The organism is Acinetobacter sp. ANC_7654 (assembly GCF_056779855.1).
Genome location: NZ_JBWYIR010000004.1, coordinates 173,015 through 230,685, shown reverse-complemented (window position 1 = coordinate 230,685; position 57,671 = coordinate 173,015). Strand labels below are relative to the sequence as shown.

General features: G+C 38.3%; 51 protein-coding genes, 4 tRNA genes and 1 other RNA gene (2 of these 56 running past the window's edge). 25 read left to right on the top strand and 31 right to left on the bottom strand.

The features are described 5' to 3' along the window. The 3 genes from rbtA to cxpE form a co-directional block, all read right to left on the bottom strand. A protein-coding gene (gene rbtA, locus AC1M86_RS06985) for a rhombotarget A (protein ID WP_092766786.1) crosses the window boundary here: on the bottom strand, positions 1 to 1,124 show its 5' portion. It extends 667 nt beyond the left edge of the window; 1,124 of the gene's 1,791 nt are visible here — the first part of the coding sequence; it begins with the start codon at positions 1,122 to 1,124; its stop codon lies off the left edge, out of view. A gap of 180 nt (positions 1,125 to 1,304) precedes the next feature. Further along, positions 1,305 to 2,012 (bottom strand): DnaA regulatory inactivator Hda, encoded by a 708-nt coding sequence (gene hda, locus AC1M86_RS06980; RefSeq protein WP_092766787.1) that lies wholly within the window; start codon positions 2,010 to 2,012, stop codon positions 1,305 to 1,307. Between the two features lie 15 nt (positions 2,013 to 2,027). After that, positions 2,028 to 3,251: a chloramphenicol efflux transporter CxpE gene (gene cxpE / locus AC1M86_RS06975; protein ID WP_481591829.1), complete on the bottom strand. Its 1,224-nt coding sequence runs from the start codon at positions 3,249 to 3,251 to the stop codon at positions 2,028 to 2,030. A 135-nt stretch (positions 3,252 to 3,386) separates the two neighbouring features. Between cxpE and purM the strand changes: the two genes are divergently transcribed. Beyond that, positions 3,387 to 4,457: a phosphoribosylformylglycinamidine cyclo-ligase gene (gene purM / locus AC1M86_RS06970; RefSeq protein WP_035266866.1), complete on the top strand. Its 1,071-nt coding sequence runs from the start codon at positions 3,387 to 3,389 to the stop codon at positions 4,455 to 4,457. An 18-nt stretch (positions 4,458 to 4,475) separates the two neighbouring features. Then, on the top strand, positions 4,476 to 5,105 hold the full coding sequence (purN, locus tag AC1M86_RS06965) for a phosphoribosylglycinamide formyltransferase (RefSeq protein WP_481595881.1): 630 nt from the start codon (positions 4,476 to 4,478) through the stop codon (positions 5,103 to 5,105). Between the two features lie 15 nt (positions 5,106 to 5,120). Here purN and AC1M86_RS06960 read toward each other — a convergent pair whose 3' ends face one another. Beyond that, positions 5,121 to 5,930 carry an alpha/beta fold hydrolase gene (locus AC1M86_RS06960; RefSeq protein WP_481607608.1) on the bottom strand — a complete coding sequence of 270 codons (810 nt, stop codon included), beginning with the start codon at positions 5,928 to 5,930 and terminating at the stop codon, positions 5,121 to 5,123. Continuing rightward, a complete protein-coding gene (gene sppA, locus AC1M86_RS06955) occupies positions 5,927 to 6,940 on the bottom strand; it encodes a signal peptide peptidase SppA (RefSeq protein ID WP_035266860.1) in 1,014 nt (337 codons plus the stop codon). The genes AC1M86_RS06960 and sppA overlap by 4 nt, the downstream gene beginning before the upstream one ends. 131 nt (positions 6,941 to 7,071) lie before the next feature. Between sppA and AC1M86_RS06950 the strand changes: the two genes are divergently transcribed. Further along, entirely contained in the window at positions 7,072 to 8,007 is a 936-nt protein-coding gene (locus tag AC1M86_RS06950) for a lysophospholipid acyltransferase family protein (protein ID WP_035266859.1), read from the top strand. Here AC1M86_RS06950 and AC1M86_RS06945 read toward each other — a convergent pair. The 3 genes from AC1M86_RS06945 to AC1M86_RS06935 form a co-directional block, all read right to left on the bottom strand. Then, positions 8,004 to 10,493 carry a DNA internalization-related competence protein ComEC/Rec2 gene (locus tag AC1M86_RS06945; protein ID WP_481607607.1) on the bottom strand — a complete coding sequence of 830 codons (2,490 nt, stop codon included), beginning with the start codon at positions 10,491 to 10,493 and terminating at the stop codon, positions 8,004 to 8,006. The two genes, AC1M86_RS06950 and AC1M86_RS06945, sit on opposite strands and share 4 nt — an antisense overlap. An 82-nt stretch (positions 10,494 to 10,575) precedes the next feature. Further along, positions 10,576 to 11,253, bottom strand: a complete 678-nt coding sequence (gene lolD / locus AC1M86_RS06940; RefSeq protein ID WP_035266856.1) for a lipoprotein-releasing ABC transporter ATP-binding protein LolD — start codon at positions 11,251 to 11,253, stop codon at positions 10,576 to 10,578. Then, positions 11,246 to 12,481, bottom strand: a complete 1,236-nt coding sequence (locus AC1M86_RS06935) for a lipoprotein-releasing ABC transporter permease subunit (RefSeq protein WP_035266853.1) — start codon at positions 12,479 to 12,481, stop codon at positions 11,246 to 11,248. Before AC1M86_RS06935 ends, lolD begins: the two co-directional genes overlap by 8 nt. A gap of 23 nt (positions 12,482 to 12,504) precedes the next feature. Here AC1M86_RS06935 and AC1M86_RS06930 point away from each other — a divergent pair, with 23 nt between their 5' ends. Continuing rightward, entirely contained in the window at positions 12,505 to 13,080 is a 576-nt protein-coding gene (locus AC1M86_RS06930; protein WP_035266851.1) for a PilZ domain-containing protein, read from the top strand. A 9-nt stretch (positions 13,081 to 13,089) separates the two neighbouring features. On the opposite strand, the gene AC1M86_RS06925 is transcribed toward AC1M86_RS06930, so the two are convergent. Both AC1M86_RS06925 and AC1M86_RS06920 read right to left on the bottom strand, forming a co-directional pair. Continuing rightward, on the bottom strand, positions 13,090 to 13,998 hold the full coding sequence (locus AC1M86_RS06925) for a DMT family transporter (protein ID WP_481607606.1): 909 nt from the start codon (positions 13,996 to 13,998) through the stop codon (positions 13,090 to 13,092). A 23-nt stretch (positions 13,999 to 14,021) separates the two neighbouring features. Beyond that, positions 14,022 to 14,489: a YaiI/YqxD family protein gene (locus AC1M86_RS06920; RefSeq protein ID WP_035266848.1), complete on the bottom strand. Its 468-nt coding sequence runs from the start codon at positions 14,487 to 14,489 to the stop codon at positions 14,022 to 14,024. Between the two features lie 269 nt (positions 14,490 to 14,758). Between AC1M86_RS06920 and AC1M86_RS06915 the strand changes: the two genes are divergently transcribed. From AC1M86_RS06915 to AC1M86_RS06890, 6 genes are all read left to right on the top strand, one after another. Further along, a tRNA-Glu gene (locus AC1M86_RS06915) sits at positions 14,759 to 14,834 on the top strand. 108 nt (positions 14,835 to 14,942) lie between these two features. Continuing rightward, complete coding sequence (locus tag AC1M86_RS06910; RefSeq protein WP_481607605.1) at positions 14,943 to 16,355, top strand: amino acid permease; 1,413 nt, start codon at positions 14,943 to 14,945, stop codon at positions 16,353 to 16,355. A gap of 214 nt (positions 16,356 to 16,569) precedes the next feature. Further along, a tRNA-Glu gene (locus AC1M86_RS06905) sits at positions 16,570 to 16,645 on the top strand. A 24-nt stretch (positions 16,646 to 16,669) separates the two neighbouring features. Beyond that, positions 16,670 to 16,745, top strand: a tRNA-Glu gene (locus AC1M86_RS06900). Between the two features lie 45 nt (positions 16,746 to 16,790). Then, positions 16,791 to 16,866: transfer RNA gene (locus AC1M86_RS06895), tRNA-Glu, on the top strand. Positions 16,867 to 17,023: 157 nt separating this feature from the next. Beyond that, positions 17,024 to 18,427: an iron-containing redox enzyme family protein gene (locus AC1M86_RS06890; protein ID WP_481607604.1), complete on the top strand. Its 1,404-nt coding sequence runs from the start codon at positions 17,024 to 17,026 to the stop codon at positions 18,425 to 18,427. 59 nt (positions 18,428 to 18,486) lie between these two features. Here the strand turns inward: AC1M86_RS06890 and AC1M86_RS06885 are convergent, their stop codons facing one another. The 6 genes from AC1M86_RS06885 to AC1M86_RS06860 all read right to left on the bottom strand — a co-directional run bounded on the left by AC1M86_RS06885 (position 18,487) and on the right by AC1M86_RS06860 (position 28,584). Further along, the gene (locus tag AC1M86_RS06885; RefSeq protein ID WP_481607603.1) at positions 18,487 to 19,731 is read right to left on the bottom strand and encodes an NADH:flavin oxidoreductase/NADH oxidase family protein; all 1,245 of its coding nucleotides are present in this window, start codon (positions 19,729 to 19,731) and stop codon (positions 18,487 to 18,489) included. A 102-nt stretch (positions 19,732 to 19,833) separates the two neighbouring features. Then, the gene (locus AC1M86_RS06880; protein ID WP_481607602.1) at positions 19,834 to 21,411 is read right to left on the bottom strand and encodes a dipeptide ABC transporter ATP-binding protein; all 1,578 of its coding nucleotides are present in this window, start codon (positions 21,409 to 21,411) and stop codon (positions 19,834 to 19,836) included. After that, complete coding sequence (locus AC1M86_RS06875) at positions 21,389 to 22,399, bottom strand: ABC transporter permease (RefSeq protein WP_481607601.1); 1,011 nt, start codon at positions 22,397 to 22,399, stop codon at positions 21,389 to 21,391. Before AC1M86_RS06875 ends, AC1M86_RS06880 begins: the two co-directional genes overlap by 23 nt. A gap of 3 nt (positions 22,400 to 22,402) precedes the next feature. Then, entirely contained in the window at positions 22,403 to 23,473 is a 1,071-nt protein-coding gene (locus AC1M86_RS06870) for a microcin C ABC transporter permease YejB (protein ID WP_481607600.1), read from the bottom strand. An 11-nt stretch (positions 23,474 to 23,484) separates the two neighbouring features. Beyond that, positions 23,485 to 25,332 (bottom strand): extracellular solute-binding protein, encoded by a 1,848-nt coding sequence (locus AC1M86_RS06865; protein WP_481607615.1) that lies wholly within the window; start codon positions 25,330 to 25,332, stop codon positions 23,485 to 23,487. Positions 25,333 to 25,371: 39 nt separating this feature from the next. Further along, positions 25,372 to 28,584, bottom strand: a complete 3,213-nt coding sequence (locus AC1M86_RS06860; protein WP_481607599.1) for a LysM peptidoglycan-binding domain-containing protein — start codon at positions 28,582 to 28,584, stop codon at positions 25,372 to 25,374. Between the two features lie 215 nt (positions 28,585 to 28,799). On the opposite strand from AC1M86_RS06860, the gene dnaQ reads away from it, so the two are divergent. The 3 genes from dnaQ to nudC all read left to right on the top strand — a co-directional run bounded on the left by dnaQ (position 28,800) and on the right by nudC (position 32,745). Beyond that, complete coding sequence (gene dnaQ / locus AC1M86_RS06855) at positions 28,800 to 30,227, top strand: DNA polymerase III subunit epsilon (RefSeq protein ID WP_481607598.1); 1,428 nt, start codon at positions 28,800 to 28,802, stop codon at positions 30,225 to 30,227. Between the two features lie 119 nt (positions 30,228 to 30,346). Continuing rightward, a complete protein-coding gene (locus AC1M86_RS06850; protein ID WP_481607597.1) occupies positions 30,347 to 31,987 on the top strand; it encodes a chemotaxis protein in 1,641 nt (546 codons plus the stop codon). Then, positions 31,987 to 32,745, top strand: a complete 759-nt coding sequence (nudC, locus tag AC1M86_RS06845) for an NAD(+) diphosphatase (RefSeq protein ID WP_481607596.1) — start codon at positions 31,987 to 31,989, stop codon at positions 32,743 to 32,745. Before AC1M86_RS06850 ends, nudC begins: the two co-directional genes overlap by 1 nt. Positions 32,746 to 32,768: 23 nt before the next feature. Here the strand turns inward: nudC and AC1M86_RS06840 are convergent, their stop codons facing one another. The 4 genes from AC1M86_RS06840 to AC1M86_RS06825 form a co-directional block, all read right to left on the bottom strand. Continuing rightward, on the bottom strand, positions 32,769 to 33,650 hold the full coding sequence (locus tag AC1M86_RS06840; RefSeq protein WP_092766808.1) for an alpha/beta hydrolase: 882 nt from the start codon (positions 33,648 to 33,650) through the stop codon (positions 32,769 to 32,771). Continuing rightward, positions 33,650 to 34,342: a BON domain-containing protein gene (locus tag AC1M86_RS06835; RefSeq protein WP_035266827.1), complete on the bottom strand. Its 693-nt coding sequence runs from the start codon at positions 34,340 to 34,342 to the stop codon at positions 33,650 to 33,652. Before AC1M86_RS06835 ends, AC1M86_RS06840 begins: the two co-directional genes overlap by 1 nt. A 64-nt stretch (positions 34,343 to 34,406) precedes the next feature. Continuing rightward, on the bottom strand, positions 34,407 to 34,823 hold the full coding sequence (locus AC1M86_RS06830) for a YraN family protein (protein WP_481607595.1): 417 nt from the start codon (positions 34,821 to 34,823) through the stop codon (positions 34,407 to 34,409). A gap of 14 nt (positions 34,824 to 34,837) precedes the next feature. Further along, positions 34,838 to 35,767, bottom strand: coding sequence for a penicillin-binding protein activator (locus tag AC1M86_RS06825; protein ID WP_481607594.1), 930 nt, complete (start codon positions 35,765 to 35,767; stop codon positions 34,838 to 34,840). 11 nt (positions 35,768 to 35,778) lie between these two features. On the opposite strand from AC1M86_RS06825, the gene rsmI reads away from it, so the two are divergent. Continuing rightward, a complete protein-coding gene (gene rsmI, locus AC1M86_RS06820; protein ID WP_481588939.1) occupies positions 35,779 to 36,621 on the top strand; it encodes a 16S rRNA (cytidine(1402)-2'-O)-methyltransferase in 843 nt (280 codons plus the stop codon). A 40-nt stretch (positions 36,622 to 36,661) separates the two neighbouring features. Here the strand turns inward: rsmI and AC1M86_RS06815 are convergent, their stop codons facing one another. From AC1M86_RS06815 to AC1M86_RS06795, 5 genes are all read right to left on the bottom strand, one after another. Next, positions 36,662 to 36,910 (bottom strand): hypothetical protein, encoded by a 249-nt coding sequence (locus AC1M86_RS06815; protein ID WP_035269751.1) that lies wholly within the window; start codon positions 36,908 to 36,910, stop codon positions 36,662 to 36,664. Positions 36,911 to 37,080: 170 nt separating this feature from the next. After that, complete coding sequence (locus AC1M86_RS06810) at positions 37,081 to 38,319, bottom strand: FAD-dependent monooxygenase (RefSeq protein ID WP_481591808.1); 1,239 nt, start codon at positions 38,317 to 38,319, stop codon at positions 37,081 to 37,083. Next, a complete protein-coding gene (locus tag AC1M86_RS06805; protein WP_481607593.1) occupies positions 38,316 to 39,524 on the bottom strand; it encodes an FAD-dependent oxidoreductase in 1,209 nt (402 codons plus the stop codon). Before AC1M86_RS06805 ends, AC1M86_RS06810 begins: the two co-directional genes overlap by 4 nt. Positions 39,525 to 39,719: 195 nt before the next feature. Then, entirely contained in the window at positions 39,720 to 41,039 is a 1,320-nt protein-coding gene (gene pepP / locus AC1M86_RS06800; protein ID WP_481607592.1) for a Xaa-Pro aminopeptidase, read from the bottom strand. An 82-nt stretch (positions 41,040 to 41,121) separates the two neighbouring features. Then, entirely contained in the window at positions 41,122 to 41,742 is a 621-nt protein-coding gene (locus AC1M86_RS06795; RefSeq protein ID WP_092766815.1) for a UPF0149 family protein, read from the bottom strand. Positions 41,743 to 41,807: 65 nt separating this feature from the next. Between AC1M86_RS06795 and AC1M86_RS06790 the strand changes: the two genes are divergently transcribed. From AC1M86_RS06790 to AC1M86_RS06775, 4 genes are all read left to right on the top strand, one after another. After that, positions 41,808 to 42,359 carry a hypothetical protein gene (locus AC1M86_RS06790; protein WP_035269763.1) on the top strand — a complete coding sequence of 184 codons (552 nt, stop codon included), beginning with the start codon at positions 41,808 to 41,810 and terminating at the stop codon, positions 42,357 to 42,359. Positions 42,360 to 42,361: 2 nt separating this feature from the next. After that, entirely contained in the window at positions 42,362 to 42,646 is a 285-nt protein-coding gene (locus AC1M86_RS06785) for a cell division protein ZapA (protein ID WP_180027932.1), read from the top strand. 101 nt (positions 42,647 to 42,747) lie between these two features. Beyond that, a non-coding RNA gene (gene ssrS, locus AC1M86_RS06780) (6S RNA) lies at positions 42,748 to 42,931 on the top strand. A gap of 401 nt (positions 42,932 to 43,332) precedes the next feature. Continuing rightward, the gene (locus tag AC1M86_RS06775; protein WP_481607591.1) at positions 43,333 to 44,307 is read left to right on the top strand and encodes a hypothetical protein; all 975 of its coding nucleotides are present in this window, start codon (positions 43,333 to 43,335) and stop codon (positions 44,305 to 44,307) included. A gap of 254 nt (positions 44,308 to 44,561) precedes the next feature. Here AC1M86_RS06775 and AC1M86_RS06770 read toward each other — a convergent pair whose 3' ends face one another. Continuing rightward, positions 44,562 to 45,818 (bottom strand): putative solute-binding protein, encoded by a 1,257-nt coding sequence (locus AC1M86_RS06770; protein ID WP_481607590.1) that lies wholly within the window; start codon positions 45,816 to 45,818, stop codon positions 44,562 to 44,564. 225 nt (positions 45,819 to 46,043) lie between these two features. Here AC1M86_RS06770 and AC1M86_RS06765 point away from each other — a divergent pair, with 225 nt between their 5' ends. The 5 genes from AC1M86_RS06765 to AC1M86_RS06745 all read left to right on the top strand — a co-directional run bounded on the left by AC1M86_RS06765 (position 46,044) and on the right by AC1M86_RS06745 (position 51,647). Beyond that, the gene (locus tag AC1M86_RS06765; protein WP_481607589.1) at positions 46,044 to 46,658 is read left to right on the top strand and encodes a 5-formyltetrahydrofolate cyclo-ligase; all 615 of its coding nucleotides are present in this window, start codon (positions 46,044 to 46,046) and stop codon (positions 46,656 to 46,658) included. Between the two features lie 116 nt (positions 46,659 to 46,774). After that, positions 46,775 to 49,201, top strand: a complete 2,427-nt coding sequence (lon, locus tag AC1M86_RS06760; protein WP_035269773.1) for an endopeptidase La — start codon at positions 46,775 to 46,777, stop codon at positions 49,199 to 49,201. A gap of 156 nt (positions 49,202 to 49,357) precedes the next feature. Further along, positions 49,358 to 49,840, top strand: coding sequence for a 23S rRNA (pseudouridine(1915)-N(3))-methyltransferase RlmH (gene rlmH / locus AC1M86_RS06755; protein WP_035268469.1), 483 nt, complete (start codon positions 49,358 to 49,360; stop codon positions 49,838 to 49,840). 100 nt (positions 49,841 to 49,940) lie between these two features. Beyond that, positions 49,941 to 50,717 carry a DODA-type extradiol aromatic ring-opening family dioxygenase gene (locus AC1M86_RS06750; RefSeq protein ID WP_092766821.1) on the top strand — a complete coding sequence of 259 codons (777 nt, stop codon included), beginning with the start codon at positions 49,941 to 49,943 and terminating at the stop codon, positions 50,715 to 50,717. 153 nt (positions 50,718 to 50,870) lie between these two features. Then, on the top strand, positions 50,871 to 51,647 hold the full coding sequence (locus AC1M86_RS06745) for a DUF4377 domain-containing protein (protein WP_481607588.1): 777 nt from the start codon (positions 50,871 to 50,873) through the stop codon (positions 51,645 to 51,647). Positions 51,648 to 51,698: 51 nt separating this feature from the next. Here AC1M86_RS06745 and gdhA read toward each other — a convergent pair whose 3' ends face one another. Next, complete coding sequence (gene gdhA / locus AC1M86_RS06740) at positions 51,699 to 53,042, bottom strand: NADP-specific glutamate dehydrogenase (RefSeq protein WP_481586470.1); 1,344 nt, start codon at positions 53,040 to 53,042, stop codon at positions 51,699 to 51,701. 336 nt (positions 53,043 to 53,378) lie between these two features. Between gdhA and AC1M86_RS06735 the strand changes: the two genes are divergently transcribed. Both AC1M86_RS06735 and nth read left to right on the top strand, forming a co-directional pair. Then, positions 53,379 to 54,170 (top strand): RnfABCDGE type electron transport complex subunit B, encoded by a 792-nt coding sequence (locus AC1M86_RS06735; RefSeq protein ID WP_180027938.1) that lies wholly within the window; start codon positions 53,379 to 53,381, stop codon positions 54,168 to 54,170. Further along, positions 54,171 to 54,872: an endonuclease III gene (gene nth / locus AC1M86_RS06730; RefSeq protein WP_481597251.1), complete on the top strand. Its 702-nt coding sequence runs from the start codon at positions 54,171 to 54,173 to the stop codon at positions 54,870 to 54,872. On the opposite strand, the gene AC1M86_RS06725 is transcribed toward nth, so the two are convergent. The 4 genes from AC1M86_RS06725 to AC1M86_RS06710 all read right to left on the bottom strand — a co-directional run. Continuing rightward, positions 54,869 to 55,021 (bottom strand): hypothetical protein, encoded by a 153-nt coding sequence (locus tag AC1M86_RS06725; protein WP_481607587.1) that lies wholly within the window; start codon positions 55,019 to 55,021, stop codon positions 54,869 to 54,871. The two genes, nth and AC1M86_RS06725, sit on opposite strands and share 4 nt — an antisense overlap. A gap of 75 nt (positions 55,022 to 55,096) precedes the next feature. Next, positions 55,097 to 55,756, bottom strand: a complete 660-nt coding sequence (adk, locus tag AC1M86_RS06720; RefSeq protein WP_035268488.1) for an adenylate kinase — start codon at positions 55,754 to 55,756, stop codon at positions 55,097 to 55,099. A 75-nt stretch (positions 55,757 to 55,831) separates the two neighbouring features. Further along, complete coding sequence (locus AC1M86_RS06715) at positions 55,832 to 57,148, bottom strand: DUF445 domain-containing protein (RefSeq protein ID WP_035268489.1); 1,317 nt, start codon at positions 57,146 to 57,148, stop codon at positions 55,832 to 55,834. 64 nt (positions 57,149 to 57,212) lie between these two features. Further along, a protein-coding gene (locus AC1M86_RS06710; protein ID WP_035268492.1) for a hypothetical protein crosses the window boundary here: on the bottom strand, positions 57,213 to 57,671 show its 3' portion. The gene runs 57 nt beyond the window's last position; 459 of the gene's 516 nt are visible here — the last part of the coding sequence; its start codon lies beyond the right edge, outside the window; its stop codon occupies positions 57,213 to 57,215.

Here is a 57,671-nt window from a genome sequence, read left to right as displayed (position 1 = left end):
ATGCCAGATGAATTAACATCACATTCACCTTCTACATCAGTCCCAGCTAATAATGTGCGCTCGCCCAGTTTTTCTGAAGCTGTGCCCTCACAACCAAAACCATATAAATTATTGTTTAAATTTGATTGATCGATTGCAGTCTCTACACGGCAGTCTCGATTGCCATTTTTTGCAATTATATTGTTAGTAAGCGATGCCTTCTTAAACGGTGCATTAAAAACCAAGCCAAAATCATTAAAGACCAGCGTATTGTTATTAAGCGCAATACCATCCTTCACATTGATAATATAGCCCTTATTATTAAAAATTGTTGAATTAGTCACTTTGGCATAATTGAGATTGGTCACCTTAGTTTCATCTTCACTCAACACTTTATGGCTATAGATTGCGAAACCTTCTGAATCTGTTGTTTTATTACCTTTAATAACAGAAGCACTAATGTCAAAATCAGGATATTCACTATACAAAACAGCACCTTGTTGTGCTTGATTGTTTTCCAATAACGAATTAACTAAATTCACTCGCGCGGAACGAATTTTGCTGGTTTCGGATTCAATAAATGATTCAACATTATAAATCGCACCGCCAAAATTCGCTTTGCCATTGATAAGATGGCTTTTATCTAATTTTAGCCGTTCATAATTGAGAATTAATCCACCTTTGTCTTTGCATACAGATGCAGTACAACCTTGCAAGGTAATTTCGTAAAATTCCACACCAATTGCAGCATCTCTAATTTCATCATCAGCTTTAGGACGAATTCGCTCAATATGGAAAATTCTATCAGTACCCTTCATTGTTATGACGGCATTTTTTGTACCAGGAATATCGTCGACAATGGTAGTTTCATACTGCGTTCTAAAAACCATCGGTTTAGAGATGCGAACTTGCTCGTTTAGGAGATATTCTTTCGTAGATAAGATAATATTATCTGTGGCATCTTTACCACCACAGCCATTGAGACCTGCTTCAGGTTTACCCTGATTAATATATTCAATTGCTTCACGCAACGAACATTGATCATCATTTTTGGTGATATCTTCAGTGGTCGTAACCACAATATCTGCACTGAATACATGCCCTGTTGCACACAACAATACAAGACCTAAGCCCCGTCTGAGCATTACCATCTCCTTAATTTTTCTTTATTTTTTTAAGTAGCGAACTTTAATTATGTAGCGCTATTTGTCCATTTTGACTAATCTGTCACAAATTTTTAGAATTCTCAATTATTTTTAAGTAAAAAATTGCCGAGTTCAGATAAAATTTACATTTTGAGTTTTGAATAACATTTAAAAAAGCATTTAAGCACTATACTGATCGATGAGCGCGTAGATTTGCTTAAGGGTTGCGTTGGATAGCTTAACTTTTTCACCCTGTAGTAACTTTGATAATTGATCAACCGTTTGTAATAAGGTACTGGTCTGTATCGGGCCATTGGTCAGCAGATAATCAATAATTAAAGGATCAAAATGCACACCTTTACGCTCCAACACAGAATGTAATAAGGCATAGCGGTCAGCATAGGATTGACCTGTTGGCACTTTAACACTCACCGCTTGAGTTAATCTCGACTGAAGATCTGGTAATTCAAGTTTCAGTTCAATTGGCGCAGATCTAGATGAAAAGACTAGTTGTCCTCCACCATCATTATTATTATTTATTAAGTGAAATACCGCTTTTTGCCAATGCGGTACACCACTAATCGCTTCAATATCGTCTAGAGCGACCAAATCATAACGATCCAATGAAGTAATCGCCTCAATTGGAGCATCGAGCAATTCTAGCAATGACACTTTAATTGCAGATTTCCCCACATCTAGATATGAGTCACATATTGCAGTTAATAAGTGACTCTTACCTGTGCCCGCACCGCCATAAAGGTAAAATCGATTCATTAATCCAGCATGAAGTTGGCGAACTGCATCAATGACGGGTCCCCAACCTGGGCCGGAAAAATCACTGATCCGTGCATCAAGTTGAGGTTCTATATCAAGTTGCAGTTGCCGCATAAATGCTTGGTCACCTTAAGGTTCTTTATTTTGTTTCTGCACATCGATTTTCTCAGATGTTGCAATATCTTGTTGATTATTGATTGATTGTGGTTTGAGATCAAGCTCAATATCAACCTGATCGGTTTGGATTGTAATTTCACCACCACCATGATCAGCTAAGGCAACAGCTGGCGTACCATAAATTGTACTCCTTTCATAAGTGTCACGTGCATGTCGGAGCAGTACCACGATTACAGCTGCAACAGGTAATGCAATCAACATACCCAAGAAACCAGCCAATTGTGCACCAGCCAATACAGCGAATACGACCGCTACTGGAGAAAGACCAATTTTATCTCCCAATAAGAATGGCTGAAGCACATAACCTTCAACAGCTTGCCCTACCATGAACACCACTGCAACTAAAAGGAGTTGAGTCCAATCCATACCAAATTGGAAAAAAGTTGCGATCACGGCAGCAATAATTCCTACTGCAAATCCTAAATATGGGATGATACTTGCCAAGCCTGCAATCATGCCAATAATCAAACCAACTTCCAGACCAATCAGTTGTAAACCAACGGCATAAACAATCCCCAAAAGGATCATCACGAGGAATTGTCCTTTTACAAATGCGCCTAGTACGCTATGGCATTCACCTACGATTTCAAGCGTTGAAGCTTCATAAGGACGTGGAATGAGTCGACGCAAACTATTGAGCATTCGATCCCAATCTAAGAGGAAATAAAATGCAATAATTGGAATCAGTACAATTGTCCCACCAATCTGAATAAAATTCAGACCAGATTGTGCCAATTTGAGTGCCATCGCTTGGATACTGTCAGCACTATAATTGGTTTGAACATACTCCATAACAGCTGCTGAAATCTGGTCTACATCTAATTCTAGTGGCACTATATTGAAAGTATCTGATAACCACGGTAAGAAGCTATAATTTACCCAATGAACTACTTTCGGGATACTGGATTTAGCATACATTAGCTGTTCCCAAATTAATGGAACCAAATACCACATTGCCCATGTGATCACAACGCCAATACCAATAAATACCAAACTGATAGACAACCAACGAGGTAAACCTATCTTATGCAATCGATCAACCAATGGACTGAAAAGATAAGCTATTAAAAATGCACCAATAAATGGGATTACGACCGGTTTTAATAAGTATAAAATCCAGAGAAATAAAGCTATCCCTGCAAGGATAAAAACACGGCGTAGGGTACGATCTACCATAGAAACTCGCCTTTTTTAAGATTATTCGTTATGTAAAGGAAAATATTTTAGTAAAGATAACATTTTAGTGCATAAATAACATAAGAGTTTCGTATATTCAGGTTATAATCCCCGCGCGAATGCGGAGACTTCAATATGAGCAACTCAACTTCTACCCCAAACACTGGTTTAAGCTACAAAGATGCAGGTGTCGACATTGAGGCGGGCGACGCGTTAGTCGATCGTATCAAATCTGTCGCTAAACGCACGACTCGTCCTGAAGTAATGGGCGGTCTTGGTGGCTTCGGTGCACTTTGTAAAATTCCTAAAGGTTATGAAGAACCTGTTCTCGTATCTGGCACAGACGGTGTTGGTACAAAATTACGTTTAGCATTGAATTTAAACCGTCATGACACAATTGGTCAGGATTTGGTTGCAATGTGTGTGAACGATTTACTTGTCTGTGGTGCTGAACCACTCTTCTTCCTTGATTACTACGCAACTGGTCACCTCAATGTTGATGTCGCAGCAAATGTAGTGACAGGTATCGGTCAAGGTTGTGAACTTGCTGGATGTGCGTTGGTCGGTGGTGAAACTGCTGAAATGCCAGGCATGTATGAAGGTGAAGATTACGATTTAGCTGGTTTCTGTGTAGGTGTTGTAGAACAAAGTAAAATTATTGATGGCTCTAAAGTTAAAGCTGGTGACGTATTAGTTGGTGTTGCTTCAAGCGGCGCACACTCTAATGGCTACTCTCTTCTTCGTAAAATTTTAGATGTAAAAAATGTTGATTTAACTCAAATTGTTGATGGTCGTCCACTTGCTGATGTTGCAATGGAGCCAACTCGTATCTACGTTAAACCTATTTTAGAGCTTCTCAAACAGGTTGATGTTCACGCGATGGCACACATCACAGGTGGCGGTTTACCAGGTAACTTACCTCGCGTATTACCAAATGGTGCCCAAGCTGTAGTAAACGAATCTTCTTGGGAATGGCCTGAGCTGTTCAAACTTCTTCAACGTGAAGGTGGTGTAGAACAATTTGAAATGTACCGCACATTCAACTGTGGCGTAGGTATGGTTCTAGTTGTTGATGCTGCTGAAGCTGATAAAACAGTTGAAATCTTAAATCAACTCGGTGAAAAAGCATGGACAATGGGCCACATTGTTGACAATGCTGAATCTGTCGAAGGTGCAGACGAAAAAATTCGTGTGATCTTCGCTTAATCAATTTATTGTTAAAACATGATTAAAATTGCTGTTTTAGTATCAGGTAACGGATCAAACCTACAAGCATTAATCGATGCAAACCTTTCAGGTCAAATCGTCGGTGTGATCTCGAATAAACCTGCTGCTTACGCACTTGAGCGTGCTGCTCATGCCAACATTGCAACTGCAGTGATTGAACATAAAAACTTCCCAGATCGTGAAGCATTTGATGATGTTATGCACCAGCAACTGCTCGACTGGGAAGCTGATCTTGTGGTTTTAGCGGGGTTTATGCGCATTTTAAGTGCTAAGTTCGTTAAAGCATGGGAGGGTAAAATGATCAATATCCACCCCTCTCTGCTGCCAAATTACAAAGGAATGCATACACATCAACGTGTATTGAATACTGGTGATCTATGGCATGGTTGCACAGTACATTATGTCACTGCAGAACTAGATGCAGGTCAAGCACTTGCTCAAGGCGTACTCAAAGTTTCTCACCATGATAATGTTGCATCTTTAGCAGATCGTGTACATCAACTTGAACATTTAATTTATCCTCAAGTTGTAGAATGGATTTGTAATCAAACCATTCAAGTCACATCCGAAGGCGTGCACTATAAAAATCAAATTTTGAAAGATCCAATACAGTTCTGTCATATTTGATTTAAAAAACGCAGCTTAGGCTGCGTTTTTTAGTGGCGTCAAAATAGTTTTTAAATGCGCAGCTAATTGCTCAGGATGTTCAAGTGGGAACATGTGCCCACCTTCAAAAATACTAAAAGGCACACCAAACTTTTTCCTCACTTTATGAGGGAATTTACGTGCTAAGAATGGACCTTCAGAAGCAACAATTAATTGAGTTGGAACTTTGAGCTTAGGTTGAGGCAGCCACCATAATGAAGGATTGGTTCTAAAAATATCCACTTCAATAGATTTTGGAATCGCCAATTCAACGCCGCCACGCGTTGGATCTTCAACTAATGCAAATTGAATATAGTTATTAAAACATTGCTCATCAAATGCTGCATATAATGCTTTGGGTCGAAGTAATGTTGCAGCCTGCTCACGACTATCCCAGTGATCACGTCGACGTTTAGACAATGCCGCTGGCGACATTTGATCCACTACTTTTAACTTTAAAGACTTTGCAATATGCATAGCAAATGATTCTAGCCCCATAATAAGAGGTGGATCGAGAAGAATAGTTTGACTAAAAAGTTCTGGGCATTTCAACGCAGCTTTGAACGTCAAAACTCCTCCTAAGGAGTGCCCGATACCAATCACTTTACGACCATGGGATTTCTGAACAATATTATCAATCACTTGCTGTGTCATACTTTCCCAGTGTTGATCTACAGGATAACGTTGATCAACACCAAGATTGGTCGTATAAATCACATCGAATTGATCAGACAAAGCATCAAAAAATTTTTGATAAACTTTCGATGGAACCCCGTTGGCATGAGCAAAATGGATCAATGGTTTCATTGGATTCGATTCACCTGCTCAGATTGAATCTGCTTGGAAATTGAAGAAGCAAAACCTTGACCAATTTCACTTCCAAGTCGTCCAAGCACAGAATCAAAGGGGCTGCGTTGAATAGTATAATCTACCGTTTTTTCGACTTTTAATTCACGTTTCAGTGTGTGAATACTGCCAATCCGATCTGCGATACCGAGCTTCACAGCCTGCTCACCAGTCCAAAACAAACCTGAAAATATAGCAGGGTCTTGCGATTTCAATTTATTGCCACGACCTTTTTTGACTGCATCAATAAAATGTTGATGAACATTATCCAATACACCTTGTACGTGTGCACGTTGTGCAGGATCAACTGGTTGTGTCATCGACAATAATGCTTTGTTCTCACCTGAAGTCATGGTGCGATCTTCAACGCCAAGTTTTTGCATCAAACCACTCACTCCATAGTTTGGCATAATGACGCCAATTGAGCCGACTAAACTTGATGGATTAACAATAATTTCATCCGCTGCAGACGCAATGTAATATGCACCTGAAGCACCTGTGTCACCAATTAATGCATAAAGTTTTTTATCTTTATAAACCGACTTTAAATATTGGATCTCTTGCCAAATTTCATCAGACTGAACTGGAGATCCACCCGGAGAGTTAATATTTAAAACAACAGCTTGCGATTGCTTGCTTTCAAATGCTTTTTTCAAACCTTTGATCGTATCTGCACTATTCACACTTTGCTGGTCTGCAGCAATCGTTCCTACAATATCGACTGTAGCAATATGCTGTGATGACACCGCACTATCAGTGGAAGTCGTTGAACAACTTTTCCCCATGACCAAAACTATAAACAACAGATATGCGAAAGTAAGAAATTTAAAAAAGATTCCCCAACGTCTTGCACGTCTCTGTTCTTCTACAGATGCGAGAACAGCTTTTTCTAAAATTTGCCATTCTTTTCCGTTCGGTTGGTTATTTGGTTTTTGATTTTCATTTTGTGGTTCAGGCGGCCAAGCGGACATACATACCATCCAAATTAAATTTAAGCTGACATTATATACAAGGAATGAGGTCAAACTATTTATAAGTCAAGATTTAACATATAATAAACCCAAATCACAATATTCTATGAACTTACCAAATTTTGAATCTAATGCCTGAAACCAAAACATCGACCACAACCCGCCTGTTAAATTTCTTCAGTCGCCGTCCGATTCGTTTTTCTCGTTTTTTTGCAAAAATGCTTGCAGGGCTGATTAATACGCTAAAAATTACAAAAACTACGAATACCATCCGCCTCAATATCGACATTTGCTTACCGCATCTTTCTGATGAAGAAAAACATTTAGTGACTCGTGCAGCGGTAAGAAACGAACTTCAATCTTATATGGAATTTTTTAGTATTTGGGGAAGCTCAAACGAAACCAATATTTCACGAATACGCAATGTCACTGGTGCTGAATATTTTCATGAAGCAATGGCTGAAAAGAAAGGTATTATTTTACTCGCACCACATTTTGGTACATGGGAAGTCATGAATGCGTGGTTCGCACAATATACTAAGATGACCATCATGTATAAACCCATCAAGAATGAAGAAGCAGATCAATTTGTGCGCCAGGCTCGTAGTCGAGAACAAGCAACTTTAGTCCCTACAGATGAGAGTGGTATAAGACAAATTTTTAAAGCCCTTAAATTAGGGGGGACAACTGTGATTCTTCCAGATCACAATCCTAAACACGGTGGTGAAATGATCGATTATTTCGGCATACCACTCGAGTCCAGTAATTTAAGTGCCAAACTCATCCAAAAAACTAAAGCCAAAGGCCTTTTGGTCTATGCAATTCGCAATGAAACTGAAGATTTTGATGTATTTATTGAACCAATGGATGCTTCGATTTATGAAGGCACTCCCGCTGATGGAACGTTAGTAATTCACCGTGCAATAGAAAGCCTGATTCATCGTTATCCTGAACATGCTCATTGGAGCTACAAACGTTTCCGTGCAAATCCTGATCTACATAACATTTATCGTATCCCTGCAGAACAAGCCAGAGCAAAAATAGAACAAGTCAGAAAAGCAAGTTAATCTATGGGGATATTCCGAGTTAACCACGCTTTTTGATCTCGATGATATCGAAATTGTACATCTCCGTTTTTATCGAAGGTCATTCGAATGCTGCCCTTCGATTGGGTATCGAGTAGCGGAATATTAAGCGCTTTTAAACGCTCTTTGACAACAGGATGTGGATGATTATAGCGGTTATCAAAACCAGCCGATGCAATGGCAATTTTAGGTTTGGTATTTTTTAAAAAGTCGTAAGATGAACTATGTCGACTGCCATGGTGTCCTAAGATTAAAATATCTACTTTAAGTTCAGGATACTGCTTTAAAATACTATACTCTGTCTCCCATCCTGCATCTCCCATAATCAGAATATGCTTAAAATCGTTAGCATAGGGTAATGTCAGATATATTACGCAAGAGAGCTCATTACGATTTTGACTGACAAAATTTAATTGTGATTCAGCTGGTGAGAGAAATTGTATATTTATCTTACCCAATTGCACCTGTTGATGCTGTCGACAATAATCAAATTTCACTTGCTGAAACCTATCATCTTTTTCATTTGAGATAACTTGATCAATTTGTATATGTTTTTCGATAGCGCGGTATGCACCAGCATGATCTTGATCAAGATGACTCATAAAAATTTGATCTAATTTTGATATGCCACGTTGAATTAAGAAAGGGACAACTACACTTTCTCCAATACTAAATGTATTCTCATCAAAGCTCCCGCCTGTATCAACTAAAGCATTTTTCCCTGATGACTGTAAGAGTATGGATTGCCCCTGCCCTATGTCTAAAATTTCAATGATATCGTATCCATCATCACGTTTAGGCATCAGCAATGCCACACCTAATACGGGTATCCATAATCGAGGGATTACATTCTTTGGCATAAAGAATATCAATACTGCTAAAGCGAGCAAAAACATTTGTGCTTTCGTTAGCGCCACCCATTTCAATGGATTGTCTAATATTAATCCCAACTTAGTCAGCAGCACCAAAAGCACCGATATCAACATATCAGCCAGATGAAATAAAAATAGACCAACAAAAGGAATAAAGCTGAGACAATAGCCCAGTACTTCTAATGGCACGATCAAGGTCCCAATCATTGGAACAGCAACTAAATTAGCAAATGGTGCAAGTAAAGAAATCTGTTGAAATATCAGTAAAGTGAATGGTAACAGTGCAATAAATATTTTCCATTGGGATTGCAAAAGTATTTTAAGATACATTTTTGCTTTATCTAGAAAATGATATTTGTTGATTAAAGCAGTGTTTTGCTGTTCATGAACGATCGTTTGGTATACACGAATCAAAATCAAACATGCGCCGTACGAAAGCCAAAATGCAGCAGATAAAATACTAAAAGGGTCTAAATAGAGCATTAAGCTCGCACTGATAAGTAATAGCACAAAAGGCTTAATCTTAAATTTAAATAAAATAGCGATACTAATTAGACAAACTGACAATGTAGTTCTTAGTGCAGGAATTTCGAGCCCTGAAAAAAAACTATAAATAATTACCCCACATACGAAAGGGATTAAAAGTAAATATGTTTTGGGAACTTTTAGAAAAATATGAGGACGAAAAATTGATACAAGATGCCCCATGAACCACGATAATAAACCAGCAAAAATTAGAACATGTGGACCTGAAATAGCCAATAAATGCGTAATGCCTAGTTTTTTAAATAATTCTTCTTGTTGCTCCGTCAGTAGACTCTTATCACCTGTGAGTAACGCGACTAGCAAACCCTTATTCCTGAATACTCCCTGTTCGATATCATCCCTAAAAGCTAAACGTGCTTTTTCAATGCTCAGGCTCAATCGTGCGATAAGGCTCCGATGCACATCGGTTGAAGATAAATAACCTTCAGAATATAACACCGCTTCACTTACAGGTACGATCCAATCTACACGCATTGTTCCAGCTATATTTTGCTGCAACAACCATTTCTCATGATCAAATACCCCATCTACTGCATAACTATGTGCGGGTCTTAATTTTCCCGTAACTTTATAATAGCGCCCTAGTTCTAATGTCGTATCAAGTTTTGACTCTCGCAAATATAATAATAGCGTTTGAGATTGTCCTTGCTTCTTGTCGATCACTTGCGCACGCTGCTGTATTGATCGACCTTCCTGATCCATTTTCAGCTGATTAATTTTATTGATATAGACAACTATTTCTTTTTCTTCAATATATTGAACACGTTTCTCTAAACGATCGTGTAAGGCTGTTTTTGCATGTTGATGCCCCAAAACAAATGTGATCAGACAAATTCCCGTTAGCACAAGCATTCTTGATGATGACTGGACAATACTTGAGGTGTGAGGATAAATGAATCGATCAGGTTGCCTCATTAATTGTACAAAGTAACCCATGATCAAAATGATACTTGCCATACCCAGCAAGAGAGTTGAATATTCAACTTCACCCTGAAAGCTGATCGTAGCAACACCAATGATCCAAAAGATGAGAATAAATATTAAAAACATCTAACTTTTATGTTTATTTTTCTTAAATAGATTAAAGCCCACCTAAGTGGGCTTTAACAAGACTGTTAATCGGATTTTTAGGCTATACCCACAATCCATCTTGCATATGCAAAATCTTATCAGCAGTTTGTGCGAGCTGCTCATCATGGGTCACGATGAGCATTGCCATATTAAATTCTTTACGCAGATCGGAAAGCAATTCAAAAATTGTGACGGCAGTCTTACGATCTAAATTTCCAGTAGGCTCATCTGCCATCATCAATTTAGGTTGAGCCACTAAAGCCCGTGCAAGCGCAACGCGTTGTCGCTCACCGCCAGATAACTCACCTGGTTTATGCGTTAAACGATGTGATAAACCCACTTTATTCAACAAATATTCTGCACGTTCTTTTACTTCTTTAAAATTTGCATCTTTACGTAACATCAGCGGCATTGATACATTTTCTAAAGCCGTAAACTCAGGAAGTAAATGGTGAAATTGATACACAAATCCGAGGTGTTCATTACGTAGGAAACCGCGTTCAGCTTCGCCTAAAGTGTCAAAACGCTGACCATTAAGCATCACTACACCTTCGGACGGACGATCAAGCCCCCCTAATACATGTAACAGCGTACTCTTACCCGAACCACTTGATCCAACAATTGAAACAAATTGTCCTTGCTCAACAACTAAATCCAATCCCTTAATCACTTCAACAGTTGATTTACCATCTGTAAAATGTTTATGAATATTTTTGGCTTCTAAGACAATATTACTCATAGCGTAAAGCCTCTGCTGGTTGAACTTTGGCAGCACGCAGCGCTGGATAAATTGTTGCAAGGAAACTTAGCGCTAGTGATAAGCTAACAATCACCACCACATCTTGCCAACGTAGATACGATGGTAAATAGTTAATGAAATATGCATCGAACAAATTTAGTCCAAAAGCAGTGTTCAACCAGCCAATAAATCCACTGATGCTCGTTGCAAAGATGATACCTAGTGCTGCTCCTGCCAGTGTTCCTACAACACCAATCACCGTACCCTGTACCATAAAAATCTTAGTGATCGTTGCTGGTGAAGCACCTAAGGTTCTTAAAATAGCAATGTCGGATTTTTTATCAGTAACCACCATCACCAATGAAGATACAATATTAAATGCTGCAACCAAGACAATCAGGAAAAGTAAAAGGCTGACCATTGCTTTTTCCATCTGAATGGCACTAAAGAGATTGCCGTGCGTATAAGTCCAATTTGATGGATAGAAATTGCCTGGTAAATCCATAACAACTTCTTCAGCGACTTGTGGTGCTTTGAAGATATCATCTAGCTTCATACGGATACCTTGTGCACCATCCGGCAGTCTCAACAGTGTCGAAGCATCATTTAGCGCGATGTAACCCATCATCGAGTCCACTTCCGCACCAATACTAAAAATACCGACAATTTTAAAACGTTTAAATCGTGGAACAACGCCAGCGGGTGATGGTGTCGCTTCAGGTAATACCAATGTTACATTGTCATTGAGACTTAAACCTAAAGCATCCGTCATCTGCTTGCCCAAAACAATCCCGAACTCACCTTTCTTTAATGAGTTGATGTCGCCTTGAACCATATGATTTTGAATAATAGATACATTTTTTTCATAGTCAGGCTCAATACCCGTGACCATTATCCCTGCAACCTGTCCTTGGGCTGTTAACATCCCCTGCAACTGTGTAAAAGGTGCAACACCCGTCACATGTTCATGTTGGTCTATTTTCTTTGCAAGCTCAGGCCAGTCTGTTAGAATTTGTGTAGAGGAAACAGTCGCTTGAGGTACCATTCCCAAGACACGGTTTTTTAATTCACGATCGAAACCGTTCATTACAGATAACACAGTAATGAGAACAGCGACGCCCAAAGTCAGACCGATCATGGAAACTAAAGCAATAAAAGAAATAAAGTGATTACTTCGCCGTGCGCGAGTGTATCTCAACCCTATATACAGCGAGATCGGTTTAAACATACCATCTAGTCCGAGGTGTTTTAATGGAAAATCTTCAGCATCAAAGTGGCAATATTGAAAGACGCGTCATGTCACGTATTGATGCTGCCTTAAGAATAAATTATCAGATCATCACTAAAGATGTCGCTTTGAATGATCCCTATGATTCAAATTTTGTACTACCGCGCTATTTTCTCTTACTTGCAGAATTAGATCAATTTGATCATGCGCTTATGTACGAATTAGAACAATTAAATCAAAAAGATCAACAAATTGCTCGGATATTATCCTTATTTAATCAAAAATTAAACCTGATTACGGGCTCACTTTACGACTCTATTGTACAAACCATGTTACCAGTACCTACTCAAGTCAATTTGTCTGAAACAGGTTTTAGTTTTTATGCTGAGCAACATATCCCTGAACAAACCTATATACACATCACATTGAGTCACCCTGAAAATGATTTTCATATCGCTGCAACTGCACAAGTTGTCTACAGCAATCAAGAAGAAAATGGGCTGTTTAGAACCGGTGCATATTTTCTAACGTTACATCCCCAAGACAAAGTAAAGTTGACAGAAGCCTTGAAGCATTTAAAAAACTCACAGAATCGCTGAGCATCCAACTTAAGGCTTTAATACTTTTTGTTTAAATTTCTGATTCGCTTCTATATCCCGATAAAAATACATAAACAATCCCAGAAGTAGGATCATTGCTCCCAGTATCATACCTAGCGTTAACTTCTCATGATTAAACGCGGCACCTATACCAAGCGCTAAAACTGGAGTCATTACATTTGTAAGGGACAATGTGGTGGGTTGGATTTTTTTGACCAAATAGAAATAACAAAACATAGCAACTAATGAAGCCATAACAACAGAATATATGATCGCAAGTAATGACTTCATTGAAGGTAATTCAGTAGGTAAATATTTCCATATAAATGGCACAATTAGACATGCAACGATGGTAGAAACCAGTATTGAACCTGTCGCCTGTGCCATCGGTGCTACATCAGCATTTATTTTTTTTACCCAAAAAATTGACATTGCGTATGAAAAAACGCTGAGCAACATTAAACCAATTCCAATGGGATGGATATGTTGTGATGATCCAGTAAAACTGATCACTACAAGCCCAGTAATCGCGACGATCATTCCTAACCATTGCAGCTTATGCAAATCTTGTTGAAAGATAAATTTTCCAATAAGCCCTGCCATAATTGGTGCTAATCCAAACATCAGTGCAATCATGCCAGAACTTAGATAATCAGTAGCTACATAAGTAAAAAATTGTGAACCAATCAAGCTAAATGAACCAGCAAAATAACTATGCAATGCAATTGAATTTAAAGGAAATTTTACCTTTAAAACAATGAGAAGCAATGCCGCGATAGGCAGTGCCAAGCCTAATCGAATCACCAATGCCCACATTAAATAAATATCTTCTACACTCCACACAATCGCAAGTGGAGTTGTTGCCCAGATGATGACCAATAAGGCATAAATGAGCATAAGTTTAGATTTTTCTGGCATGTGAACTCGATTGATAAGATAAATCAGGCAGTTTTTCTTTTTTGTTTTTGAATCGTTTGATCCAAAGCACTTGAAAATTCACGCTTATCTCTTTCTGAAATTGGCGGTGGTCCACCGGTTTGAACTCCAGCCCCTCTCAAAGTTTCCATAAAATCACGCAAATGTAATCGTGCCTTAATATTAGCTTCTGTCCAAATTTCACCACGTGGATGAATTGCAACGCCACCCTTTTCGATGACTTGAGCTGCTAGAGGAATATCCTGCGTCATGACAATATCATGTTCTTTCATACGTTCGATAATTTCTTTATCAGCTTGATCTGCTCCACTCATCACCTGTATTGAATTAATACGAACAGAAGGAGTTATTCCTACATTTTGATTGGCGACAAAAGTTACTTCAAGTTGATAACGATCAGAAGCTCTTAAAATGACTTCACGCAAAATTTTAGGTAATGCATCAGCATCGACCCAGAGTTTAAATGGCAACACGCCTCTTTCCTTCGTTGTCTTACCACGTCATCTTATCAAATTTTACAGATGGCTGGTTTGATATGATGAATATAAAGCGGATCGTTTTTTATAGTGAGGACCTTCTCTCCATGTTATTTAAATACATGAAAAATCTTATTGTTGTCAGTTTAATCAAAATTAAAACTAATTGATTGTTTTTGCTTAATGTATGAACGATTAAAACTTTTTTTGATACGAAGCTTTTGACAATTGAAATGTCTATCCTTAATATACAAGCACCTCGCAACGTCCCTATCGTCTAGAGGCCTAGGACATCGCCCTTTCACGGCGGTAACCGGGGTTCGAATCCCCGTAGGGACGCCATTATCGTTTCATACGATCACTCAATATTCAAAATTACTATTATTTCATTGAAGAATTGTAGTTTTTCACTACAATAACTCGCTTCATTTGTTTCGAATTTTCAATCCTATGCACTCATCTCCGAATGATGCTTCGCATCAGGGCAATTCTGCGCCTTTACAACGCGCTATGAGTACTCGACATCTGGTTATGATTTCGCTTGGCGGCGCAATCGGTACTGGACTTTTCTTAGGTTCGGGTGAAGTCATTGCACAAACGGGGCCTGTAGGTGCCATTATTTCTTATATCCTTGGCGGGATTATCGCCTACATGGTTATGCTGTGTTTAGGTGAGCTTGCCGTTCATATGCCTGAGTCTGGTTCGTTTGGTGCTTATGCCAAAAGATATATTGGACCAGGAACAGGCTATACCATCACTTGGTTATATTGGTTAACTTGGTCGGTTACTTTAGGAACTGAGTTTACAGCCGCCGCCCTCCTCATGCAGGAATGGTTCCCAGATAGTTCCATGTGGATGTGGACTATAGTCTTTGGTGTATTCGTATTTGTTTTAAATATGATTTCCACAAAATGGTTCGCAGAATCTGAATTTTGGCTGGCATTAGTTAAAGTTATTACTGTTGTTGCATTTATTCTCTTAGGCCTACTCGCAATTTTTGGCGTAATTGGCTATCAAGGTTACGAAACGGCGCCTTTATTTAGCAATTTAACGGCTCAAGGTTGGTTCCCTGAAGGTCTATTCCCAATTTTTGCTACGATGCTTATCGTAAACTTCGCATTCTCTGGAACAGAATTAATTGGGGTTGCTGCTGGTGAAACTAAAGACCCAGCTAAAAATGTTCCTAAAGCGATTAATACAGCGATTTTTCGTCTGTTGATTTTCTTCGTAGGTACAATCATTGTAGTAACGTCACTTCTTCCACATCAAGAAGCTGGCTTAGCTGCTGAAGGTGTGAGTAGCTCTCCATTTGTGACTGTTTTCCAGCATATTGGTATTCCCTATGCAGAAGATATCATCCGTTTTGTAATTATTACCGCTTTATTATCAGCTGCTAACTCTGGTTTGTTTGCTGCGTCACGCATGATGTGGTCTTTATCTTACAAAAAGCAGCTCCCTGTAGTATTTTCTAGAGTGAATGCACGTGGTATCCCTTATGTTGCAGTGATCGTGACAATGATCGGTGGGTTACCAGGCTTATTGTCAGAACAATTCGCACCTGAGACTATTTTTACCAATTTATTAGGTATTGCTGCTTTCACAATGGTCGTTGTGTGGATGAGTATTTGTTTAAGCCAATTTAATTTCAGACGCGATTGGTATAAGCAAGGGCGCAAAAAAGAAGAGCTGGGCTTTGCTGCTCCATTATTTCCAATTGTCCCAATCTTAGGTTTTGTGTTCTGTTTTATCACATGCTTAAGTATGGTATTTGATCCAAGTATGCGTATTAGCTTTTTCGGGTGTTTAGCGTTCATTGCTGTATGCTATGCCAGTTATTACCTGTTTTATCACGATAAATCTTGATTTTGAAATAGCGACTTCGGTCGCTATTTTTTTGCTTAGACAGTTCCTATTTTCCCAATGCTTTTCTAATATTTCTTGGAGATTTGATCTAAATTTAGCCTTTAAATTCAATATTGTTTTATTTTCATACGAACACACCATTTTTTTAATTTTTTTGCTGAAATGCGTTTGACACCCCCCTATTTTCACCCTATTATACGCCCACCTCTGAAACGTCCCTATCGTCTAGAGGCCTAGGACATCGCCCTTTCACGGCGGTAACCGGGGTTCGAATCCCCGTAGGGACGCCAATTTTCAGAAGTAGATTTTATTAAGTCCCTATCGTCTAGAGGCCTAGGACATCGCCCTTTCACGGCGGTAACCGGGGTTCGAATCCCCGTAGGGACGCCATTAATTTCAATTGAAATAACATGGTTTAAAATATATTTCTGCACTGTCCCTATCGTCTAGAGGCCTAGGACATCGCCCTTTCACGGCGGTAACCGGGGTTCGAATCCCCGTAGGGACGCCATATTCGAGATGATACATCTCATAAAAAAGCCCAAGCATTTAAGACTTGGGCTTTTTTTTATAACTTAGTCACCCTAAAAATCGAACACAAAATAAACAACATTATCATCTTTGCAGGTTATGGTGGTTTAAACCCTTAATAACGCTTGGAGAAGATGATGTTGGACAACACCGTACTTAATCCCCTAGCATCCCCATCACAATTAAATACAATTAGTCCTAAAACAAATAAAGACTGGGTTGAGTTTTTTTTAGACCCTAAAGTGAATCGTGAATGTAAAACAGAATATGCTGAAACCTATGTTCTTTCACTATTCGATCAACTCAATACGACTCATTTATCGTGGATTGATCAGGTAGACCAAGTTAGGCAACATATACAACACGAACATGATCAAACTTGTTCTAAATTTCAAAGTTATCTAGATCAACGAAAATCAGGCCTTGGGCGTGACTACTTTCCAACCATCTCTCATGCTTTAGAATTTTTATATAAAGTTGCTCCAGTTAAATATGTAGATGGCTCCTGGCTATATTCATCTCTTACGCACCCCTCTCTGTTTGAAAGCAAAGATCTAAGCTATATCTACTTAGAGGAACTTGGCTTGGGAGATGCTAAAGCAAATCATGTTTGCATGTATCAAAGCTTACTGCGACATTTCGAGCTTGAACCGTACATTAATTATTTAGATGATATTTATTTTGAACAAGCCGCTGTTCAACTTGCTCTCGCATATATACCACATGATTTATTTCCAATAGTAATTGGATTTAACTTGGGTTATGAACAATTACCACTACACCTGTTAATCACCAATTATGAGTTAGCAGAACTTGGAATTGATCCTCATTATTTTAATGTTCATATTACAATTGATAATGCACACAATGGACATGCTGAAAAATCAATACAGGCATTTATTGATCATTATCATCAAGCTCAAGATAAATCAAAATATCTTGAATTGGTTAAAATGGGTTTCCAAATGAATGATCTTGGCTTGAGCTCAACAAATATCATCCAAGAAATTGATCTGACTAAAAGCGTTTATCAACTTCTGCAAAGAAAAGCAGTTGTCGGTCAACATATCCATAACCAAAAATGTCAATTCAGTGGCAAGTCTATTAATGAGTGGCTCGCTCAACCTCAATTAATATCTGAATTTGTTCAAATCTTAATTGATAAACAATGGATTATTAAAAACAGGCCTGTCGAAGAAAGTCGTTTTTGGAAACTTATTCACGATAGTGATGGCAAAATGTTTGGTGTGTTTAATGCAACTGAGAAAATGCTGATCAAAGACTGGATTCAAGGGGAATCATTAACTGTTCGTTTAAAAAGAATGCCTGTAACAGGAGATCAAAACTGGCTATCAAAATACAATAATCAACATGAACTTGAACAGATCAAACATCAATGTCATTCATTAGATGATACAAACGATAAACTAGCATTGTTAATTCCATATCTATCACCTTACTATCATCCACGAGCGATCGGATTATGGGCAACCCAAGAAGTCTCTAAGTTACTTTTCCCTTTTCAAACACTTGCGCTTTAGTTTTAACTCGCCGCATAAAATAAGGAGCCATAAAGGCTCCTTATATATATAGATTCACACTATGCAGATTTTCTTGAATTAACTTTACCTTGAATGATAGCCTTCACATTTCCTTTTGCATAATTCAGAAAAACTTTTAAAGGTGAAAGTTTTGGATTAGGTTGATTACCCTCACCAATCGCTTTGAATTGTGCCGCATACCAAATAATTTCCATAATTGCCATTTTATCAATAAATGGAATCCCTGTTTTAATTGGTTTTACTGCATATCTAACATCGTGTCCTGCAATCAAACGATCAGTTAAATCCGTTTCTACAGCGAGCGGGCGTGCAATTCCAATAAAGTCACATGCACCACTTTCTAAAGCATCATTCATCCCTTTAACGGTTCTGAATCCACCTGTAACCATCAGTTTGCATTTTACTTCTTGACGTATTTTCTCTGCGAAATCTAAAAAGTAAGCCTCACGTGCAATGGTACTTGCTTTACGCTGTTCAGCTTTAGCACCTGCCATTGCGGGCGCTTCATACGTACCGCCTGAAATTTCAATTAAATCGATTCCTTCATCATCAATAGCTTTAAATACTTGAATCACTTCTTCTTCAGTAATTCCACCACGTTGAAAATCTGCGGAATTCAATTTCACTGAAACGATAAAATTATCAGATGTTGCAGCTCGAACAGCTTTATAAATTTCTAATAAAAAACGCATACGATTTTCGATGCTGCCACCCCATTGATCATTACGTTTATTGGTCAGTGGCGATAGAAATTCACTGATTAAATATCCATGAGCACCGTGTAATTGAACACCTTCAAAGCCCGCTTTTTCGCAAATCGCCGCAGAGGTTGCAAATCGTTGGATTAGATCTAGGATTTCCTCATGCTCGAGAGCCCGTGGTGTAGCAAAGGTAGTTGCCAACATAGCACTAAATGGCACAGCAGATGGTGCAACAGTCTCTTTATTTAAGCCTTTAGGACACTGTCTGCCCGGATGAGACAATTGAACAAGCTGTACCATTCCATAACGTTTACCTAGGTCAGCCCAAGCCTTTAATTTAGGTAAATCTCGCTCATTTTCGACCACAACGACACCAGGCTCATTTTTCGCACGCAGATCAACCATCACATTTCCTGTGATTGAACACCCTAAACCACCTTTTGCCCAAGACTCATACAAGCCTGTGTGCAAATAATTTGGTTCACCAGCAGCATTCGCTAGAGCTTCACTCATTGCGCCTTTAATAATGCGATTTTTGAAAGTTGTATTGCGAATTTGAATCGGCTCAGCAATTTTACTCATCTTGAAGTTCTCAATTTTGTGCTTATCTAAACCTAAAACCAATTAGGCGTGACTTCCCTGAATTCCAGTCTAAAATTGACAATCCTCCTTGTCAAATAACTTTTATAAACTACTTTGTATAAGATGTTGCGTATAAGCATGAATCGGTGCACTGAATAAACATTCTGTCTCTTGAATTTCTACAACTTTTGCATCTCTCATCACCATAACTCGATGGCATAACGCTTTCACAATTTTCAGATCATGACTAATAAAAATGTAACTGATCCCTGTTCTCTGCTGTATATCTTGAAGTAAGTTCACCAATTTTATTTGTGTATTACGATCTAATGCAGATGTTGGCTCATCCAGAATGAGTAATTGAGGTTTCAGAATAAGTGCTCTGGCCAGCGATACTCTTTGTCGCTGTCCACCCGACATTTGATGAGGATAACGATGAAGAAATTCTTTTGTGAGATTAACCTCTTCAAGGGCTTGGATCGCGAGTTTTAATTTTTCACTCTTTCTCAATTTTTTTAATCTTAACCCTTCAGTTAATAATGACAAAACATTCATTCTTGGGTTGAGACTCGAAAAAGGATCTTGAAAAACGATTTGAAAATCTTTTCGATGCGCTCTAAGTTGCTTGTCAGACAACTGATTGAGATTGATACGATTTAATTCAATGGTACCTGTTGACTCTATGAGTCGTGCAAGCGCGAGTGCAGCACTGGTCTTTCCAGATCCACTTTCACCTACAATACCAAGCGACTCTCCTTGTTTAAGCTGAAAACATAAATCTTCCACCGCTATAAATTGAGTTTTAAAAACATTCACAAAATTCAGCTTAGGTGGATACTGCACTCGAAGATGTTCAGTATTTAAAAGTTCTTTCGCCTGTTCACTGATAGGTGAAATCGAATCAAACTGCTGATTAAGGAGCAGTCGAGTATATTCATGGCGAGGCTGCAGGAATATTTGAGAGACATCACCCTGTTCAACTGTGACACCTTTAGACAAAACCAATACTTGATCAGCATATTGTTGCACCAACCTTAAATCATGACTAACCAAAACTAAGGCCATATTTTTTTGATGCGCTTGGTCTTTAATTAAATTTAAAATTTGCTTCTGTAGTGATACATCAAGGGCTGTTGTTGGTTCATCTGCAATTAAAATTTGAGGTTCCGAAATCAGAGCTGTTGCGATCATCACCCTTTGACGCTGTCCACCAGACAACTGATGTGGATATCGCTTGAGGATGTCTGATGAACTCCCCAACCCTACATCACAAAGCACTTCTTCTATTTTTTTTCGAATGGTTTTTTTCTTAAGCCCCATCAGCCATAAAGGTTCTGAAATAATTTTTTCAATTGTATGTAATGGATTTAGTGCCGTCATTGGCTCTTGAAATATCATCGCGATCTTATTGCCACGTATTAAGCGCAACTGATCTTCGTGTTTTAGACGCAGATCTTCATTTTGAAATATGATTTCACCACTTAAGTCTAGAGCGCGATCTTGAAGACCTAGAAGACTTAGACAAACTAGAGATTTTCCTGAACCACTTTCACCAACAATGGCTACTGTCTCACCCGCATTTAGCTTAAAAGACAAATCAGTTAAGATTTTTTTTTCATTCAACTGAATATTGAGCTTGTTGACTTCAAGTATTGGTTTAGCCTCTTGGATCAAATGCATCTCGAGCTGCCTCCCCAATATAAATAAGAATAGATAACACAACTGCTAGACTAAAAAATCCAGATAAAACCAGCCACGGTGCTGATAGATTATTCTTACCCTGCAGTAAAATTTCACCAATTGAGGCTGTATCAGGTGGCAAACCATAACCCAGAAAATCCAAAGCTGTAAGTGCGGTAATATTAGCGGTAAGAATGAAAGGAAGCTGTGAGAGTGACGAACTTATAGCATTGGGTAAAATATGTTTGATAATAATTTGACTATCTGTAGCACCGAGTGATCTCGCAGCTCGCACATAGTCCAAATTTCTGGCTTTCAGAAACTCTGCACGAACAAGACCAACTAACGCAGTCCAACCAAACATCAGCATAATTAAAAACAGCCAATATACGCTTGGTGTAAACATGCTCACTAAGATCATCACAATAAATAACATTGGTAGACCACCCCACACCTCTAACAGCCTTTGACCGATCAGATCCAACCAACCGCCAAAGTAGCCTTGGACAGCACCAATGGTAATTCCTATGAATGCAGATCCAATAGTAAGTGCAATGCCGAACAGCAAAGAGATACGAATACCATATATTAATCTTGCCAAGACATCACGACCTTGATCATCTGTGCCTAACCAATTCACGGAGGTCGGTGGAGATGGTACAGCTTCTGCCAATTCATAATTAGGTGTTTGATATGAAAATGGGATGATAGGCCAAATCTGCCATCCATGCTCATTAATCAATTCTTGAACAGCTGGATCTTTATAATCAGACTCAGTCTCAAAGACACCACCGAATGTTGTTTCAGGATAAGGCTTAAAAATTGGGAAATAAATTTCTTCTTTATAATAAATAAGTATTGGTTTTTCGTTGGCAATAAACTCTGCCCCCAAGGATAAAATAAAGATCGCGATAAATAAAATGAAGCTGAAGAATCCGAGTCGATGTGACTTAAATTTTGAAATTCGTTGATCGAAATGTGGAGACATTTTTTATGCTCCTTGACGATCAAAATTGATTCTTGGATCAATCAATTGATATAGAACATCACTGAGTAATCTCAAAATTAGACCGACCAACGTAAAGATAAACAATGTTCCAAAAATTACAGGATAATCACGCTGCTGAATTGCCTCAAATCCGAGCAATCCCAAACCATCAAGATTAAATATAATTTCTACAAATAGATTGCCAACAAAAAAAATTCCGATCAGTGCTTCAGGTAATCCTGCTATAACGATCAACATGGCGTTACGGAAAACATGATTGTATAAAACGCGTTGCTCGGTCAAACCTTTAGCACGAGCTGCCGTCACATATTGTTTATTTAATTCTTCCATAAAAGAGTATTTTGTTAGATATGTGAGGGTCGCAAATCCACCTAATATAATAGTAAGGACAGGCAATGTAAGATGCCAAAAATAATCTCTAACTTTATCAATAAAACTGAGTTCTGCAAAATTCTCAGAGACCAATCCTTGTAATGGGAACCATTGTAAATACGATCCCCCCGAAAAAATCATAATAAGTAGAATAGCAAATACAAAAGTTGGCACTGCATAACCTACCGCCAATATTAAGGAGGTCGTTTGATCAAACAGACTGCCATGTCTTTTCGCTTTGCAGATCCCTAGAGGAATGGCGATACTGTAGATCAGTAAGGTACTCCATAATCCAAGGGAGATCGTGACTGGCATTTTTTCCAAAATTAATGTTGTTACTGATTTATTTTTAAAAAAGCTCGTTCCAAAATCCAGTTGAAAATATCCTTTGAGCATTTGAAAAAAGCGCTCATGCACAGGGCGGTCAAATCCATATTGCGCTTTGATCTGCTCGACCATTTCAGGACTGAGTCCTCGCGTACCCTGATAATGACTCTGAAACTCATTAATTTGAGATGCCGAACCAGACACAACACCAATGCCTTGAAACTGCTCAGCTCTCTGTATTGCCTGTTCAACAGGTCCACCAGGAGCAATTTGAACGACGGCGAAATTGATGAGTAATATCAAAAATAAGGTGGGAATGATCAGCAAAAGTCGTTTAAGTATATAAAGCCCCATAAATTTAACCTTTAACGTGAGCCTTTACTTCGACCAAGATAAGTAGCCACTTTGCGAGCTTGCTGTTGATCTACCCACCAATAATCTTCACCAACAGCGAGTTTGGGTTTAATCTGTGGCTGTTTATACATATTCCAATACGCATACCATTCACGATCATTTCCATAAGTAAGTATCTGATAATATCCAGCACGTAATAAACGATCCAAGACACGTGTATTTAATATTAATTTTTCACGATTAGGTGCATGGATAATACGTTGTATAATTTCATCTATAACGCTATTTTTCACACCAGAAAAATTATAATTTCCCTCTTCATTTGCAGCATGACTACTCCAAAATTGCGCTTGCTCATTCCCAGGATTTAGTGACTGAGGCATCACCATCGTGGTTAAATCAAAATCATATTGACGCATCCGCTGTAAATATTGAGGCATATCGACTTGCCGAATCGAAACTTGAATACCCAATTTTTTTAAATTTCGAATATAAGGCATGAGCGTCCGTTGTAAGCCCTCTTGATGAAGAAGCAATTCTAATTGAATTGGTTTTCCATCACGCGCATGCAAACTACCATTTTTAAATGAATACCCCTGCTCAATTAAAATTTTCCGAGCAGTGAGTAAGCCTTTACGATTGTAACCTGTACCATCAGTGACGGGATATTTCCACGCTTTTAATACCCCTTCTCGTTGTAAAGGATGTAACCGAGATAAATAAGGTTTTAATATTGTTAATTCTTTTGGACTTGGTACTGACTTTGCTTCGAGCTCACTAAACTGAAAATGACTTTGTAAACGTTGATATTGTTGATAAAACAATGCTTTATTTTGCCATTCAAAGTCATAAGCATAGGTCATTGCTTGTCTAAAATAGATATCGTTTAGGGGTTTTTTTCGTGTGTTTAAAACGATACTTTGTGTCGGAGCAGGGTTTTGTAAAGCTACACTATATTTTTTAACCAATCCTGAGTTAAATGCTGGAAAGTTGTATTCCGTCTTCCATTTACGAGCAAATTTCTCTTGGTGAAATGTATATTGTCCAGCTTTAAATCCTTCAAATGCAATGTCCGAACTACGGTAATAAACATATTTAATTTGATCAAAATTATAACGACCGCGATTTACAAGTAAATCCTTAGCCCAATAATGGGGATTACGCTGATAGGTAATACTACGACCAGCATCAAGATTTTTAATTGTATATGGCCCTGATCCTAAAATGGGTTTGAGTGTTGCTCGACTAAAATCTTTAGATTGCCAATCTTTTTTAGAAAAAATTGGCATCTGTGAAAGTATTGCTGGCATTTCAGTATTTCTTTCTGATTTAAATACCATTTTTACGGCATGTTTAGACAGAACCTGAACTTTATCTAAATCAGACAAATACATCTGTAAACCGGGATTGGTTTTGGTTAAATACATTTCAAACGTGAATTTAACATCCTCAGCCAGTACAGGAGATCCATCACTAAATCGAGCACGTGGATTTAAATGAAAAATCACAAATTTTGTTCGGGTTGGATCAAACTGAATTTTCTCAGCCAAAAGTGGATAAAACACATTTGGTTCATCTAATGACTTGGAAAATAGCGTATCGAACAAGTAATTTGTACCTTCAACCCAACTTCCTTGCCCATTCATACCGTTTAGATTATCAAATGTCCCATCAGCCGCTTTCACCAACTTTCCACCCTTTGGTGCGTCTGGGTTGGCATATGGCATCGCATCTAAATTCAGATATTTCGGTTTTGACTGTAAAGCAATATAAGGCGTCGTTTGAAGATTTGCCCATGCACTGATATGAATGGGCAAGAAGAGGAAAATAAACTTTGCTTTTGACAAAGTTGATGAAATGCACATCTCGATATGAAATTCCTGATTGCTTAAGCAGACTTAAGAATGTGGAACTTTAATCGTAGCACCAATCTGTAAAGGTGTGTTTGGTTTCAAACCATTCATTTCTGCAAGCTGATCAATGTCTATACCAAATCGATTCGCAATTCTGTACAGGGAATCACCACTACGGACTTTATAATCTGTGACCACTTCAGGAACTTGAATAATTTGGCCTCTTTGCAATCCAGCACGTAGGTTCAACTTATTTAGATCTGCAAGTTCTTTTGCAGTCATATCAAATCGTGTAGCAATAACATGGAGAGACTCACCTGATTTGACAGCATAATCCTCTGTATCACGCGATTTTGATTGACGGACTGGTGTTTTTTCAGTACTCGCAGCCGCCTTTTCAACATCACCACTTACTTTTAATTTTTGACCAATTTGAAGGACTGATCTCGCATTTAGATCATTCAGCGTAAGTAATGATTGAAGCGGCATATCATATTGTCGCGCAATACTTGCTAAGGTCTCTCCACTCTTCACAGTGTGAGACTCTACTTTCTCAGCAGCCGAATTATTTCGTGTCGAACCCTGCTTAGTTGAAGCTTTATTTTCATCTTCTTTCAAATTCAGCTTTTGCCCAACTTGCAATCCTGCATTTGTTCGCAAGCCATTCATTTCTGCTAACTGTGCGACAGAAAGATTATATTTGCTCGCAATGGCATTCAGGCTATCACCTGATTGAACAACATATTGCTCTGGTAATTTAGATCCCACTGGTACTTTAATGGTTTGACCAACCATCAATCCTTTTTCAATATCCAAATTATTCAGTGTCGCCAACTCAACAACGGTTAACTTATTCGCATTTGCAATGTTGTACAACGTATCTCCTCGTTGTACGCGGTAAGTTTCAGTCTGAATTTCAGGTACAGTTTTAGCATTACTCGCGCGAGTTGTTGATGAAGCTGTAGCAGATTGCACTTCTTCTAAAGGAACATTAATTTTTTGACCCGCGTACAGGCTACTATCAGCTTTCAGTCCTGAGCTTAATGACGCTAACTCTTGAGTCGAAAGTCCGTATCGATCAGCGATTAACTTTAAGTATTCGCCACGTTTAACCGTATAAGATTTCGTTTGAACCTTTGTTACCGCTTGTTCAGTTTTGCTTGATTTAGATGCTTGAGACTGGATTAGATTTAACTTCTGCCCAACCAGTAAATTACTATTGATAGTTAGACCATTCAATTCAGCCAATTGTTGGACACTCAAATCAAACTGGTTTGCAACACTAGTCAGACTATCATTTGCTTTTACAATATAACTTGCTGGCTTTACATCCGTTTTCTGAGCAGATGCTACTGGTTTAGCATCGTACAGATATAGGGTCGCACCTACATATAAGGTTGCATTTGGATCTACTTGGTTCCATTTTGCAATATCTCTCCAACTTACGCCGTTTTTCATTGCAATAATTGCTAGCGTGTCACCAGGGAGTACCGTATAGGTACTACGCTTACCCTTAGGTGGTTCTACAACCACTTCACTTTCAGTTTTCTTAAATGCCTTACCTTGATTAAGCTGGGCTTCCTCAGAAGTAGGCAAAGTACTTTCTGCTACAGATTTAGGATAAGCAAAGCCAACTTTAACTTCTGAACCTTGTCCTGCTGCCACAGATTGACTTGTTTGAATCGCAGTTAATTTAATCTTGCCATCCAACGGATCAACAATCTCAGTACCTTGGGGTGCAATGGCACTAATCTCTCTAACGACTTCCGCTTTTTCTGCTTCAGTGGCCTGTGGTTCAATGACCGAGGCAATAATTTGATCAGAACTCGTAGTTGTTGTGGTTTTTTCAGGTGCAATTGAAGCTAAGATTTTGGCTTTTTCTTCAGCAGTGATTTCTGGTTCTACACGTACAGGTTTAACATTTTGCGCCGGTGTAACAGCAACAGGTATACGAGGTGCGCTTGGCACCACTGCCGAAGCAGCAAAAGCTGCCAATGCATCAGAACCAGAAGGAGTCCTACCCTTCGAAGTTGAAATTGTTGTAGATACTGAAGGTGTTTGAGTATTATTAACTGGCTTCGCTGTTTGAGTTGCCAATACGGAAGCATTTGAAGCTTTTGGTGTATTTACTGTCGTTGTAATTGTGGTTGCTGGCGTAGATGTAGAAACAGGGCTTGAAGCGCTCGCCCATAGACCTGTACTGCTTGGTTTAAGTGCTTTAAGTTTACGATCAATATTTGGATTTAAATCTGCTGGAATTAAAATTCGCTGTGGACTTTGAGGATCAATAATATCACCACGATGCCCTGGATTCAGTTGATAAAGTTCTGCACGACTTAAGCCTGCCAAAGAAGCAATTTCGCTTAAACTCGCACCTGCTGGAACTGGAACTTCTCTAAAGTGAGGACGATTCGCAATTGGTGGTAATCTTACGCCATACTTTTCGGGGGATTTGATAATCTGTGCAACCGCAAGGAAACGAGGTACATAGTTCATTGTTTCTTGAGGTAAACGTAATGACCAATAATCTGTAGGCAAGCCAGCAGCCTTATTACGGTTAATCGCTTGTTGAATACGTCCAGGACCAGCGTTATAAGCCGCTAAAGCTAATTCCCATGAACCGAATTGGTTATATAAACTTCCTAAAAACTCGTAGGCTGCACGTGTAGACTCAACTACATCACGGCGTCCATCATACAAATTGGTCTGTCTTAATCCATAAATACGACCTGTACTTGGGATGAATTGCCACATCCCTGCAGCTGCCGCTGAACTCGTTGCAGCTGGATCATAGGAACTCTCAATGACGGGAAGTAAAGCAAGTTCTGTAGGTAATCCACGGCGCTCTGCTTCCTTTACAGTATGATAAAGATAACGAGAAGCTCGAGCGGATAAACGATCCAGATAAGGCTGACGCGTAATAAACCAACTTCTTTGAGCATCAATCCGTGGATCCCACTTTGTTTCATCCATTTTAAAACCAACGGTCATACGTTTCCAAACATCGCCGTGCTTTAAAATAAGTAAACGATCACCTTCAACTGCACGCATATCAGTTGCAGATAAAAGATCTTCAAGTGAATCTAAACTACTGGCATCTAACATGCCGAGTTGATTCGACTTTTGCGTCTTTGCGGAAGTGGGACTCGCTGTACAGCCAGTCATTACGCCTAATCCGGTTACTGCGGAAGTAATTACTGAAATTTTAAATAAAAAAGTTGCAGATGGCTGCCACACTGCGGTGGTTGTTTTAGACATACAAATTCCGAAAGACGCATAGTAAATTTATTGTATATAAGCCATTTTAGAGGAGCTGGTTGTTCAGGCAAGTCTCTTCTTGATGAGTAATTGCTTATAAATGTTACAAGACATTAAAAAATATCCAGTTATCGCACTGATGTTTCGCATTTACGTATACAATAAAATTTCCGAACTTGATGTTCAACACTTTATTCGATTGATTGGTTCAAACTATGTCTGAAATAACACTTTATGTTGATGGCGCATGTCGTGGCAATCCTGGGCTAGGTGGCTGGGGTGCTTACATCATCACTAAGGATACAGAACATAAAATATGTGGTGGTGAACCTGACACGACTAATAATCGTATGGAGTTAACAGCCGCAATCGAAGGAATTAAATTTTGTCCTGTTGATGCAAAGCTGATCATTTGGACAGATTCAAACTATGTAAAGCGTGGCATTACTGAATGGATCAGTGGTTGGAAAAAGAAAAATTGGAAAGACGTTAAAAATCCTGATTTATGGCAAACTTTGGACCAAGTTTGTCAAGGTCGAGATATTGAATGGAACTGGATTAAAGGTCATGCAGGACATTCAGGCAATGAAATGGCAGATCAGTTAGCTAATCAAGGCGCTGACCAAACGGCTGAACAATTAAAAAATTCCCTGCAAGCGAATGATAAAAAAAAACAGTCTGAAGATTGGTTGCTCAATGATCCGTTTGGTTTAGATCTCAATGATCAAAGTGAAGAAGTTGAAGAAGAAGTGGAAATTGATTTAGCAGAAAATGAAGATCAAGCTGAATACCGCACGGACGAAGTCACCTTTAACTCCTCAGATATTATTAAGACAGTTGATGCACAGGACTTAGATTCTGAATCTGTAGATCAAAGCGTTCCTCAGTTAGCTAAAAAATCGCATCCGCATATTGTGGTCACGCCTGCTCGTTTAAATTTACAAGGACCACGCCAACTGATTTTAGATACGGAAACTACAGGTTTTTATTATCAAGATACAGACCGTATTATCGAGGTGGGTGCGATTGAAATGATCAATCGTAAACTGACAGGAAGTTCAATTCACATTTATATCAATCCCCAAAAACCAGTCGGTGAATCTGAAGCAATTCACGGTATTTCTGATGATTTTTTGAAAGATAAACCTATATTTGAAGAAATCGCTGCTGAACTGTACAAGTACTTAAAAGGTGCAGAAATTATCGCACACAACGCAACTTTCGATATGAACTTCTTAGATATGGAGTTCAAACGTGCTGGCTTTGGTACGCTTTCAGAAGTCTGCGCAGTGACTGATACACTTGCAATGGCAAAAGCGAAACATCCAGGTCAAAAGAACTCATTGGATGCATTAGTGAAGCGCTACGAAGTTCCACAGCGTGATCGTACCTTCCACGGCGCTTTACTGGATGCAGAAATTCTGTCAGATGTTTATTTAGCCATGACAGGTGGTCAAGTTTCATTTGATATCGATGCACTCTCAGCGCATGATCATCATTCTGAAACTGGACAAAATCAGTACCAAAAAATTGAGGTAGATTTACCAATCATTTATGCTTCTGATGAGGAATTAGCAGCACACCAAAAATGGATCGAAGATTACCAAGAAAAAAATGGCGAGCCGTGCTTATTTGCTAAATAATCTTCCATCTGCTTGATTCATTTTGTAAAGTACGATCAGTTCGGCTATATTCATTTAGAGCAAAAATTCCCCTTCTCTGGGCTCTGAGCAAAATTAACGGCCAACATAGGTTTCGATCGATGTCTTATCAAAGTTCAATTTATTTTGACCCTACAGCATTACTTATTGTTAAAAAAGAAATTGATCAAATCATCGATCAGGTCGAAAATACAGTATCAGAGCTTATTGAGGATCAAACACTTCCTTTTGGGATAGATGACGCATTCATTCGACTTGAACAATCCAATCAAGTTTTTGCCATGATCGAGCTTCCTCATCTCGCACAACTTGCACACTACTGTGCGCAAGTCATGTCAAAGATGATGCAAAATCCAACTGCAAAAAACCTGAAATACGCTGCTGCATTAAGTGATGGTACAACGATGCTAAAGCGATATATCGAATTTATTTGCTTACGTGAAGTCGATGTCCCCCAATTTCTCTTAGATACACTTAACCATCTTGAGCGAGTATTGAACATCCCTTGCACAGCTTTGGGTAATGGAATTCAGACCACTCAGAAACAATTAACTTTAACACCGCAAGCTTCATCGAATCAGATTAATTCATCTGATTATTGGAATACACTATATAAAGATTGTTTAATAAAATTAGTGACGCAAAATGAAACTGAAGACGATTTTAATCGTTTTAAACTCATTGTAGATCATATAGCACTGCTCTCTCTTGAAACACCGAGTCAACAATATTGGCTTCTGATGCAAATCGCATTTAATCAACTTGACCAACTCATTCTCAGTGATGCACGCCTAAAATGGTTGGCTAAAGTTGGCAGTCAGATCCGAGAGTTTTTAAATGCACCCCAGTATTTTCAGGTCGATGAAACTGACTTTGCTAATGCTTTAGCGATTTGTATTAGCCAAGAAAACTACGATTCACAAATGCTTCGTGAGTATTTTCAAATCTCGGACAACATTTTGACTGATGTTCAACTACAAATTTTTAGTCGCCATCTGTTTGGACCTGATCAAAGAACAATCGATACCGTTGCTCACTTGATTACAGAAGAATTGAATCAATTAAGGTTAGATATTGAAAGTCACTATCAAAGTTTTACTGACGATCAAATTTTAGATATTCGCTTAAAGCTCTATCGTATGGCAAATATCTTTTTAGTGATGAATCTTAATGAAGCTTATGCAGAAATGAAACTGCAAGCAGATCATTTTCATCGAACCTATATTCAACAAAATGCCGATTTTGCTCAACGATTAATGAACAGCATGCTGTCGGCTATGAACTCTATCGGGATTTTGAAGCGAAATTTTGCACCAACTCGCATTCAACTTGATGTGAATAATATGAATATATCACTGGATCGGTTAGATGATGCGCATGAAACGCTGCAAAAAGAAGCTAGAATTCTCTTGCAAGAACTAGGGGATAAACTTTTTCAAAACAATGTTGTTCAAGACATAAATGATTTATTAAACATCACAACCAATTTAAGACAATTAAGCGGTGCTGCTCTATTTCTTGATGCTCAAATATTAAGTAATGCGCTAAAAAATAGTGCTGAGGCGGTTGAACACTATTACGATATTCAGAAATCACTCACCCCCCAACAACTTCAGCACATTCTAGATGTGCTTGCCAGTCTAGAACTTCATCTTGATGGCTTGAAGTATGATTATCCTATTCATAAATCAGTATCTGAGACTGCACTCATCAGCAGTCAAAAAATTAAAGCGGTTGCCTAATGTCTGAACTCTCTGTTGCTTATATTTTTAAACAACATCAACTTATCGTCGATGAAAACTTCCAATTACCACGTGTTGAACGTTTAGAGAGTGATCTGATTTTCCAATCTGGTGATCAAGTAATTGCACGAGATCTACATATTGAAGAAGCAATTCCTGAAGGTTATCAACTTGTGCCAATTCGACAGTTGATCACTCAATGGTCTAAGCAACAATTTGAACAAGCGAGTCGAGCAGTTCAATTATTAGAATGGCGTCGTAATCATAAATTTTGTAGTCATTGCGGTACAGAAACGGATGTGCACCATTCAGAATATGCCATGATCTGCCCAGCATGTAATTATCACCAATACCCTCGTGTTCAACCTTGTGTTATCACCGTAATCACACGAGGTGATAATGAAATTTTGCTGGCGAAAAATGCAAAAAATAAATCCAATATGTATGGATTGATTGCAGGTTTTGTCGAAGTTGGTGAAACTTTAGAAGAGGCTGTGCAACGCGAAACCATGGAAGAAATTGGTCTAAACGTTAAAAATATTCAATATCTTGCCAGCCAACCTTGGCCATTCCCAAGTAATTTAATGATTGCTTTTCGAGCCGAGTATGATTCAGGTGAAATTGTGCTTCAAGAAGATGAAATTAGTGATGCCCAATTCTTTAAATTTGATGACTTACCAGAAATTCCATTTGCAGGAAGTATTGCGCATGCCATGATTCAACATGTCATTCACAATACTCCTTTCAAATCTGAATAACTCAAATCCGAATCGTTATAGATTTATTTGAAGGACTCTTCTAAAACTTTCAGGATGAGAGATCGAGTTTTGAAGAGTCGATCAAATAATGTGGCAGTTGTTGCCATGATTGATACATGTCCAGTACGAGGCACCCGAATGAGCTGGCTATGATTCTCTACAGCTAACAGTGCTTGATGCATCTCTTCAGAATTATGATCTTTTACCAACGTATCTTGATCTGCTAGAAAAATATAGTGCTGAATATTATTTTTCTCTACAAAATAGTATGGCATCACCGCTTTGAAATTTACTGCTTTATCGAATGCATGTTCAGATAAATGATCACCTAGATAGTTAAAGTGATAGGGTCCAGCCAAACCAATCAACGCTTTAATTCGATCTCGTCCTTCAAAGTCAATGAATGAAGGATGGTAAATCAGTGACATCACATTAAAAGCACCAGCAGAATGTCCGATAAGCGCTATTTGATCTGCACAAATACCATATTTATCAGCACTTTTGATTAAATATTGAATTGAATCTGCAAGGTCAGTTACGTAACGAGGAAAAATATGTTCTGGCGCCAGATGATAGTTTATTACGGCGAGGTTATATCCAGCACGTGTCAAACTTTCTCCAAGAAACTTGTAATCGTCCTTACTTCCTCTACTCCATGCACCACCATGCACGAATATAACTAAAGGTTTATTCGCTGGCGCTTGGCAAACATAAAGATCCAGTCGTTGCCGAGCTTTAAGACCATAAGCAATATTTCTTTTTACAGAATAGCCTTTATTTGAGGTCAATTGATTTAATGCCAAACCACCCAAATTATATGGGCGAAAAGCATTCAGTTTTTGATTCAACTGGGTAAGTTTTAACTGAACTGATTTCGGAAAAAATTGCGCAATCTTATTCGACATTATTGGTAACTAACACCAGCATCAGGATCAATTGCAACGGGTGTTTCAACATAAGGTTGAGTACTCACCGCTGAAGGGTTCATAAGTGATGATGATTGAACACCTGCGCCTACTTGAGCAGATTCCACGTTATCAATCAAAGTAACAATTTTCGTGACATTCCCTACTCGTTGTAAAACTTCAATGAGATCTTGCTCTTCAGCTGTATTTAAGCGTCCCATCACATATAACACGCCATCTTCAGTATGAACCAAGACTTTACTGTCTGAAACAACTGGCGCACGCATAATTAAGCCACGTGTATTCGCTGTCGCAGTCGCATCTTGCATGATGGTAGAGTAACCAATTTGAGGACCAACTGTGATGTAATTATGAATAGATTTCACATCACTCATCGCTCGAACGTTATCTTCTGCTAACTGTTTCAAATGCGCATCAGGCACTTGACCTGTTAACAAGACATTACTGTGAAAGCTATTCACATTGACTCGAGATTGTTTAAAACGAGCATCCAATTTGTATAAATTGATCTTTGCTGTACGTTCAATTGAAGAGTCAATAAATACCTGACCTAAAGAACGAGCTCCACTCACCACCCCAACTGGTTCTGCGCCAGTTCCACCTGAAATAAAACTTGCACAGCCTGAAAGACTAGCAACACACGCCATCGAAATTACAATACGCTTCAACACTCAATCCGTCTCCTCGTGAAACTTGAATTTTTTCTATTGTTGGAAATGGCTTAGCTCATTCGGTTCATAGATTAATCAAGTCTGCATTTATTGTAAATGCATTTTCAATCCACTCGAGATCATAATCCATATCAGAAATTTCATGCTGTAACGGTTTTGCAATTTTTTTATGAAAATCAAAACAAAACACATCAAAACGATAATAAAACTCTGTATAGCTTGGAAATTTTTGAAGAAATGACATTGCTGTTTTCGCAATTTTAATTTGCTTGCTCGATGATATTGATTCTAGTGCTGAAGCATAGGTTGTTTTTGATCTGGCTTTGACCTCAACAAATATAAGCTCAAGATCACGTTGAGCAATCAGGTCTATCTCACCATAACGAGAATGAAAATTTCGAGCCAGCACAATATAACCCTGTGAGATCAAGACTTTTTCAGTTTGGTCTTCAGCCCATATACCTAATTGTTGAGAACTCATCCATTTAAGTCCTCTTAAATATTTTTTAATCTAAACCATGTTTTCTCGAAGCACGCAGGTTTTCTTTCGATCCGATGCTCTTTAAAACTCAAGTGCCCAGTCTGACCTTGAATTGATATTTGATCAGGATTCTTCGTTTTCAACATCAAATCCGCCAAACGCCAAACATCTTGACCGAAGGCATTGAGACGTTGGAATGCAGCAGTATTTTCTGTTGTTTGATTAGGTTTTTTTAAAAATTGAACCATGACTGGAACATCACAGAATTTAGTTCCCTTCGGAATATCCATATTATGATCAATAGCAAAAGCCTGAACATACAAACGTTTTGAAGGCTTATTCTTCAATGAGTTGATCCACGCCATACTGCCTAAAAGCAACACACCTTCATTTGACTTTATATCAGGCAATTGTTGGACTAGAGAAAATTTACCATGAAAATTTTTAAACACGGCATTTACAAAGCTTAAGCTCTCAGACTCAGTACCAGACTCACGCAAGATATAGAGATGCTGAACTCGATCACTTTCAATCTGTTTAATTAAAACTTGAGCATCATCAGTTTTCGATAAACTAAACTGCCACACTTTCACATGTTTTGAAGGAACTTCATTCAGTGCTAAAACAGGAATTTTAAGTGGTTCTTTCATTATTGCTTCGACATCCTGTCTCGCTAGTGGACCAATAATAAGTTTGGTGTTTTGACTGACTTGCGTCTTTAGGATCTCTTTTAATCGTTTTTGATCCGAATTGACATATCTTATTGGTATTTCACTGTTCGACTTTTGATAAGCCTCATCAATACCATTTTTAATACTATTACTTGCTCGCGCCATAGGGCCTGAATCAGGTAAAATAACCAATACTTCCGCTTGGGCTTGGAAAATCATTCCACATAAGCCAATACCAATGAATTCTTTTTTTATTCTTAATAGATCCAACATGGAGAAACCTTATGAGTGCTCAGTTATTTGTTGTAGCGACGCCAATTGGGCACTTAGATGACATGACTTATCGAGCAATTGATGTTTTAAAGTCTGTCTCTCTTATCGCGGCAGAAGACACACGTCAGTCCGCTCTTTTAATGAAACACTATAATATCTCAACTCCGCTTACAGCGTGCCATGATCACAATGAAAGTAACAAAATTGATATAATTATCGATAAGTTAAAAAATGGTGAAAATGTTGCACTCGTCAGTGATGCAGGTACACCATTGATTAGTGATCCTGGTTTTAAATTGGTTCGTGCAGCTCAGGAGCATGGTATTCGTGTCGTTCCTGTTCCAGGTGCATGTGCAGCTATTGCAGCATTAAGCGCTGTAGGTCTACCCAGTGATCACTTTAGTTTTGAAGGATTTCTATCTTCGAAACAATCACAACGTCTTATTCAATTAAATAAACTGAAAGACAACACGCATACCATGATCATCTATGAGGCACCACATCGAATCCTAGACTCTGTAACGGATATGGTCTCTGTGTTCGGGGCTGACCGTGAAGTCGGGTTTGCACGTGAAATTACCAAAACCTTCGAAACAATCAAAAAAATGACCCTTGGAGATTTACAATCATTTATTGCAAATGATCATCACCAGCAAAAAGGTGAAATTGTACTGGTCATTGCTGGAGCAGCCACTGAAAAAGACATGCAGCAAGAAGAATTAGACAAATTACTCAATCGTTTATTGCAAGATTTATCTGTAAAAGCAGCATCTCAACTTGCAGCTGATCTCACCGGAATCAAAAAGAAAGTCGCATATCAACGCGCGCTAGAGCTCAGTGGTGCGAATGATTAAGCAAAATAAAAAAAGCACCATATTGATGGTGCTTTTTTTATTAATCTTTTATTGATTCATCAGGTGGAACTTCAGTAATACGACCACCACGTGCTAGAAAAGCAGCAACTTCATCTTCCAGTGCCTGACGTTGTTTGAGTTTAGCTGTCACTGTTAATGTTTCAGCTTCCGCGACATCGGCATCAGATACAGTAACGTCACTTACGGCCGCACCTTTTTCTGCTGCTTGTGATTCATTTTCGTCTACAACACTGTCTTCGTTGTCATCAAAATCATTTGCGTCTGTCATTTCAAACTCCCCATCAATGTTTTCACGCACCTGATTGGAACGTGCTTTGATTTTTAGAGAAATGTATCAAGCTCTTTATCTTTCGCATAGTATCTAAAGCACCTCATTTGTATATTTTTTAATCATATTAGTAAAAAAATATATACTGATGATTCTTTTTAGATCAGATTTCAATTCACTTGATATCTTGTATTACTGAGCTGACTCAAACCATTCGCTTGCGACATAAACGCCGATTTTAACGCACTGATATTTTCAACTTGTTTCAAACCAAAGTTTCTCGCCCAAACAATAGGAAAAACAGGAGCAGATTCCATCCACCCAATCATAGACATACTATGCATCATGGCATCGTTTTGAAATTTACGGCGATGCTCATATTTCAATAAAGTTTGCTCATGAGCCCAAACGCCACGTGCGTAGTCCGAAAGTAGCGCATCGCATAGAATTGCTGCATCTAGACAACCAATATTCACCCCCTGACCAGCAAGTGGATGAATAACATGGGCTGCATCACCAATTAGCGCTAAGCCATCTTTAATATAACGTTGAGCAGCTCGTGCTTTCAGTGGGAATTTTGCTCGAGGCGTTGCGGCTAATACTTTGCCCAACATATGATGACTCTCTCGTGTCAGTAATTGTACAAAATCTTCATCTGAGAGTGACGCAAATTCGTCTGCATAATCATCTGGTAAAGTCCATACAATGGATTGCCAATGACCATATTCTTGATCTTCTAAACTTGCCATTGGGAGAAAAGCCAGTGGCCCTGTTTCTAAGAAGATTTGTCTCGCAACATGTTGATGCGCTTGTTCCGTCTTGATTGCACAGCTAATACCAGCCTGATGATAATCCAAAACATCCAAATCAATCATGGCTTGTTCACGTACGAATGAGTTTGCACCATCCGCACCAATTAAAAGTTTCGTTTTCAATTGAGTTTGATCAGCGAGATGAAGAATCCAACAACCATTTCCTTGCTCAATACGTTTCACTTGAATCTGAGTACGGTAATCATCAATCTGGTCGATCATCATGCTCTGAATCGCAAGGTTCAAGATACTTGGTTCGACCATTGAACCTAATATTTGTGCTTGATCAGGTTTAGAATGCGCTGATGTTCCAAAATTGATTTCACCAAAGCCATTTTTGTTCCACACCTGCATTCCCGTGTAGGGTTGTTGACGAGCTAACTTTCCCCATACATCAACATGCTTAAGCAAATGAATAGTGGCTTGACTCAATGCAAGTACACGAGGATTCAATGATTTTAAGGTCTTCTCGTGATCCAATATCGGTGCTGCATCAAGTACAGTCGCTTGAACTCCACCTTTAGCCAACAATAAAGCCGTTAATCCACCAACTAAACCACCGCCCACAATCACGACATCTAAAATAGCATCATTCATGCTTTTAACCCCATTGCATAATTGGCAACGAGTGGCTTAATACCTGGAATATTTTCAAAGCACATTAGACCTGTATTTCGCACAAATTTTAGGATTGGATTTTGATTACTAAAGCCTCGCACCACAGAATCACAAAACTTGATCACACGTTGCTGATCTTTGAGTCGAGATTTTTCATACTCTTTCAGTACAGCAGCTTCACCTAAATCGGCATTTTTGATGACTTGTTGTTTTAAATATCGGGTCAATACATATGCATCACGCATACACAAATTAAAACCCTGACCTGCGACTGGATGAATCGTATGAGCAGCATTACCCATAAGTACAACTCGTCCTACTGCTTGTTTTTCAGCCAAAACCTGAGACAAAGGAAAACTAAATCTACGTCCAGTTTTCTCAAATTTTCCAGCTCGATCGCCATACGTTTTTTGAAGAGCATCTAAAAAATGCTGATCATTTCCATCACCTAGCCACTCTCCCTCAGTACCTTTAGGCACTGGCCAAACAACAGAGCGACGGTATTCACCAGGTAAAGGCAACAATGCTAAAGGACCAAGTGGGCTGAAACGTTCAAAACCGACATGGGAGTGAGGTTTGGATGTCTGCACTGTAGTGACAATCGCCACTTGATCATAATCATACACTGATGCACCAACACCGAGTGCTTTTCGACAGAAAGAATCACGTCCATCTGCTGCTATGACTAATTTGGATTGAAACTGCAAATGTTCATTCGCTTTTAATGCTGCAAGATAAGCTAAATTCTCATCCTGTTTAAGCGACGTCACTTGAACACCATCAATTAACTCAATGAGTGGATTTTTTTTGACCTCTGATAACAATACTCGTCCAAGCCATGCATTCTCAATCACTTGACCAAAGCTCTCTACTTTCTCTTGAGCCGCGATTAAACGTGCCTTACCGAAGCTTCCTTCTTCTGTGATATTTACTTCTAAAATAGGCGTTGCATATTGTTGCAGTGAATCCCAAATTTCCAATTCTTGATAAATTTGCACGCTTCGACGTGACAGCGCACTATTACGGGCATCAAAACTTGAATGATATGGTGCAAGGTTAGCATCATCATAGTTAGGATAGCTGATCGCCTCTAACAATTTCACTGCAATGTTAGTTTTAGCCAGCATAAGAGCAAGGCTTAATCCGACCATTCCACCACCGACAATGATGACTTCTTGTTGCATGTTTTGATCCTTATAAAAGCAAGCAATAGCTGCATACACATAAATTCTTAATCAAATTCATCTTACAATAAAGTTTTTACTTTTTATAATGAATTAGCGTTATTGAAGATGAAGCCATAATTCATTTTTCAATATTGAATATGACATTAAAAAAAAGCCGATGTTTCCATCGACTTTTTAGATTTGTGAAAATGGTTAACTCGCCATCAAGGCTTCGATATCTTCAATGGTTTTTACTACTTTAGCAGTCAGGTTTCTCGGTCCATCTTGAGTGACAACAATATCATCTTCAATGCGAATACCAATCCCTCTCCATTTTGGATCGACAGTTTCATCATCAGGGGCAATATATAAACCTGGTTCAATGGTCACCACCATACCTTCTTGATATGTTCGCCATTCTCCATCGACTTTATATGCCCCTACGTCATGAACATCCATGCCTAACCAGTGACCAGTTCCATGCATATAAAATTGACGATAGGCTTCTGTCTCAATGATTTCATCGAGATCACCCTGCATGATTCCAAGATTAAGCAAGCCTTGCACTAAAATACGAACAGCAACGTAGTGTGGCTCTTTATAAGAGTTACCAATTCTAACCGCATCTATTGCAGCGATTTGTGCATCGAGCACTATTTTATAGAGCGCCTTTTGTTCAGGATTAAATTTACCATTTACTGGAAACGTCCGTGTGATATCTGACGCGTAAAATTCATATTCACAAGCTGCATCTATTAAAACTAAATCGCCGTCATTAAGTTGTTTGTTATTTTCAACATAGTGCAATATACAAGCATTTTCACCACCACCCACAATACTGTTATACGATGGTACACAACCATTTTTACCAAAAATATAATTCAGCTCCGCTTCTAAAGCATATTCCATCATTCCTGGTCGTACAGATTTCATCGCTTGCGTATGTGCTTGAGCAGAAATATCAGATGCGATTTGCATTAACTCTATTTCTTTTGGCTCTTTGTGTAGACGCATCTCATCTAAAATTGTATCTAACTGAATCAATTGTGTCGGTGCAGCGGTACCACGTCGGCTTTCACCACTTGCTTCTGCAATCCATTTTGTAATTTTTGCATCAAAACTGGCTTGTTGACCAATTCTATAAAATAATCTTTCTTTTCCTTGAAGCTTTGCGATGATTTCTTCGTCTAGTAGATCAATCGCATAAGCTTCATCCGCATCATAATCATCGACTGCACCATCAATCCCTGCACGGTAACCTGTCCAGATTTCCATCTCTCGATTGCGTTCACGACAAAATAAACTGTAGGTATAACCTTCTTCTTCAGTATCAAATGTTTCAATTACAGCAACTGCTTCAGGCTCTGCAAATCCTGTTAGATAAAAAAAGCTGCTATCAGCGCGATATTTATAATCAGCATCACGATTTCTAAACATTTCTTCACGTGTTGCAATAATTGCAATGCTTCTTAGGCCTATTTCAGCGGCTAATTGATCACGTCGTTTTTGAAAATCTGATTGAGTAAGTTTCATATCTTTTCTGCAGCTTAGGCTATTTAATTTAAGAAAATACAGTACTACTTATATGTTAAGTAGTACTCTTGATTAAATGTAATCAACTTGGTCGATGAGGTGTAAACATCTCAACGACACTTTGCTCATTTTTTTTCGAAATTGTTGGTTTTACATGTTTCAGTAATGAGCTTTCTTCAACAGCAATCTTGGTTCGTCCAACAGATAAACTCACTGGAATTAATCGAACAAATTCATAAAGTTCTTGATAGCTAATTTCACCTTCTTCATCATTATCAGAATCTTCAAACTCGACTGCTGCAATATCTTGCAAGTGTTCAATCAACTCAGCTTCATCAGCACGAATATGCCCAGACGCTAATCCAAACCCCAATACCACTCCTGCACACCAATCTGCTAAAGCTTGAACACGCTCAGACAATACATGTTCATCATCAGGCAAAATGGGTAAATAATCTAATTCATCTTCTGATAAAGCATGCGAAACATCTTCAGATTCCTCAGCCAGTAAATTAAGCGCAGTAGGTTCTAATTGAGGCACATTCAATGTAGACAAAATTTGTATCCACTCCTCATGAGATGGCGGTTCAGTTACACAAACAATACCTGTAAGTAGACCATGTAACTCACTAGGACTAGTAATTTCCTCAATTGAACCGAATTGTTGGTTCCAATCTGTCCAACCTGAAATATCGTCTTGCATTCGCTTTTCCAATCTCTATACTTCTGTATATATTACCTTTGATTGCGAAACTACGCGACCTCGTTATGTTAGAACAATTACAGCGTTTACAAACGCATTTAGGCACGCTTAAACATCGTTTGTCCGAAACCGAACAAATGAATAGTTCTCTTGAAGCTAAGCAGAAAGAACTTCAGGAAACTCATCAAACTCAAACTGCTCAAAAAAATAGCGTCATCACTCAAAAGCAAGAACAGATTGAAAGTCTAAATGACAAATACAATCAATTGGATGGTATTTATAAAACTTTAAATCAAGATGCTACTGCTTTAGCAGAACGTTATAGTCGTTTAGAAAAGAGTTGTACTGATTTAAAAAATAGATTTCAGGAAATCTTGGCTGAAAGGAATGAGTTGAGAGTCATCAAAGAAAAAATGTTGGCTGAACAACGTCAAGCTCAAAAAGAAATTGATGAATTGAAGGCTGAAAATCAACGTTTAATCAAAAAAAATGAACTCGCTAAAACTAAGGTTGAGCAAATCATTCAACGATTGGCCATTTTAGGTACTGATCAAGATCATCATGCCCAAGAAATCCAACAATTAGAAAATCCGGCTGAACAAAATGAGGAAGCATAATTATGTCTGAAGTCGTTACAGTCGAGTTAAGACTAATTGAACAAACATTTAGACTTTCAACCACTCAAGATCGGAAAGATGATTTACAACGTGCTGGTGATTTGCTGAATGAGAAATTTCAAGAATTTCGTAGAAAAGCACCTAACGTAGAACACAATAAGCTCGTTATCATGGTGGCTTTAGAGCTTATGCAAGAAGTTTTAACAATGAACAAATCCTTACAAGAATATTCTCATTGTGAACGCTTACTTGCAACAATCTTGGAAGACGTTGAAAAAACTGTATAAATTTGATCTAAGTTTGCACAGTCAGTTTTACTGAGTGAATTATCACGCAAATAATGGGTACACCAAGGTTTGCCAATCTCACTCATTTCGTTATACTTAATTTAACTCTGGGATGTTCGCCAGCGGGTCTAATCCCCTGCCGATACTTAAACTTATGGATTGTGTTCTGTATATTTAGAGCGTATGCCCACCTCGAGTGGGAAACCCAGCAAGTATACGTCGCGTCCACCTTGAACTCGTCGGGTTCAGGGTAACGACACATGCAGCGGCATCTCCGGAGTCTTTATTTTATTTTTTCTTTTTTCTTATTTTTGAATAAACATCCTTGCGCTTTATCCCAAATTAATAATCAATATTAATAATTTTTGATTTTTATCACATTATTTTCACTATAAACAACTTATTAAACACTAATCTAAAACAAATATACTTAACTCTCAATATTATTTAATTATTTAAACCTATTGCTTTATATATATTTAACAATATAAAAAAATTGACATATTATTTGTAAATTTGGTTAATAATGACCTAGTAACTTTTCTAAAATTTAAATTATTATTCCCCATAATAGAAATTACACAAAAAGTATTTCATTTTAATGTCTTCTTATTGTTTAAAGACTTCATATTATTAGTCAAACATTATAAACAATGAGAATAGATTTATATTTAAAGGAAGAGAATATGTCTAAATTAGCAAAATTGGCTGGGGTTGCGAGTATTGCTGCAATACTAAGTGCATGTGGTGGTGGAAGTGAATCGAAGCTTGACACGCCAAATGATAATTATATTAAACCAGGCGATGTGAGCTCTACATTTATACCTTTTAAAGATAAGGATTTTTTAACAAAACTTAAAGAAAAGCTTGGTTTTTCAGAATCTTTGAATGTCATGGATGATCGATTTAATCAAGCATTAGGACATATGATTGGCGAAACATTGGGTGATGGACCCATTACTCGTACAGGTAGAGTAATTGAATTAACAGATCAAGGAACAAGTGCATTTACAATTTTTAGAAATTCAATTTGTACTGAGCTCACTAAAAGTGGAACTACTCAAACAATCAAGCTAAAAAGTGGTAATGATTCTTGTGCAACTAGTTTCGGCAAGGAAGTCGTAACATTTAAAGGAGGATCTATTTCGCTTACTGAAACATTAAGCTCTACCACAGTTGAGTTTAATAATGCGCTTTATACACCGTGGACTGATACATCTAAACTATATTTAGTCACTGGTAAAATTGTAAAAGATACAGTTGGTTCTAATGGCGCAATTTATTCTGTAAAAGATCCTTTAAAATTCCAAATTGTAGATAAAAATAACCCTAGCACTACATTGGAATATATGGGGCTACAGGATTATGAATACCGTTTTTTTGATGATCAATTACAAAGTGTGTCAAGTAAAGGTACAATCGTTGGCCAACCTAAAGATGCTAATTTTTCATATGCATTTAACTTCAGTGTAACTCAACCATTCGAAAAAGAGTGGTGGAGAATTTACCCGAAAGCAGGCGGTAAGTTAGAAATTATTGATGAGTACAATCAAAAGATTGTCGTTGAACAAACTAAAGATTATTCATCATCCGCATCAGTTCGCTTTAACTCAGGCGTGCCAACTAATGTATCTTGGAGCGATATCGTTAAAAAGAAATAGGCATAAAGCCCCCATCTGGGGGCTTTTTTAACCATTTAATTCCATGTGTTGCGCGTTCTCTGACATTCTAAGCTGCTCATAATGCACTGGATCATATGCGCATGCACTTATCAACAAAGTATAAGTAACTACTGCGATAAAAATTTTCATCTCACATTTACTCATGAACCAATATGTGGGTAATTTAAAGCATGGCTAAAAACAAATAAAACCGATTAAAATTATAAAAACCATCTATTTTTTTAGATTATTAGTTACTCATCTTGAAGCGCACACTCATAATTCTTAGGATCATCACTACATCGTATCTTTTTAAGGATAGACATCATTTCAGGATGATAATGCCCTTCTTTTGTCATCTGAATTCTAGCTTCGCGCATAATTTTCAAATATCCAGGTTTCTCAGCATCTCTAATATTCATCCAAAATTTAGGATCAATTTTAGATTCAGTTTGATCAATAAATTTATAAGCTGGTGTTAATTGCTTGGAAATAATCTCCCTTGCTATGGGCCCCATTCCAGCAGGAAATTTATTTCGATGCATAATCAATGTACCCGTCACTTGAACCAGTGGAAAACGAATAATTGCGCCTCGTACCTCGCCCTTGTTTGTCATTCCACGATAGAGTTCCAAAGGTTCAAATAAGATTGCAGGTGCTGCGATAATATCAACTTCCTTATTGTTGAATTTTCCGCCTACAGAAGTTAAATCCACTGAAACTGGTTGAGCACCAACATTTTGGACTAATTTTTTTTGGGTTGCGTCAAAACTCATTACAGCAACTTTTTTCCCAGCTGCTTTAGATAAAGTATCAATTTTACGATCATTTACCATAATATAAGCAGCACCTAAAGGCACAATACCGACAACCTCATAATCCTTATTGACCATTTTCGAGTCAAATTCAGGTCTTGCTAACAGCTGAATCACTTTAGTCAGTTGTTTATAGTTTTGAACTGCACCTATTGCATCAATACTTCCAACAAAAGAGTTGAATTGCTTAGCACGTAAATTACTTATTCCAGCACCATCACAACGTTTACTTCTAAAGTCTTCAGTTAAAACCCGTTCATCTGTATAGACTTTTAAATTAACTTCAGTGGATGTTTTTTGCTTTAATTTTGGATAATTCAAATCTATCTGCATTTGTAGCTTAGCCGTACGATTGACCGTCATTTGCACGCCGAAATCTTGAGCAACTTTAGCAATTCGTGGTAATTCACTCATATAGCTCGTCGCCTGCTCAAATGCTTCACCATGAGCACCGCTCGGTGAATACACACATAAGGTGACTTGTTTCGGAATCTGTTGCCAAACTTTTGGATCATTCAGTAGTTTTTTTATTTTATTCACAGAATGGCTGGACAGTGATAAATCCAACTTAGAGCTAGTTTGAGCATTTACATGATTTGTGATTAGACCAGAAAGACTAATTACTGTCGTGAGCATAACCATACGATAAGCATGCTTGCTCTTTTTAAATAGACTACCGTTTTTTTTATTTTTCATTATCGTTCCCTTTTCTATTCTTTATGATCAGAGCTTCATTGATCTGATAGAGTTCAGCTTATCGGCTTCAATTAAAAATTAAATTGACCCCAATCTTTTATTTGTTACACCTAGAGTAAATGAAAAATATACTATCGAAAATATTCAAATCAGGTTGAATAAACCTGAGTAAAAATCGATAAACTACTTACCCTTACACATGCACTTAGATTGGTACAGTTTGAAATGCAGTTGCAGACACAACTTTTAAGAAAAAATCTACGTTCTCGTAGAAGACAACTCTCAATTTTTACGCAACGACGTTCTGCTTTTCAGATTTTGTCAAAAATCCAATCTCATTCTAAATTTAAATCTGCACAAAAAATTGGGATTTATTTAGATGCATTCGGTGAAGTTCAAACACATATCCTAATCATGCATTGCTTTTCAAAGCATAAAGTCGTCTATCTCCCAAAAGTCTCCAGACTTGATTCAACTTTAAAATGGGTTCCAATTTCAAAGCATCAATATCTAAATAAACGTTTTACTAAACATAAATTAGGCATGTATGAGCCTATGCATAGATTGGGGCAAAATGTAAAACAACTTGATGTACTGTTGATGCCCCTTGTTGCGTGTGATCATCATGGAACACGTATGGGTATGGGAGGTGGCTTTTATGATAGAACGTTAAAGCATGCGAGCAATCACCCCTATCGCATCGGTTTAGCGCATGACTTTCAATTAATTTTAGATCCTTTAAATCGCCAGCCTTGGGATCAGCCATTAGATGAGTTAATCACCCCTAAAAAACGATTAAAATTCAAACGGAGAATATTAATTCACCCTAAATCCAACTGAATTTATCAAGATTAGTAGAAATAAATCGAATTTTATCGATTTTCACCCTTGTATTTTTTAAATTACACATCACTATAAAAATATGGCAACACCGTTGTCACTCATTAGGAGTGCTCATGACTGATATTATTATGAATGAAGAAAACTTAGAACTTCAGACCCCTAGCGTGTTACCGCTATTAGCTTTGCGTGATGTTGTGGTTTATCCACACATGCAAATTGCGCTTTTTGTCGGCCGTGAAAAATCGATTAAAGCAGTTGATGTAGCTCGTAACAGTGACAATTTAGTTTTTGTAGTAGCTCAACAAGATTCTCTTACAGAAGAAATTGATCACGACAATTTATATCAATACGGTACTGTCGCGAAGATTGTGCAAGTCGTAAATCATGAGAACGATGAAAACTGCATTAAGGTTTTAATCGAGGGTATTTATCGCTCTAAATTGATTAATATTTACGATCAAAACGATTATTTAGAAGCTGAGCACAGCCTTAGCCCAATGACGATCCGTATGGAATCGGCAACTCAACAAACTCGCCTCGAAGAATTACGTGGTCTTTTCAGCCAATACGCTGAAGCAAAACTACGTAATGCGCGTGAGTTAATTAATGCTGCAAATAAAATCGATGATTTATTGCAACTCATGTTCTTCGTCGCAACACGCGTGCCGTTAAATATCGAAGTGAAACAAAAATTCCTCGAACACGATGAATTTGAAGCTCATTTACAAGAGTTAATGACTTATTTGCTTCAACAGTCTGAAGAACAACAGATTGAGCAAAATTTACATGACAATGTAAAACGTCAAATGGAAAAGAATCAGCGCGAATATTTTCTAAATGAAAAAATGAAAGTTATTCAGCGTGAACTTTCTGACATGAATGGCGGTGCTGAAGATGACATTGCTGAGATAGAAAAACGCTTAGCTGAAGCGGATCTTCCTGAGCATGTTCGTAAAAAAGCAGAAGGTGAATTCCGTAAGCTCAAAGCAATGCAGCCTGCATCGAGTGAAGCAGCCGTAGTTCGTAATTACATCGAAACTATTTTAGATACACCATGGAATAAGGCGAGCAAAGTAAGTATCAATCTTGCTAAAGCTCAAGATATTCTTGATGCTGATCATTATGGTTTGGATGAAGTTAAAGAACGTATCGTTGAATATCTTGCTGTTCAGTCACGTGTAAAAAAACTACGTGGACCAGTATTGTGTCTCGTAGGTCCTCCTGGTGTAGGTAAAACCTCATTAGGTGAGTCTGTAGCTAAAGCAACAGGTCGCGAATTCGTTCGAATGGCACTTGGTGGTGTTCGTGATGAGGCTGAGATTCGTGGACATCGCAGAACTTATATTGGTGCGATGCCAGGTAAGATTGTGCAATCACTTTCTAAAGTCGGTGTAAAAAACCCTTTATTCCTACTCGATGAAATTGACAAAATGGCTCAAGATCATCGTGGTGATCCTGCATCTGCCTTGTTAGAAGTGCTTGATCCTTCACAGAATCACAAATTCAACGATCACTATCTCGATCTTGATCTTGATTTATCTGAAGTCATGTTTATTTGTACTGCAAACAGTATGAATATACCTGAAGCTTTGTTAGATCGTATGGAGGTCATTCGCCTTCCTGGTTATACAGAGGAAGAGAAAATCAATATTGCTGAGCGTTACTTAGTACCTAAAGCAATCAAGAATAATGGCTTACGTGCTAAGGAATTAAGTGTACACGAAGAAGCAATTCGAGATATCGTACAACGCTATACACGTGAAGCTGGTGTTCGAAGTTTAGAGCGTGAAGTCTCTAAAATCGCACGTAAAGTGGTTAAAGAAGCGGTTAGTAAAAAAGCGAAAAATCTTCAAATTGAAGTTAATTCGGCAAATCTACCTGACTACTTAGGGCCGCATAAATTCGATTTTGGTATGGCGGAAGAAGAAGCTCAAGTCGGTCGTGTTAATGGTCTAGCTTGGACTTCAGTTGGTGGTGAACTACTGACAATTGAAGTTGCAGCAATGAAAGGTAAAGGCAAATTTGTAACCACTGGTTCTTTAGGTGATGTTATGAAGGAGTCTATTACTGCAGCGATGACCGTAGTGCGTACACGAGCTGATGCTTTGGGTATCGATTCTACTCGCTTTGAAGAAACCGATATTCACGTGCACTTACCTGAAGGCGCTACGCCTAAAGATGGTCCTTCAGCTGGTCTTGCTTTGACGACAGCATTAGTTTCAGCGTTTACTGGCATTGCGATTCGACCTGATATTGCAATGACTGGTGAAACTAGCTTGAGTGGCCGTGCAATGCGTATTGGTGGTTTAAAGGAAAAATTACTGGCTGCACATCGTGGCGGTGTAAAAATGGTCTTTATTCCACAGGAAAATGCACGTGATTTAGTCGAAATTCCTGATAATGTGAAAGAAGGTTTAGATATCAAAGTTGTAAAATCAATTGATGAAATTTTACCACTAGCATTAACCTCTATGCCTAAACCATTAGTAAAAACACCCATTGTGAAAGCAGTTGACGAATCAAAATCTGCACGACACTAATCGGTCTTTTAAGTGAAGAAAGAGAGCTTAGGCTCTCTTTTTTTATAAGATATCAATGGATGCAAATTTAACAACTCATTATGTTTTAACTTTTGATTTTATAAATTCATCACTTTGAAATGTATAATATCGTGAAACTTCTAGTGACACATTTTCATGAAAATTCGTATCTTGACCATTGGTCAAAAAATGCCAGCATGGGTTCTTACTGGTTTTGAAGATTATTTCAAAAGAATTCAACCTTTTGTACAAACTCAAATTGTTGAGCTTCCTATGGCGAAACGCGGAAAGAATGACTCTGAAGCTGATATTTTAAAATACCGTAATATCGAAGGCGATAGCATTTTAAATGCACTGAAAGGAAATGAACTTTTAATTGCACTTGAAGTGGGAGGAAAAGAGTTTAGTACAGAAAAATTAGCTGAAACCATGAAAGGTTGGATGCTTGAAGGGAATGATGTTGTGCTCGCGATTGGTGGACCTGATGGACATTCTGATGCAGTTCGTAAAGCTGCTGCTTGGCACTGGTCTTTATCTAAATTAACGCTACCCCACCCTATGGTTCGCATTCTGTTGATTGAACAACTTTACCGTGCCATGAGCATTAATCATAACCATCCGTACCATCGTGCTGGATAATCGTTCCGAATTTGCAACATGATGTTCAAATTTAAATGGTTACTCTGACTTCTAAAATTTGCGATGATCACCTCATACATCTAAGAATGGAACCACCCTCATGACTATTCAAACGCTACCTGGCTTATTCATATCACATGGCTCTCCAATGCTGGCTTTGAATCCTGAACAGGTTGGTCCAGCTTTACATCGCTTGAGTCTCAATTTGCCCAAACCTAGAGCGATAATCGTCATGTCTGCGCATTGGGAAAGCAATGCACTCGAAGTAAGTACGGGGACCAGACCTGAAACATGGCACGATTTTCGAGGTTTCCCAGATGCACTCTATGAAATTCGCTATCCTGCCCCTGGTGCTCCAGATGTTGCTGAACAAGTTTTAAACTTATTCGCTGAGGCACAAATTACTGCACATGCCAATAGTACACGACCTCGTGATCATGGCGTATGGATGCCTTTATTACATATGTATCCAGAAGCTGATATCCCCGTAGTCGAAATCTCTTTACCCATGACGATGTCTGCTGAAGCGATATTTAAAATTGGTCAAGCTCTCGCTCCATTAAGAGATCAGCAAATATTATTAATTGGCTCGGGAAGCATTACTCATAATTTAAGAGAGCTTGCTTGGCATGGTGAAACGAGTGAAGTTCCAGAATGGGCATCAACTTTTAGAAACTACGTGGTGCAGCAGCTCACTCATTCGGATTATCCTGCTATTTTAGCGTGGAATACGATTCCTCATGTTCATCGTAACCACCCTACGATAGAACACTTTGCACCTTTATTTTTCTCTATGGGCACTGGTGATCGTTTTAGCATTGTACATAGTAGTTTTACCATGGGAGCTTTAGGAATGGATATTTATCGCTTTGATTGAGAGAAAATAAAATATCATTTTTTAAATGACAATCACGAAATAATCATCGATCAATGGATACATTTTGATACTGAAAAGTGCAGAATGTATCCATAATTTTTTAGATCTCCTGCGTTATCCTTCCTCGGATCAATACAATTTAGAAAGCTTGTTATGAAATTAAAATTAATTACCTTGGCTATTTTGCCTATCACACTTGCTGCGTGTCAGACTTCTGATCTACAAAAAGCTGGGGATTTAGCTGTGTCTGTGCTTCAACAACAAAATACTGATCAAACTCTCGCTGCATACCAATGGCAAGCCAATCCACAAAATGCGCCTCAACCAATCACTTTAAACTTCACCGCTGATAAAAAACTTTCAATTCATACGAGCTGCAATACTTTATTTGGCGGGTTTGAGCTAAAAAACAATACTATCGTAGCTGCTCAACTTGCATCTACCATGAAGGGATGTAATGGTTTGGCTGCCGAACAAGAACGCTTTGCTGGAAATCTATTTTCCCAAGCTGCTGTTCCTTTCGTGCTTAATTTAAATGATCGTGATAATCCAACGTTGACTTTGGTACAGCCGAATGGTGAAAAGATTATCTTCACGGGTAAAATGACACCTGAAACCAAATACAAAACTCAAGGTGAAACCATATTTCTTGAAATTTCGCCAGAAACTAAACAATGTACTGGTGTAGCTCCCCAAACTTGTCTACAAGTCAGAGAAATAAAATACAACGATAGTGGTATTAAAACGCAAGTCGATAAAGACTGGACTTTATTCTACGATCAAATTGAAGGTTTTTCACATAGTCCGAATGAACGTCAAATCATTCGTGTAAAACGTTATGAAATTAAAAATCCTGCTGCAGATCAATCAAAGTATGCTTATATTTTTGATATGGCTGTAGAGCGTGAAGCTGTAAAAGGTTCTTTATAAAGAATAAAAAACCGAGGCTAAGCCTCGGTTTTTTTATTTTTGAATATATTCTTAGAATACACCCTGAGCTAACATCGCATCAGCAACTTTTACGAAACCAGCAATGTTCGCACCATCTACATAATTCACAGTACCATCTTCTTGAGTACCGAATTTTACGCAGTTACGGTGAATTTCTTTCATGATTGCATGTAAACGCTCATCTACTTCTTCGAAAGACCAACCTAAACGAAGCGCATTTTGAGACATTTCAAGACCAGAAGTTGCAACACCACCTGCATTGGATGCCTTACCTGGAGCATATAGAATTTTTGCTTCAACGAATTTTTCAACTGCTGCAAGTGTAGAAGGCATATTTGCACCTTCAGCTACGCAAATCACACCATTTGCAAGCAATTTATCCGCATCATCAGCATCTAATTCATTTTGTGTTGCACATGGAAGTGCGATATCACACTTAATACCCCAAGGACGTTGCCCTTCAAGATATTCAAAACCATGCTTCGCTGCAAACTCAGAGATACGACCACGTTGAACGTTTTTAAGCTCCATTACTTCAGCTAAAAGCTCAGGAGTTAAACCGTCTTTAATGTATACAGTACCAGCTGAATCTGAAAGTGAAACAACTTTTGCGCCCAAATACATTGCTTTGTCAGCAGCAAACTGTGCAACGTTACCCGAACCAGAGATTGTAACTACTTTGTCTTTGAAACTGTCGTTACGAGTCTTAAGCATTTCCTCAGCGAAATACACTGTACCGTAACCAGTTGCTTCAGGGCGCGCTAGTGAACCACCAAAAGTTAAACCCTTACCTGTAAATACGCATGAAGTGTCATTGCTGAGCTTCTTCATCATACCCGCCATGTAACCAACTTCGCGGCCACCAACACCAATATCACCCGCAGGAATATCTGTGTCAGAACCTAAGTGACGGTATAACTCGATCATGAGTGCTTGGCAGAAACGCATGATTTCGCCTTCTGATTTACCTTTAGGGTCAAAATCAGAACCACCTTTACCACCACCCATTGGTAGTGTAGTTAACGCATTTTTGAAAGTCTGTTCAAAACCTAAGAATTTTAGGATTGAAAGGTTCACTGAAGGGTGGAAACGCATACCACCTTTGAATGGACCAATTGCTGAGTTGTACTGAACACGGAACGCACGGTTAACGTGTGTTTGACCTTGATCATCAACCCAAGAAACGCGGAATTGAATCGCACGTTCAGGTTCAACTAAACGTTCTAATAAACCATGAGCTGCATACTTAGGGTTCTTTTCAATAAAAGGCCATAAGCTTGTCATCACCTCTTCAACAGCTTGAAGAAATTCTGGTTGATGTGCATCACGTGTTTTAACGTAGTCTAGGAAGTCGTTAAGGCTGTTGTATTTCAACGCTTAATCCTCAGCAGAAAATGGATCAAAATTGGTCAAAATTTCAATATATTGATAAGTTTTGGCGCAAAGTATTAAATATCTTTTACAGGCACTGTACAATAGTTTTCATATTTTTTTTTAATATTTTTTTAATTTCAATTACTTAATTATAGTATTTAATAATTTTAAATTATCAAATTCATTACTTTTAATTATGAATTAATGCTTATTCGGCGCTTTTATTGCGCGATAAATGACCCATAACAGCGCACCCCAAACTAACACTAATCATGTTAAAATCATTCATATTTCGCACCTATGATCTCCTTTTCGCTTGATTAAGTTTTAACGTACATGCACGCACAAATCTCATTGATACAACAAGTTGATGCTTTCCTACCTCAAACCCAATGTGGTCTATGTGGCCACCGTGATGGTTGTTTACCTTATGCTAAAGCTATTGTAGAAGGAGAAGACGCGAATAAATGTGTCCCTGGCGGTCAACCTGTTGCTGACGCAATTGCTCACTTACTGAATCGCCCTAAGCTTAAAGCTGAAGAAAGCGTTTGGCCAATTCAATCTGATGGTCGCCCACAGCGTATGAAAGCGATCATACGTGAAGACGAGTGTATTGGTTGCACTAAATGCATCAGTGCTTGCCCTGTAGATGCCATCATTGGATCAGGAAAGTTAATGCATACTGTGTTAACTGATCTTTGTACTGGATGCGAATTATGTATACCACCTTGTCCAGTTGACTGTATCGATCTTGTTGAAGATTTACAGCCCATACCAAATGAGCAAGCCCGCATCCTAGAACAAAATGATCTTAGAAATCGTTATTATGCTCATATTCAACGTGAGGAAAATCGCAGTCTTCATCGCAAAGGTCCTGTCGTTAAAGCTGAAATTGATACTGCGCTTTTTGCTCAATTTTCAAAACAATTACAATCAGTACCTACTATTCAAACGATAAAAAAAACAGCGCTTCATAAGACATTAGATGCAAAATCTACAATCGAACTTGCCAAATTACGTACACAAATTAAAAAGCTTGAAAAACAACTTGCTGTACGTGAGAGTGTCGATAAGCAAGAGCAACTCAATACTTTATATGAAAAACTCAATTCAATTGAGGGTGTTTAAATGAACGTTAAAACACCTAAAACTGTAAAAAACATGACAAAAAACCAAATTCAAATTTTTTTTGAAAGATTAAGAGCTCAACGCCCAAACCCTAAAACAGAGCTGAATTATTCTTCACCCTTTGAGTTGTTAGTTGCTGTGACCTTATCAGCACAAGCCACTGATGTAAGCGTAAATAAGGCCACAGATAAGCTTTTCCCTGTAGCAAACACACCTGAAGCAATCTATGCCTTAGGTGTAGAAGGATTAAAATCTTATATTAAAACAATAGGTCTCTATAACTCTAAAGCTGAAAATGTCATCAAAGCTTGTGAAATATTGATTAAACAACACAACAGTACTGTTCCTAACAACCGTGCTGATTTAGAAGCACTTCCGGGCGTAGGTCGAAAAACTGCAAATGTGGTATTAAATACCGCTTTTGGTCAACCAACCATGGCCGTTGATACCCACATCTTTCGATTAGGTAATCGTACTGGACTTGCGGTAGGAAAAAATGTACTCGAAGTTGAACACCGTCTAGTTAAAGTGATTCCAAAAGAGTTTATTGTAGACGCTCATCATTGGTTAATTTTACATGGACGTTATTGCTGTATTGCGCGGAAGCCAAAGTGCAATGAATGTGTTGTGAGTGATGTGTGCAACTGGCCTGAACGTTTCGAATATGGAGCGACAAGACAGATCGATTTAAAACAGGTTTAACGATCAAGAGATTTTTTTTGATCTTTTTTCTCTTTATCTAATTTCATCTGTTTTTGACTATCGCGAAGTAATTTAAAACTTATAAATACCAAAAAAGACAATACTGCCAAGCATGCAAGCATCAATAAAATAATGGCAATATTTTTCACTTGTTTACCTTAACATCATAAAAAAGAAGCCCTAATATGACTTAGGGCTTCTTTTTTGTCAAAGCTGAATAATGGTTATTTAGTTTGATCTAAAATTGCAAAAAGTTCTTTTTGAACTTCTTCAATAGGACGAAGTCCATTCAACTTATCATACGTTGGCGCATTTTCACCTGAAGCTGCACGCCCTTGGTAAAAGCCAACCAACTGTTCAGTTTCAGTATGATACGAACCTAAGCGCTTACGAATTGTTTCTTCTTGGTCATCTGGACGCTGAACTAAATCTTCACCAGTTTCATCATCTTTGCCTTCCACTTTTGGTGGGTTGTAGACGATATGATAAACACGACCTGATGCTGGATGTTGGCGACGACCCGATAAGCGTTTAACGATTTCTTCATCAGGCACATCAATTTCGATCACGTGATCAATATCAATGCCTTCTTTTTCCAAAGCTTCAGCTTGAGGAATCGTACGAGGGAAACCATCAAAGATACAACCATTTGCACAATCTGGTTGTGCAATACGCTCTTTAACCAGACCAATAATCAGTTCGTCAGAAACTAGACCACCATTGTCCATTACAGATTTTGCCTGTAGACCGAGTTCAGTTCCTTCACGAATTGCAGCACGGAGCATATCACCGGTTGAAATTTGTGGGACATTGTAGCGCTTGCAGATCAACTGAGCTTGAGTACCTTTACCTGCTCCAGGTGGTCCGAGTAATATAATGCGCATAAATAAACATCCTCATTTTAACTATATCGACGATACTTGGTTAATGTCTTTGGTAGGCACCAATCCAGCATCTATTTATAAGAAAGCCACAAATAAATGAATCAGACCCGCGAAGAAACCTGTTACCCCACCTAGCACAATTAAGATCCATTCGTCTTCCTGGAATGCAGGACGTAATAGATTTTGAAACTCGCGCGGGGTTAATTCACGGATACGTTCTTTAAACATTTGATAGATTTTCTGTGCGCGGCTCGCATTAAAAGCTGGGTCGCATACAGGCACCATCGTAATTTCAATTGAGCGATCGATCAAGTCTGTCTTGAGTTTTGCATACTCTTTTGGACCTAAAGATAGCTGTAATGATGTACGAACCAATGGTGTTTCCATGATTTCATTGATATGACGTTTAACAATACGGCGTGTTTTGTCTTTTTTTCCACCATACATCATTTCCATCATAATAGATTTCAATGTAATCAAATCTTCAGTCACTACACGGGCAAATACATCAGATACTTCTTCTTGGCGCTTCATAAACGCACCTTGAATATTATAAGAACCAATGCGTGGAATGACAGGTTTTATCCAAGGGAATTTACGATCTTTCGTTAATTCAAAGAATTGTGGATAACGTATATAGTGTGGTTCAACTGGATTAAATACCATCCAAATTGCAATCCAATTTGTTAAAAAGCCCCAAATTGCTGCCCAGAATGGTACAGTCCAATGCCAAGGCACCACAAACCAAACGATCATTTGGAAGATACCGAAGAACATACCGATTAATGCACTGATATGCCAAATGAAGTTAATTTCTTTTTGACCCACTTTTAGGAACATATTGACCATCAATTGACGGTCGCCTTCCATTTGACTCACTACCATCGCACGCATATCCACGAGCGACTCAACATTTAAAGTTAATTCGGTTACGAGCTCTTTCAAAACATTTGGAAGTTGCTTATGTGCTTGCGCATAAATACGTCTCTTGATTGAGTAAGGTAAGTTTTCCCATAGAACCGCATTGCGATCCATCATCACTTCATCAATTAAGTGCTCTAACTCAAAGCCAACCTGTTCACCAATGATACGAGCAGTATCCTCGGGATCCATCGCATCTAAGAACTCTCGTAAGGAGCCAAGTTTTGATAGTGTATTGTCGGTAATAATACCCGATATACGTCCTGCCTTACGTGGAACAATTCCTTGCCATCCCACCGGAAGCGGACCTAAGTGAAAACCCCAAAACTTAATTGGATAAAACACCATCTTGAGTGCCATCCAGACGTGAGCCCAAGTCACAAATGCGGTTACTGGGATAATACTCAGTACTGCATAAAAATCAGGTCGATTGACGAAGGCTTGCCACAAATCACTCACATATCCAAACATTCATGACTCTCATATTCATATATCTAATTGCAGTCGAACTTGAGGTATAAAACCATAAAGCTTTCTAAAATCCTACACTTAAGGTGTAAGCAAACTGTAGTTCTGGTTTAGTTTCAAAAATCACTTGGTTTCCTTGCGTGATTTCCTCTCCTGCTTTTATCCCTACACTAAATGTACTAATTCTTTCTTTATTCAGCATGACATAAGATAAATCTATACCACCACCGAGTTGAGATTCCTTTTCACCATTGACTGTTTTTGATTTTAGATGACCAGCAAATGCACCTAAATAAAATCCATTTAAGTCCTTAGTTCCGAGAATTATTGGGTAACGAAAACCGACTTGAGCACCCACATCGTGGTCGTCATTTAAGAAAGCGCCAAGCTTTCCGTATCCAATACCGTATGGAGTGACGTATTCTAAATTCCCATGCGCTAACCGTTGTGTAACACCAGCACCCACATTTATTTTAGAAAATTGTTCTGGTTTCAATTTTGCTTCAGGATAAAACGATGAAAAATC

What these genes read in the sequence shown, in the direction of transcription:
- hda (WP_092766787.1), bottom strand. Translation starts at nt 2,012, where the DNA reads ATGCGGCAACTGCAACTTGATATAGAACCTCAACTTGATGCACGGATC.
- cxpE (WP_481591829.1), bottom strand. Translation starts at nt 3,251, where the DNA reads ATGGTAGATCGTACCCTACGCCGTGTTTTTATCCTTGCAGGGATAGCT.
- purM (WP_035266866.1), top strand. Translation starts at nt 3,387, where the DNA reads ATGAGCAACTCAACTTCTACCCCAAACACTGGTTTAAGCTACAAAGAT.
- purN (WP_481595881.1), top strand. Translation starts at nt 4,476, where the DNA reads ATGATTAAAATTGCTGTTTTAGTATCAGGTAACGGATCAAACCTACAA.
- AC1M86_RS06960 (WP_481607608.1), bottom strand. Translation starts at nt 5,930, where the DNA reads ATGAAACCATTGATCCATTTTGCTCATGCCAACGGGGTTCCATCGAAA.
- sppA (WP_035266860.1), bottom strand. Translation starts at nt 6,940, where the DNA reads ATGTCCGCTTGGCCGCCTGAACCACAAAATGAAAATCAAAAACCAAAT.
- AC1M86_RS06950 (WP_035266859.1), top strand. Translation starts at nt 7,072, where the DNA reads ATGCCTGAAACCAAAACATCGACCACAACCCGCCTGTTAAATTTCTTC.
- AC1M86_RS06945 (WP_481607607.1), bottom strand. Translation starts at nt 10,493, where the DNA reads ATGTTTTTAATATTTATTCTCATCTTTTGGATCATTGGTGTTGCTACG.
- lolD (WP_035266856.1), bottom strand. Translation starts at nt 11,253, where the DNA reads ATGAGTAATATTGTCTTAGAAGCCAAAAATATTCATAAACATTTTACA.
- AC1M86_RS06935 (WP_035266853.1), bottom strand. Translation starts at nt 12,481, where the DNA reads ATGTTTAAACCGATCTCGCTGTATATAGGGTTGAGATACACTCGCGCA.
- AC1M86_RS06930 (WP_035266851.1), top strand. Translation starts at nt 12,505, where the DNA reads ATGGAAAATCTTCAGCATCAAAGTGGCAATATTGAAAGACGCGTCATG.
- AC1M86_RS06925 (WP_481607606.1), bottom strand. Translation starts at nt 13,998, where the DNA reads ATGCCAGAAAAATCTAAACTTATGCTCATTTATGCCTTATTGGTCATC.
- AC1M86_RS06910 (WP_481607605.1), top strand. Translation starts at nt 14,943, where the DNA reads ATGCACTCATCTCCGAATGATGCTTCGCATCAGGGCAATTCTGCGCCT.
- AC1M86_RS06890 (WP_481607604.1), top strand. Translation starts at nt 17,024, where the DNA reads ATGTTGGACAACACCGTACTTAATCCCCTAGCATCCCCATCACAATTA.
- AC1M86_RS06885 (WP_481607603.1), bottom strand. Translation starts at nt 19,731, where the DNA reads ATGAGTAAAATTGCTGAGCCGATTCAAATTCGCAATACAACTTTCAAA.
- AC1M86_RS06880 (WP_481607602.1), bottom strand. Translation starts at nt 21,411, where the DNA reads ATGCATTTGATCCAAGAGGCTAAACCAATACTTGAAGTCAACAAGCTC.
- AC1M86_RS06875 (WP_481607601.1), bottom strand. Translation starts at nt 22,399, where the DNA reads ATGTCTCCACATTTCGATCAACGAATTTCAAAATTTAAGTCACATCGA.
- AC1M86_RS06870 (WP_481607600.1), bottom strand. Translation starts at nt 23,473, where the DNA reads ATGGGGCTTTATATACTTAAACGACTTTTGCTGATCATTCCCACCTTA.
- AC1M86_RS06860 (WP_481607599.1), bottom strand. Translation starts at nt 28,584, where the DNA reads ATGTCTAAAACAACCACCGCAGTGTGGCAGCCATCTGCAACTTTTTTA.
- dnaQ (WP_481607598.1), top strand. Translation starts at nt 28,800, where the DNA reads ATGTCTGAAATAACACTTTATGTTGATGGCGCATGTCGTGGCAATCCT.
- AC1M86_RS06850 (WP_481607597.1), top strand. Translation starts at nt 30,347, where the DNA reads ATGTCTTATCAAAGTTCAATTTATTTTGACCCTACAGCATTACTTATT.
- nudC (WP_481607596.1), top strand. Translation starts at nt 31,987, where the DNA reads ATGTCTGAACTCTCTGTTGCTTATATTTTTAAACAACATCAACTTATC.
- AC1M86_RS06840 (WP_092766808.1), bottom strand. Translation starts at nt 33,650, where the DNA reads ATGTCGAATAAGATTGCGCAATTTTTTCCGAAATCAGTTCAGTTAAAA.
- AC1M86_RS06830 (WP_481607595.1), bottom strand. Translation starts at nt 34,823, where the DNA reads ATGAGTTCTCAACAATTAGGTATATGGGCTGAAGACCAAACTGAAAAA.
- AC1M86_RS06825 (WP_481607594.1), bottom strand. Translation starts at nt 35,767, where the DNA reads ATGTTGGATCTATTAAGAATAAAAAAAGAATTCATTGGTATTGGCTTA.
- rsmI (WP_481588939.1), top strand. Translation starts at nt 35,779, where the DNA reads ATGAGTGCTCAGTTATTTGTTGTAGCGACGCCAATTGGGCACTTAGAT.
- AC1M86_RS06815 (WP_035269751.1), bottom strand. Translation starts at nt 36,910, where the DNA reads ATGACAGACGCAAATGATTTTGATGACAACGAAGACAGTGTTGTAGAC.
- AC1M86_RS06810 (WP_481591808.1), bottom strand. Translation starts at nt 38,319, where the DNA reads ATGAATGATGCTATTTTAGATGTCGTGATTGTGGGCGGTGGTTTAGTT.
- AC1M86_RS06805 (WP_481607593.1), bottom strand. Translation starts at nt 39,524, where the DNA reads ATGCAACAAGAAGTCATCATTGTCGGTGGTGGAATGGTCGGATTAAGC.
- pepP (WP_481607592.1), bottom strand. Translation starts at nt 41,039, where the DNA reads ATGAAACTTACTCAATCAGATTTTCAAAAACGACGTGATCAATTAGCC.
- AC1M86_RS06795 (WP_092766815.1), bottom strand. Translation starts at nt 41,742, where the DNA reads ATGCAAGACGATATTTCAGGTTGGACAGATTGGAACCAACAATTCGGT.
- AC1M86_RS06790 (WP_035269763.1), top strand. Translation starts at nt 41,808, where the DNA reads ATGTTAGAACAATTACAGCGTTTACAAACGCATTTAGGCACGCTTAAA.
- AC1M86_RS06785 (WP_180027932.1), top strand. Translation starts at nt 42,362, where the DNA reads ATGTCTGAAGTCGTTACAGTCGAGTTAAGACTAATTGAACAAACATTT.
- AC1M86_RS06775 (WP_481607591.1), top strand. Translation starts at nt 43,333, where the DNA reads ATGTCTAAATTAGCAAAATTGGCTGGGGTTGCGAGTATTGCTGCAATA.
- AC1M86_RS06770 (WP_481607590.1), bottom strand. Translation starts at nt 45,818, where the DNA reads ATGAAAAATAAAAAAAACGGTAGTCTATTTAAAAAGAGCAAGCATGCT.
- AC1M86_RS06765 (WP_481607589.1), top strand. Translation starts at nt 46,044, where the DNA reads ATGCAGTTGCAGACACAACTTTTAAGAAAAAATCTACGTTCTCGTAGA.
- lon (WP_035269773.1), top strand. Translation starts at nt 46,775, where the DNA reads ATGACTGATATTATTATGAATGAAGAAAACTTAGAACTTCAGACCCCT.
- rlmH (WP_035268469.1), top strand. Translation starts at nt 49,358, where the DNA reads ATGAAAATTCGTATCTTGACCATTGGTCAAAAAATGCCAGCATGGGTT.
- AC1M86_RS06750 (WP_092766821.1), top strand. Translation starts at nt 49,941, where the DNA reads ATGACTATTCAAACGCTACCTGGCTTATTCATATCACATGGCTCTCCA.
- AC1M86_RS06745 (WP_481607588.1), top strand. Translation starts at nt 50,871, where the DNA reads ATGAAATTAAAATTAATTACCTTGGCTATTTTGCCTATCACACTTGCT.
- AC1M86_RS06735 (WP_180027938.1), top strand. Translation starts at nt 53,379, where the DNA reads ATGCACGCACAAATCTCATTGATACAACAAGTTGATGCTTTCCTACCT.
- nth (WP_481597251.1), top strand. Translation starts at nt 54,171, where the DNA reads ATGAACGTTAAAACACCTAAAACTGTAAAAAACATGACAAAAAACCAA.
- adk (WP_035268488.1), bottom strand. Translation starts at nt 55,756, where the DNA reads ATGCGCATTATATTACTCGGACCACCTGGAGCAGGTAAAGGTACTCAA.
- AC1M86_RS06715 (WP_035268489.1), bottom strand. Translation starts at nt 57,148, where the DNA reads ATGTTTGGATATGTGAGTGATTTGTGGCAAGCCTTCGTCAATCGACCT.